This is a genomic window from Nitratireductor luteus, assembly GCF_026162365.1.
Classification (GTDB): domain Bacteria; phylum Pseudomonadota; class Alphaproteobacteria; order Rhizobiales; family Rhizobiaceae; genus Chelativorans; species Chelativorans luteus.
On sequence record NZ_JAOANW010000012.1, the window covers coordinates 114147 to 170473 of the forward strand.

The 56327-nt window shown below is 61.2% G+C and carries 55 protein-coding genes, 1 tRNA gene and 2 pseudogenes (1 of these 58 only partly in view); 34 read left to right on the forward strand and 24 right to left on the reverse strand.

What is annotated here, in order from left to right; translation table 11 throughout:
- Positions 1 to 1306: the 5' portion of an ATP-dependent DNA helicase RecG gene (recG, locus tag N1058_RS17065; RefSeq protein ID WP_265518806.1), read on the reverse strand. The gene continues 803 nt to the left of window position 1, outside the view; 1306 of the gene's 2109 nt are visible here — the first part of the coding sequence; the start codon lies at positions 1304 to 1306; the stop codon falls past the left edge of the window.
- 115 nt (positions 1307 to 1421) lie between these two features.
- Between recG and N1058_RS17070 the strand changes: the two genes are divergently transcribed.
- On the forward strand, positions 1422 to 1718 hold the full coding sequence (locus N1058_RS17070; protein ID WP_265518807.1) for an FAD assembly factor SdhE: 297 nt from the start codon (positions 1422 to 1424) through the stop codon (positions 1716 to 1718).
- Positions 1715 to 5221, forward strand: a complete 3507-nt coding sequence (gene mfd, locus N1058_RS17075; RefSeq protein WP_265518808.1) for a transcription-repair coupling factor — start codon at positions 1715 to 1717, stop codon at positions 5219 to 5221. Before N1058_RS17070 ends, mfd begins: the two co-directional genes overlap by 4 nt.
- Positions 5222 to 5234: 13 nt before the next feature.
- Here the strand turns inward: mfd and N1058_RS17080 are convergent, their stop codons facing one another.
- Positions 5235 to 5924 (reverse strand): DsbA family oxidoreductase, encoded by a 690-nt coding sequence (locus tag N1058_RS17080; protein ID WP_265518809.1) that lies wholly within the window; start codon positions 5922 to 5924, stop codon positions 5235 to 5237.
- A gap of 8 nt (positions 5925 to 5932) precedes the next feature.
- The gene (locus N1058_RS17085) at positions 5933 to 7771 is read right to left on the reverse strand and encodes an extracellular solute-binding protein (protein ID WP_420848008.1); all 1839 of its coding nucleotides are present in this window, start codon (positions 7769 to 7771) and stop codon (positions 5933 to 5935) included.
- A 275-nt stretch (positions 7772 to 8046) separates the two neighbouring features.
- On the opposite strand from N1058_RS17085, the gene N1058_RS17090 reads away from it, so the two are divergent.
- Positions 8047 to 8673, forward strand: coding sequence for an invasion associated locus B family protein (locus N1058_RS17090; protein WP_265518810.1), 627 nt, complete (start codon positions 8047 to 8049; stop codon positions 8671 to 8673).
- Positions 8674 to 8765: 92 nt separating this feature from the next.
- Here the strand turns inward: N1058_RS17090 and hspQ are convergent, their stop codons facing one another.
- Positions 8766 to 9098 carry a heat shock protein HspQ gene (gene hspQ, locus N1058_RS17095; RefSeq protein ID WP_265518811.1) on the reverse strand — a complete coding sequence of 111 codons (333 nt, stop codon included), beginning with the start codon at positions 9096 to 9098 and terminating at the stop codon, positions 8766 to 8768.
- Between the two features lie 149 nt (positions 9099 to 9247).
- Here hspQ and N1058_RS17100 point away from each other — a divergent pair, with 149 nt between their 5' ends.
- Positions 9248 to 10210, forward strand: a complete 963-nt coding sequence (locus N1058_RS17100; RefSeq protein ID WP_265518812.1) for an AEC family transporter — start codon at positions 9248 to 9250, stop codon at positions 10208 to 10210.
- Between the two features lie 41 nt (positions 10211 to 10251).
- Here the strand turns inward: N1058_RS17100 and N1058_RS17105 are convergent, their stop codons facing one another.
- Entirely contained in the window at positions 10252 to 11460 is a 1209-nt protein-coding gene (locus N1058_RS17105) for a UbiH/UbiF family hydroxylase (RefSeq protein WP_265518813.1), read from the reverse strand.
- Positions 11461 to 11774: 314 nt separating this feature from the next.
- Here N1058_RS17105 and pcsA point away from each other — a divergent pair, with 314 nt between their 5' ends.
- The 7 genes from pcsA to N1058_RS17140 all read left to right on the forward strand — a co-directional run bounded on the left by pcsA (position 11775) and on the right by N1058_RS17140 (position 19137).
- Positions 11775 to 12497, forward strand: a complete 723-nt coding sequence (gene pcsA / locus N1058_RS17110; protein WP_265518814.1) for a phosphatidylcholine synthase — start codon at positions 11775 to 11777, stop codon at positions 12495 to 12497.
- Between the two features lie 2 nt (positions 12498 to 12499).
- Positions 12500 to 13468, forward strand: coding sequence for a quinone oxidoreductase family protein (locus N1058_RS17115; RefSeq protein WP_265518815.1), 969 nt, complete (start codon positions 12500 to 12502; stop codon positions 13466 to 13468).
- A 151-nt stretch (positions 13469 to 13619) separates the two neighbouring features.
- Complete coding sequence (locus N1058_RS17120) at positions 13620 to 15203, forward strand: ABC transporter ATP-binding protein (protein WP_265518876.1); 1584 nt, start codon at positions 13620 to 13622, stop codon at positions 15201 to 15203.
- Entirely contained in the window at positions 15203 to 16318 is a 1116-nt protein-coding gene (locus N1058_RS17125) for an ABC transporter permease (RefSeq protein ID WP_265518816.1), read from the forward strand. The genes N1058_RS17120 and N1058_RS17125 overlap by 1 nt, the downstream gene beginning before the upstream one ends.
- Positions 16311 to 17225, forward strand: coding sequence for an ABC transporter permease (locus tag N1058_RS17130; protein ID WP_265518817.1), 915 nt, complete (start codon positions 16311 to 16313; stop codon positions 17223 to 17225). The genes N1058_RS17125 and N1058_RS17130 overlap by 8 nt, the downstream gene beginning before the upstream one ends.
- Positions 17226 to 17267: 42 nt before the next feature.
- A complete protein-coding gene (locus N1058_RS17135) occupies positions 17268 to 18344 on the forward strand; it encodes a BMP family ABC transporter substrate-binding protein (RefSeq protein ID WP_265518818.1) in 1077 nt (358 codons plus the stop codon).
- 142 nt (positions 18345 to 18486) lie between these two features.
- Positions 18487 to 19137, forward strand: coding sequence for a glutathione S-transferase family protein (locus tag N1058_RS17140; protein ID WP_265518819.1), 651 nt, complete (start codon positions 18487 to 18489; stop codon positions 19135 to 19137).
- A 12-nt stretch (positions 19138 to 19149) separates the two neighbouring features.
- Here the strand turns inward: N1058_RS17140 and speE are convergent, their stop codons facing one another.
- Positions 19150 to 20013: a polyamine aminopropyltransferase gene (gene speE / locus N1058_RS17145; RefSeq protein ID WP_265518820.1), complete on the reverse strand. Its 864-nt coding sequence runs from the start codon at positions 20011 to 20013 to the stop codon at positions 19150 to 19152.
- Positions 20010 to 20486: an adenosylmethionine decarboxylase gene (speD, locus tag N1058_RS17150; RefSeq protein WP_265518821.1), complete on the reverse strand. Its 477-nt coding sequence runs from the start codon at positions 20484 to 20486 to the stop codon at positions 20010 to 20012. Before speD ends, speE begins: the two co-directional genes overlap by 4 nt.
- Before the next feature lie 192 nt (positions 20487 to 20678).
- Here speD and N1058_RS17155 point away from each other — a divergent pair, with 192 nt between their 5' ends.
- Complete coding sequence (locus N1058_RS17155) at positions 20679 to 20996, forward strand: hypothetical protein (RefSeq protein WP_265518822.1); 318 nt, start codon at positions 20679 to 20681, stop codon at positions 20994 to 20996.
- A gap of 72 nt (positions 20997 to 21068) precedes the next feature.
- Here N1058_RS17155 and N1058_RS17160 read toward each other — a convergent pair whose 3' ends face one another.
- The 3 genes from N1058_RS17160 to N1058_RS17170 form a co-directional block, all read right to left on the reverse strand.
- Positions 21069 to 21317: a hypothetical protein gene (locus N1058_RS17160; RefSeq protein ID WP_265518823.1), complete on the reverse strand. Its 249-nt coding sequence runs from the start codon at positions 21315 to 21317 to the stop codon at positions 21069 to 21071.
- 175 nt (positions 21318 to 21492) lie between these two features.
- On the reverse strand, positions 21493 to 21753 hold the full coding sequence (locus tag N1058_RS17165; RefSeq protein WP_420848005.1) for a hypothetical protein: 261 nt from the start codon (positions 21751 to 21753) through the stop codon (positions 21493 to 21495).
- 55 nt (positions 21754 to 21808) lie between these two features.
- Positions 21809 to 22291, reverse strand: a complete 483-nt coding sequence (locus tag N1058_RS17170; protein WP_265518825.1) for an Lrp/AsnC family transcriptional regulator — start codon at positions 22289 to 22291, stop codon at positions 21809 to 21811.
- A gap of 105 nt (positions 22292 to 22396) precedes the next feature.
- Between N1058_RS17170 and N1058_RS17175 the strand changes: the two genes are divergently transcribed.
- Positions 22397 to 23275 (forward strand): EamA family transporter, encoded by an 879-nt coding sequence (locus N1058_RS17175; protein WP_265518826.1) that lies wholly within the window; start codon positions 22397 to 22399, stop codon positions 23273 to 23275.
- A 294-nt stretch (positions 23276 to 23569) separates the two neighbouring features.
- Here the strand turns inward: N1058_RS17175 and N1058_RS17180 are convergent.
- Positions 23570 to 23659, reverse strand: a tRNA-Ser gene (locus N1058_RS17180).
- Positions 23660 to 24027: 368 nt separating this feature from the next.
- Between N1058_RS17180 and N1058_RS17185 the strand changes: the two genes are divergently transcribed.
- A complete protein-coding gene (locus N1058_RS17185; RefSeq protein ID WP_265518827.1) occupies positions 24028 to 25023 on the forward strand; it encodes a 2OG-Fe(II) oxygenase family protein in 996 nt (331 codons plus the stop codon).
- Positions 25024 to 25258: 235 nt separating this feature from the next.
- Here the strand turns inward: N1058_RS17185 and N1058_RS17190 are convergent, their stop codons facing one another.
- Together N1058_RS17190 and N1058_RS24250 are read right to left on the reverse strand one after the other, a co-directional pair.
- Positions 25259 to 25459, reverse strand: a complete 201-nt coding sequence (locus N1058_RS17190) for a hypothetical protein (RefSeq protein WP_265518828.1) — start codon at positions 25457 to 25459, stop codon at positions 25259 to 25261.
- A 42-nt stretch (positions 25460 to 25501) separates the two neighbouring features.
- A pseudogene (locus tag N1058_RS24250) lies at positions 25502 to 25627 on the reverse strand (sulfotransferase family 2 domain-containing protein); the annotation flags it as partial.
- Between the two features lie 855 nt (positions 25628 to 26482).
- On the opposite strand from N1058_RS24250, the gene N1058_RS17195 reads away from it, so the two are divergent.
- The 7 genes from N1058_RS17195 (at position 26483) to N1058_RS17225 (ending at position 32689) form a co-directional block, all read left to right on the forward strand.
- Positions 26483 to 26680 carry a hypothetical protein gene (locus tag N1058_RS17195; RefSeq protein ID WP_265518829.1) on the forward strand — a complete coding sequence of 66 codons (198 nt, stop codon included), beginning with the start codon at positions 26483 to 26485 and terminating at the stop codon, positions 26678 to 26680.
- A gap of 144 nt (positions 26681 to 26824) precedes the next feature.
- Positions 26825 to 27856 (forward strand): sodium:calcium antiporter, encoded by a 1032-nt coding sequence (locus tag N1058_RS17200; protein WP_265518830.1) that lies wholly within the window; start codon positions 26825 to 26827, stop codon positions 27854 to 27856.
- A gap of 468 nt (positions 27857 to 28324) precedes the next feature.
- Positions 28325 to 28744: an IS66-like element accessory protein TnpA gene (gene tnpA, locus N1058_RS17205; protein ID WP_265518831.1), complete on the forward strand. Its 420-nt coding sequence runs from the start codon at positions 28325 to 28327 to the stop codon at positions 28742 to 28744.
- 23 nt (positions 28745 to 28767) lie between these two features.
- Complete coding sequence (gene tnpB, locus N1058_RS17210; RefSeq protein ID WP_420848006.1) at positions 28768 to 29091, forward strand: IS66 family insertion sequence element accessory protein TnpB; 324 nt, start codon at positions 28768 to 28770, stop codon at positions 29089 to 29091.
- Positions 29092 to 29151: 60 nt separating this feature from the next.
- Positions 29152 to 30783, forward strand: a complete 1632-nt coding sequence (gene tnpC / locus N1058_RS17215) for an IS66 family transposase (RefSeq protein WP_265518833.1) — start codon at positions 29152 to 29154, stop codon at positions 30781 to 30783.
- Complete coding sequence (locus tag N1058_RS17220) at positions 30783 to 31082, forward strand: hypothetical protein (protein WP_265518834.1); 300 nt, start codon at positions 30783 to 30785, stop codon at positions 31080 to 31082. The genes tnpC and N1058_RS17220 overlap by 1 nt, the downstream gene beginning before the upstream one ends.
- A gap of 1214 nt (positions 31083 to 32296) precedes the next feature.
- Positions 32297 to 32689: a hypothetical protein gene (locus tag N1058_RS17225; RefSeq protein WP_265518835.1), complete on the forward strand. Its 393-nt coding sequence runs from the start codon at positions 32297 to 32299 to the stop codon at positions 32687 to 32689.
- A 54-nt stretch (positions 32690 to 32743) separates the two neighbouring features.
- Here N1058_RS17225 and N1058_RS17230 read toward each other — a convergent pair whose 3' ends face one another.
- Positions 32744 to 32974: a hypothetical protein gene (locus N1058_RS17230; protein WP_265518836.1), complete on the reverse strand. Its 231-nt coding sequence runs from the start codon at positions 32972 to 32974 to the stop codon at positions 32744 to 32746.
- Positions 32975 to 33326: 352 nt separating this feature from the next.
- Here N1058_RS17230 and N1058_RS17235 point away from each other — a divergent pair, with 352 nt between their 5' ends.
- Positions 33327 to 34364 (forward strand): IS110 family RNA-guided transposase, encoded by a 1038-nt coding sequence (locus N1058_RS17235; protein ID WP_265518837.1) that lies wholly within the window; start codon positions 33327 to 33329, stop codon positions 34362 to 34364.
- Between the two features lie 340 nt (positions 34365 to 34704).
- Positions 34705 to 35459, forward strand: a protein-coding gene (locus tag N1058_RS17240) for an IS5 family transposase (RefSeq protein ID WP_265518838.1) whose coding sequence is annotated in 2 segments (ribosomal slippage) — positions 34705 to 35038 and positions 35038 to 35459 — 756 coding nt in all. Because the reading frame shifts where the segments join, the coding sequence is not laid out codon by codon here.
- Between the two features lie 16 nt (positions 35460 to 35475).
- On the opposite strand, the gene N1058_RS17245 is transcribed toward N1058_RS17240, so the two are convergent.
- Positions 35476 to 35808: a hypothetical protein gene (locus tag N1058_RS17245; protein WP_265518839.1), complete on the reverse strand. Its 333-nt coding sequence runs from the start codon at positions 35806 to 35808 to the stop codon at positions 35476 to 35478.
- A gap of 415 nt (positions 35809 to 36223) precedes the next feature.
- Between N1058_RS17245 and N1058_RS17250 the strand changes: the two genes are divergently transcribed.
- Positions 36224 to 36505, forward strand: a complete 282-nt coding sequence (locus N1058_RS17250) for a nickel-binding protein (protein WP_265518840.1) — start codon at positions 36224 to 36226, stop codon at positions 36503 to 36505.
- A 671-nt stretch (positions 36506 to 37176) separates the two neighbouring features.
- Here the strand turns inward: N1058_RS17250 and N1058_RS17255 are convergent.
- The gene (locus N1058_RS17255; protein ID WP_265518841.1) at positions 37177 to 37566 is read right to left on the reverse strand and encodes a DUF6481 family protein; all 390 of its coding nucleotides are present in this window, start codon (positions 37564 to 37566) and stop codon (positions 37177 to 37179) included.
- A gap of 781 nt (positions 37567 to 38347) precedes the next feature.
- Here N1058_RS17255 and N1058_RS17260 point away from each other — a divergent pair.
- The 8 genes from N1058_RS17260 (at position 38348) to N1058_RS17295 (ending at position 46536) form a co-directional block, all read left to right on the forward strand.
- Positions 38348 to 39499, forward strand: a complete 1152-nt coding sequence (locus tag N1058_RS17260) for a septal ring lytic transglycosylase RlpA family protein (protein WP_265518842.1) — start codon at positions 38348 to 38350, stop codon at positions 39497 to 39499.
- A 244-nt stretch (positions 39500 to 39743) separates the two neighbouring features.
- Entirely contained in the window at positions 39744 to 40853 is a 1110-nt protein-coding gene (locus N1058_RS17265; protein WP_265518877.1) for a D-alanyl-D-alanine carboxypeptidase family protein, read from the forward strand.
- A gap of 236 nt (positions 40854 to 41089) precedes the next feature.
- Positions 41090 to 41752 (forward strand): dTMP kinase, encoded by a 663-nt coding sequence (gene tmk / locus N1058_RS17270; protein WP_265518843.1) that lies wholly within the window; start codon positions 41090 to 41092, stop codon positions 41750 to 41752.
- Entirely contained in the window at positions 41745 to 42797 is a 1053-nt protein-coding gene (locus N1058_RS17275; protein ID WP_265518844.1) for a DNA polymerase III subunit delta', read from the forward strand. The genes tmk and N1058_RS17275 overlap by 8 nt, the downstream gene beginning before the upstream one ends.
- An 81-nt stretch (positions 42798 to 42878) precedes the next feature.
- Entirely contained in the window at positions 42879 to 44435 is a 1557-nt protein-coding gene (gene metG, locus N1058_RS17280) for a methionine--tRNA ligase (protein ID WP_265518845.1), read from the forward strand.
- On the forward strand, positions 44436 to 45230 hold the full coding sequence (locus N1058_RS17285) for a TatD family hydrolase (protein WP_265518846.1): 795 nt from the start codon (positions 44436 to 44438) through the stop codon (positions 45228 to 45230).
- 2 nt (positions 45231 to 45232) lie between these two features.
- Positions 45233 to 46051: an MBL fold metallo-hydrolase gene (locus N1058_RS17290; protein ID WP_265518847.1), complete on the forward strand. Its 819-nt coding sequence runs from the start codon at positions 45233 to 45235 to the stop codon at positions 46049 to 46051.
- A gap of 86 nt (positions 46052 to 46137) precedes the next feature.
- Positions 46138 to 46536 carry a YbaK/EbsC family protein gene (locus tag N1058_RS17295; RefSeq protein WP_338040698.1) on the forward strand — a complete coding sequence of 133 codons (399 nt, stop codon included), beginning with the start codon at positions 46138 to 46140 and terminating at the stop codon, positions 46534 to 46536.
- A 70-nt stretch (positions 46537 to 46606) separates the two neighbouring features.
- Here N1058_RS17295 and N1058_RS17300 read toward each other — a convergent pair whose 3' ends face one another.
- The gene (locus N1058_RS17300) at positions 46607 to 47401 is read right to left on the reverse strand and encodes a methyltransferase domain-containing protein (RefSeq protein WP_265518849.1); all 795 of its coding nucleotides are present in this window, start codon (positions 47399 to 47401) and stop codon (positions 46607 to 46609) included.
- A gap of 46 nt (positions 47402 to 47447) precedes the next feature.
- Between N1058_RS17300 and N1058_RS17305 the strand changes: the two genes are divergently transcribed.
- Positions 47448 to 48596, forward strand: coding sequence for an AraC family transcriptional regulator (locus N1058_RS17305; protein ID WP_265518850.1), 1149 nt, complete (start codon positions 47448 to 47450; stop codon positions 48594 to 48596).
- 89 nt (positions 48597 to 48685) lie between these two features.
- Positions 48686 to 49432 carry a class I SAM-dependent methyltransferase gene (locus tag N1058_RS17310; RefSeq protein WP_420848009.1) on the forward strand — a complete coding sequence of 249 codons (747 nt, stop codon included), beginning with the start codon at positions 48686 to 48688 and terminating at the stop codon, positions 49430 to 49432.
- Between the two features lie 396 nt (positions 49433 to 49828).
- On the opposite strand, the gene N1058_RS17315 is transcribed toward N1058_RS17310, so the two are convergent.
- The 7 genes and pseudogenes from N1058_RS17315 to N1058_RS17345 form a co-directional block, all read right to left on the reverse strand.
- Positions 49829 to 50644: a class I SAM-dependent methyltransferase gene (locus N1058_RS17315; protein ID WP_265518851.1), complete on the reverse strand. Its 816-nt coding sequence runs from the start codon at positions 50642 to 50644 to the stop codon at positions 49829 to 49831.
- 285 nt (positions 50645 to 50929) lie between these two features.
- Positions 50930 to 51345, reverse strand: a pseudogene (locus N1058_RS17320) (helix-turn-helix domain-containing protein); the annotation flags it as partial.
- Positions 51346 to 51579: 234 nt separating this feature from the next.
- Positions 51580 to 52566 (reverse strand): branched-chain amino acid ABC transporter permease, encoded by a 987-nt coding sequence (locus N1058_RS17325; RefSeq protein ID WP_265518852.1) that lies wholly within the window; start codon positions 52564 to 52566, stop codon positions 51580 to 51582.
- Positions 52566 to 53453 carry a branched-chain amino acid ABC transporter permease gene (locus N1058_RS17330; RefSeq protein WP_265518853.1) on the reverse strand — a complete coding sequence of 296 codons (888 nt, stop codon included), beginning with the start codon at positions 53451 to 53453 and terminating at the stop codon, positions 52566 to 52568. Before N1058_RS17330 ends, N1058_RS17325 begins: the two co-directional genes overlap by 1 nt.
- A 68-nt stretch (positions 53454 to 53521) precedes the next feature.
- Positions 53522 to 54721: an ABC transporter substrate-binding protein gene (locus N1058_RS17335; protein WP_265518854.1), complete on the reverse strand. Its 1200-nt coding sequence runs from the start codon at positions 54719 to 54721 to the stop codon at positions 53522 to 53524.
- A 64-nt stretch (positions 54722 to 54785) separates the two neighbouring features.
- A complete protein-coding gene (locus N1058_RS17340; protein WP_420848010.1) occupies positions 54786 to 55493 on the reverse strand; it encodes an ABC transporter ATP-binding protein in 708 nt (235 codons plus the stop codon).
- A 37-nt stretch (positions 55494 to 55530) separates the two neighbouring features.
- Positions 55531 to 56286: an ABC transporter ATP-binding protein gene (locus N1058_RS17345; protein ID WP_265518856.1), complete on the reverse strand. Its 756-nt coding sequence runs from the start codon at positions 56284 to 56286 to the stop codon at positions 55531 to 55533.
- Positions 56287 to 56327: the final 41 nt, after the last annotated feature.

Consider the following 56327-nt stretch of genomic DNA (forward strand, 5'->3'; position numbering starts at 1 on the left):
TGCGGGGGATCGGCGTTGCCGTCATGACCAGCATGTCCGGCGCGTCGCCCTTGGCCGTCATGGCAAGGCGCTGATGGACGCCGAAGCGGTGCTGCTCGTCGATGACGGCGAGCACCAGATTGTGGAACGCCACGCTCTCCTGGAAAAGGGCGTGCGTGCCGACGACGATGTCGGCCTCACCGCGCCCAATCAGGTCGAGCGCCGCCTGCCGCTCCCGGCCTTTCTCCCGCCCTGTCAGAAGCACCGTCCGCATCCCCACCTTTTCGGCCAGGCTGCTTATGGTGGCGTGATGCTGGCGAGCCAGGATCTCCGTCGGCGCCATCAGGGCCGACTGGCCGCCGGCCTCCGTCGCATTGGCCATGGCCAAAAGGGCCACCACGGTCTTGCCCGCGCCGACATCGCCCTGCAGCAGGCGCAGCAGGCGCTCCGGCCTGGCCAGATCGAGCTGGATCTCGGCGACCGCCGCCTCCTGCGAGGAGGTGAGGGAATAGGGTAGGGCCTTAAGAAGGGCGGCAACCAGGCGGCCGTCGCCGGCAAGCGGCCGTCCGGCCAGGCGCTTGGTACGCAGGCGCACCAGGGCCAGCGAAAGCTGTCCGGCCAGGAGTTCGTCATAGGCCAGACGACGCCACGGCGCGTTCTCCGGCGAGATGTCGTCGATGGAAGCGGGCGCGTGGAGCGTCCTCAGCGCATCGCCGAAGCTGGGGAGCGAAAGCCTTGACTGAACGCTCGCATCGAGCCATTCCGGCAGCTCCGGCAGGCGCTCCAGCGCCTGACTGATGGACCGGCGCAAGATCTTGGCGGAGAGTCCCGCCGTCAGCGGATAGACCGGCTCCACCAGCGGCAGGTTGTCGGCCTCGTCGGCGGGCACGATGTGGTCCGGGTGGACCATGGAGGGACGTCCGTTGAACCACTCCATACGGCCAGAAACCAGTATCCGCGCACCAACGGGCATCTGCCGCTCCAGCCACGGTCCCTTGGCGTGGAAGAATGTCAGCGCGATCTCGCCGGTATCGTCGAAGGCGAACACGCGGTAAGGCACATTGGGCTTGCCGCGCGGCGGCGGCTGGTGGCGGTCTACAGTCAGCGACAGTGTGACGATAGCACCTTCCGGCGCAAGGGCGATGCCCGGTCGATTGGTCCTGTCGATCAGGCTGTGGGGCAGGATGAACAGGAGATCGCCGACCCGCAGGGGCCGCGACGTCGTGTCCGCCGGGGCAACATTGCCGATCAACGCCGCAACCTTCTCGCCGATGCCGTCGAGCGTGGTCGCCGGTGCAAACAGGGGATCAAGCAGGGAAGGGCGCATCGCTGAGGCCTTTAACCGGAAGTCGGCCACAGCTTATGTACCAGAAATCGCAGCGCAAGGCTGACATCCTCCTTGTCACACGCTATATGCGCTTCGCACCGCGAAAGGCCCTGACATGACCGGAACCACGCGCACGAGCGCCGATCTCGATCCCCGCCGCCGTCGCGCCCTCGTACGGGCGTGGCGCAGAGGCACGCGCGAGATGGACCTGGTGCTGGGCGGCTTCGCCGACCTCAATATCGGCACGATGGACGATGCCGACTTCGAAGCGTTCGAAGCCCTTCTCGGCGTTTCCGATACCGAGCTGATGCCGTGGGTCACAGGCGAGAGGCCGCTGCCTGCCGAACATGATACGGACATCTTCCGCAAGGTGGTTGCCATGGCACGTGACGGGAAGCTCGTCCGGGGATGACAAAGCTTATCGATACGATAGGCCTGAAGGCCACCACCGCCGGCCTCACGGTTCTTGACGGCGTGGCGGACGGCTACGAGCCGTTTGCGCTCGCGCAGATTTCGAAGGAAATCGCCGCCGACAGGCCGCTCGTCTTCGTGGTCCGCGACGGGCAACGCCTGCCGTTGATTGCCGAGGCGCTGCGGTTCGTCGCGCCTGGTATCCCCGTTCTCGAACTGCCCGCCTGGGATTGCCTTCCCTATGACCGGGTTTCGCCGGGTGCCGATGCCGCCGCGAGGCGGCTGGCCGCGCTGTCGGCCATGGTGGCGCTAAAGGACAAGCCGCACCGCGCCATAATCCTGTTGAGCGCCAACGCGCTTCTGCAGCGCATGCCGCCGGCCGAACAGATCAGGACGCAAGGGCTCAAGGCAAGGCCCGGCAACCAGGTCGACATGGAGCAACTGGTAGCGACGCTGGAGCGGGCGGGCTTCGAGCGCGTGCCTACGGTGCGCGATGTCGGACAGTATGCGGTGCGCGGCGGCATTCTGGATCTGCATGCGCCGGGTTCGGAAGAAGCGCTGCGCCTCGATTTCTTCGGCGACACGCTCGAATCCATTCGTGCCTTCGATGTCGCCAGCCAGCGCACCATCGGCCAGCGCACGGAATTCTCGCTGCAGGCGATGAGTGAGGTAATGCTGACGCCGGAGGCGATCAGCCGGTTCCGCCGCAACTACATCGAGACATTCGGTGCGCCTTCGCCCAGCGACGCGCTCTATTCCGCCATTAGCGAAGGACGTCGGTTTGCCGGCATGGAACACTGGCTGCCGCTGTTCTTCGAGCGGCTGGAAACGGTTTTCGACTATCTGCCCGACGCGCCTTTCGTCTTCGATCATTTGGCCGAAGAAGCGGTCGGGGAGCGCCATGCGCTGATCGTCGACCATTACGAGGCCCGCAGGCGGCAGATGGCCGGCGACGGCGTGCAGAACGCCGTTCCCTACAAGCCGGTGCCGCCCGAAACGCTCTATCTCGACAGAGAGGAAGTGGACGCAGCCGAACGCCACAAGACCGTCATCCGCATGACGCCGTTCGCCGCGCCCGACGGCAGCGGTGCCGCCGTGCGCCATGCCGGAGTCGAGGCCGGACGCAGCTTTGCCGGCGAGCGCGCGGACCCGAACGCCAATGTGTTCGACCATGTGGTGCGGCATATCGGTGCGCTGAGGGCCGCGGGCAAGAAGGTGCTCATCGCCGGCTGGAGCGAAGGTTCAGCCGACCGGCTGGGCCAGATCCTCGCCGAACATCAGCTTGACAATGTCGAACAGGTTGCATCACTCGACGATCTGGCGCGCCTCGACCTAGGCAAGGCAGGGCTCGGAATCCTGCCGCTGGAAACGGGTTTCGAGACCGCGCAACTTGCCGTCATCGGCGAGCAGGACATGTTGGGCGACCGCCTCGTCCGGCGCTCCAGGAAACGCAAGAAAGCCTCTGATTTCATTGCTGAAGTCAACGCGCTGTCGGCCGGTGACATCGTCGTTCACTCCGACCACGGCATTGGCCGTTTCATCGGGCTGAAGACGATCGAGGCTGCGGGGGCGCCTCATGAGTGCCTAGAGTTGCGCTATGCGGGCGACGACCGGCTGTTCCTGCCGGTCGAGAATATAGAACTCCTGTCGCGCTATGGGTCGGATTCGGCCGAGGCGGTTCTCGACAAGCTGGGCGGCGTTGCCTGGCAATCGCGCAAGGCGAAGCTCAAGAAGCGTCTGCTAGAGATGGCCGGGCAGCTTATCCATCTCGCCGCCGAGCGCGCCATGCGGCCGGGCGCCAAGCTGTCGCCGCCGGACGGCCTCTACGGCGAGTTCGCGGCGCGCTTTCCCTATGACGAGACGGACGACCAGCAGAACGCCATCGACTCGGTGCTGGACGATCTTTCGTCGGGCCGACCGATGGACCGCCTGATATGCGGCGATGTCGGCTTCGGCAAGACAGAGGTTGCGCTACGCGCAGCCTTCATCGCGGCCATGGAGGGCCTGCAGGTGGCCGTCGTGGTGCCGACAACATTGCTGGCGCGCCAGCATTTCAAGACCTTCCGCGAGCGTTTTGCGGGCTTGCCGCTGAAGGTGCGCCAGGCATCGCGGCTCGTAGGCGCGAAGGAACTCGTTGAGACGAAGAAGGGCATTGCCGACGGCACGGTGGACATCGTGATCGGCACCCATGCGCTTCTGGGGAGCTCGGTCAGCTTCAAGAATCTCGGTCTTCTCGTCATCGATGAGGAGCAGCATTTCGGCGTCAAGCACAAGGAACGGCTGAAGGAGCTGAAATCGGACGTGCATGTGCTCACGTTGTCGGCCACGCCCATCCCCCGCACGCTGCAGCTGGCGCTGACCGGCGTGCGCGAATTGTCGCTGATCGCCACGCCGCCGGTGGATCGGATGGCGGTGCGTACCTTCATCTCGCCCTTCGACCCGCTCGTCATTCGCGAGACGCTTCTGCGCGAGCGCTACCGCGGCGGCCAGAGCTTCTACGTCGTTCCGCGTATCTCGGACCTTGGCGAAGTAAAAGACTTCCTGGCCGAGCAGGTGCCGGAGCTGAAGGTGGCCACGGCGCATGGGCAGTTGCCACCGGGCGAGCTCGACGACATCATGAACGCATTCTATGACGGACAGTACGACGTGCTTTTGTCGACGACGATCGTGGAATCGGGCCTCGATATTCCCACCGCCAACACGCTGATCGTGCACCGGGCCGACATGTTCGGCCTGGCCCAGCTTTACCAGATACGCGGACGGGTGGGGCGGTCGAAGGTGCGCGCCTATGCGCTCTTCACCCTGCCGGCCAACCGCACGTTGACGGCAACGGCGGAGCGGCGGCTGAAAGTGCTGCAATCCCTCGACACGCTAGGCGCCGGCTTCCAGCTCGCCAGCCACGATCTCGACATTCGCGGCGCGGGAAACCTGCTCGGCGACGCCCAGTCGGGCCACATCAAGGAAGTCGGCTACGAACTGTATCAGCAGATGCTGGAAGAGGCGGTGGCCGAGCTCAGGGGATCGGGCGAGGTGGTGGATACGGGCTGGTCGCCCCAGATCACTGTCGGCACGGCGGTCATGATCCCCGAGCACTATGTGCCCGACCTGCAATTGCGGCTGGGGCTTTACCGCCGGCTTGGTGACCTGGAAACACCTGGCGAGATCGATGCTTTCGGAGCCGAACTCATCGACCGTTTCGGGCCGCTGCCCGATGAGGTGCAGCACCTGCTCAAGATCGTCTACATCAAGGCGCTGTGCCGGCGCGCCAATGTGGAGAAGCTCGACGCGGGGCCGAAGGGCGTCGTCCTGCATTTTCGCGAGAAGCAGTTTCCCGATCCGGCAGGCCTGGTCGGCTACATTGCCGCACAGGGTCCGGCAGCCAGGATACGGCCCGACCACAGCGTCGTCTTCATCCGCGACCTGCCGACCTCGGAAAAGCGCCTGGCCGGCGCAGCCGTCATCATGACCCAACTTGCCAAGCTTGCCGAAAAGGAAGCGGCGTAGAAGGCTTCTGGAATTATTGGGAAGGTGTTTCGTCCAGCGCGCCCTGAGCCTTGGCCTGGGAGACCTTGACGATGGCGTCGGCCAGCGCGTCCGGCGGCTGGGCGCCCATGAGCGCGTAACGGCCTTCCAGCAGGAAGCAGGGAACGCCGGTGACGCCCATCTGCTGGGCAGTGGCGATCTCTTCTTCGACTTCCGGCCGATCGGCCGGCGTGGCCAGCAGCGTTTCGACGAGTCTCGGATCCATGCCGGCGGCGCCCGCCGCCTCAATCAGCACCTGGTGATCGCCTATGTTCCGGCCTTCCTCGAAGTAGAGCCGAAACAGCCGGTCGACCAAGGCGCCCTGCGTGGCGGCTCCCGCATCGGCAGCGGCCCAGCGGATCACGCGGTGCGCATCAAGTGTGTTGGGCGAGACCTTAATGGCGGCGAAGTCGAACGGGATACCTGCTTCCTGGCCCATTTCCCGCAACCGTTCGTGAAGAGCGTCGGAGCGCTCCATGCTGCCGAATTTCTCGACCAGGTAGTCGTGCCTGGGCTTGCCTTCCGGCGGGATGGTGGGGTCGAGCTGGAAAGGCCGCCAGCGTACCGTCACATCCGCGCCGTCGATGCTGATCAGCGCCCGCTCCAGATTGCGTTTCCCGACATAGCACCAGGGACAAACGACATCCGAGACGACATCGATACTGATCGGGGCTTCCTGTTTCATCGTTCCGCCTATTCCGGTTTTCGCCACCAGGCGTCGAGCTCGTAGCCGTTCAGCGAGGGCTGTTCGGGGTGCTCCAGATAATTCCAGTAGGCGATCCACCTTTTCGTGTTGTGCTGCATGGGCACCATGTAGGCACCGGAGATGAGCAGCCGGTCGAGCGCGCGCACGGCGGCGACATAGGTCTCCTTGTCGCGGGCGTTGAGCATGGCGTCGATCATGGCGTCCACGGCCGGATCGGCGACGCCGGCGAGGTTGAAGGAGCCTTCGGCCTTGGCGGCCTCGGAGCCCCACCGGCCGAGTTGCTCGATGCCGGGGGAGAGCGAGCCGGAAAAGCCGACTGGAGCGATAATCATATCGAACTCAAAGGCCTGTTTGCGTTGTTGCATTTGCGCATCGTCCAAACTGCGCAAAGTCACGTCGACGCCGATCCTTGAAAGGGTCCGTTGAAAGGCAGTTGCAAACCGTTCCTGCTCACCCGGCACGAAAAGAACTTCGAAGGAAAGACTGTTTCCCTGTTCGTCCTCGAGCACACCGTTCTTGATATTGTAGCCAGCCTCGCTCAACAGGCCGACTGCCTCCCGTAGCCGGTCGCGGTCGATCTCGCCCCCCTCAAGGAGCTTCTTGCCGTATGTGCCATCCATGACGTCGGCTGCAACCTTGTCGGCATAGGGCGCGAGCAGTTTTCTTTCGATTTCATTGGCCGGTGTACCAAGCGCGGATAGTTCTGAACCTTGCCAATAGCTGAGTGTGCGCCGATATTCGCCGTCGAACATATTCGCATTGATCCAGCCGAAATCGTAGAGCATTGAGAGAGCGCGGCGCACTCGCGGGTCTGCAAACTTTTCGCGGCGCGTATTGAAGACAAAACCGAGAACCACGGGTGGAATCCCCAACTCGATGGACTCAACGACGACATCGCCTTTGGCTGCAGCGGGAAAGTCGAAGTCGCGTTTGATCTTGTTGGGTTCAATACCGGTATATACCGGTCCTCCATAGACCGAGCAGATGCCCTTCTTGAATGCCTCGAACTGGGCGTTGGAGTTGAGGAAATATTCTATCGTGATGCGGTCGTAATTGTGGAAGCCGCGCATGGAGGGCACGTCGGCGCCCCAGTAGTCGGGATTGCGTTTGAAGACGATCCGCTGTCCGGGCTCGACCTTCTCGATCGTATAGGCGCCGCTGCCCGTCACCGGATTTAGGGTCGAACGGTCGAAGGTTTCGCGGTCGAAAGCGTGGGCGGGAATAACGGGGGTCAGGGCGACGATCAGCGGGAATTCCCGGTCGGCGTTTTCGTTGAAGGTGAATTTTACCTTGCGGTCGCCGGTCTTCTCGATGCTCCCGATCTTGGCCATGCGGCTGGAATAGGGCGGACGACCCTTCTCCTCGAAGGTCTCGTAGGTGAAGATGACGTCTTCCGGCGTGACCGGTTGCCCGTCGGACCATCTCGCATCCGCCGCGAGGGTGAACTCGGCATAGGTCCGGTCCTCATCCATCTCCACCTTCTCGGCCAGCAGGCCATACAGCGAGAAGGGCTCGGATGCGTTGCGCCGCATCAACGGCTCGAACACGAGATTGCCGAAGATCGTGTCGATCACGCCGCGCGCCGTCGTGCGCATGCTCTTCAGGATGAAGGGGTTGAGATTGTCGAAGGTCCCGACCACGCAATAGGTGATCTCGCTGCCCTTCGGCGCATCAGGATTGGCATAAGGAAAGGTCTGGAAATCGGCGGGGAGCGCCGGTTCGCCGTTCATCGCAACGCCATGGGCCGGCGTCTGGGCCACGGTTGGCGACGCCGCCAACATGGGAAATGCGAACAACACGGCCGACAATAGTAACGGACGAAGCATGGTGATCCCTTCACTCTCCAGGCGAATCGCTCTCAGGCTGGCGCCGATGGTCCGCAGGATCAAGGCTCCATTATGGTTTCATATGGCAGGCAGGCGGACAAGCCTTGCCGAGATCCTCGCTGGGACTGGCAACATATTTGCCGATTTGGGCACTGGATTCCGGCGGACAGGCGTTGTAACACGCGCTCAAGCCTTGCTGTCGCCGCATTCCGCCAACAGGAAGCGGGTGGAAAGAGGCAGCCTGCTGCCAAGAGTTTCAAGAGGAACGGGAAATAATGATGAGCCTCAAAGCGAAAGCGTTCCGCACGGCAACCCTTTTCTGCGGCGCGCTGGGCGTGGCCATGATCGGCTATGCCGGTGCGGCAAATGCGCAGGAAAACGCGCCGGACGGCTGGTTCAAAGCCTGCACCAAGCAGGAAGATGTCGACGTCTGCAACGTTCAATACCTGTTGCGGGCGGATAACGGCCAAATGCTGACGGCAGTGAACCTGATCGAGGTCAAGGGCAAGGTCAATCGCCGGGTGCTGCAGATCGCTGTTCCAAGCGCGCGCCTGATCCCCCCCGGCGTGGGCTTCCAGATAGACAGCGGCAACACACAGAAGATCGACTATGCGATCTGCATTCCCGATCGCTGCGTGGCCGAGGCACAGTTGACCGACGAGATCGTAAGTTCGCTCAAGCGCGGATCCGAACTGACACTGACATCCGTCAACTTCCAGAACCAGCCCAACCCGATCAAGGTTACGCTACAGGGCTTCACGCAGGCCTATGATGGCGAGCCGCTCCAGCCGACAGCGCTGGACGATCGGCAGAAGAAGCTTGAGGAATTCGTCTCGAAGAACAACGAGGAGTTCACCGAGAAGCTCAAGCAGGCTCAGGAAAAAGCCAAGCAGGCGGAGTAATATCCGCGCGTAGGTATCAAAGCAGGGCCCCAAGCGGGCCCTGTTTCATTTTCGGTACCCTGTGCGTCCGAATGGATGCACAAGGAGGTGCTCTAATGATTGTGGCGGATGCGCGGCTGGTAGCGTCCGTCGGAGGTCTCGACGAACAGCTCGAACAGTTGAGGATGGCGAACCGGCACGCCGGAATCGTCCTCCAGCAGATTTTGCTCGGAAACGTAGGCGACGTACTCCGTCTCCTCGTTTTCGGCGAGCAGATGATAGAAGGGCTGGTCCTTGCGTGGCCGCACTTCGGCGGGAATGGCTTCGTACCATTCCTCGGTGTTGTCGAATTCCGGGTCGACATCGAAAATAACGCCACGGAAGGGAAACATCCGGTGGCGAACCACTTGGCCTATCGAGAATTTTGCGGTCTTTATGTTCTGCATGTTTGAAACCTCATTGCCTATGTGGCGCAGCTTCACCGCCAATTCAATCCCAAAAGCCGGCTCCGGACCCGCATCCAAAGGCGATATGTCCCACGCAGGGCCGTTCCGTAGCACGGCGCGATAACACCAGCAGAAGGGGCGAAACAGAATTGGGCGATGTCGTCGGCCTGGTGCTGCCATTCTTCGGACTGATCTTTATCGGGTTCGTAGCAGCCAGAATTACATGGCAGCCAGCCGAAGCGCTGGGCTGGATGAATACGTTCGTCATCTATGTGGCGTTGCCGGCGCTGTTTTTCCAGCTCGTTGCCAGAACCCCGGTGGAGCGGTTGACGGAGTGGCGGTATGTCGCCGGTGTCGTCTTTTCCACATACCTCGTGTTCTGCCTCATGTTTGCCGTTTCGATGGCGATGTCGCGCGGCAAGGTCGCCGAGAGCACGATCAGGAGCCTGGCCGCCTCCTACGGAAATATTGGCTATATGGGGCCGGGCCTGGTGCTGCTGGCGTTCGGCCCCGAGGCAGCGGTGCCGGTCGCGCTGATATTCTCGTTCGAGAACGTCGCTCATTTCGCGGTCGCACCGATGATGATGGCGATCGCCGAAGGCCGCAGGGGCGAGGCTGGCCGTCTCATCTTCGAGGTCGTGCGGAAGATCGTCCTTCATCCCTTCATCCTGGCGACGGCGGCGGGCGTGCTGGCTGCCTTCCTGCAGTTCGAGCCGCCGGAGGCGGTAAGCAAGCTGCTGGAGTATCTGTCGGGGGCGGCCGCGCCGTGCGCGCTGTTTGCCATGGGCGTGACGCTGGCACTGCGGCCCATGCGGCGAATGCCGAGCGAACTCGGGCTGATCGCCATACTGAAGCTATGTTTTCACCCGGCGCTCTGCTTCGTGGTGCTGAGCCTCGTCGGCAATTTTCCGGATGTATGGGTCTATACGGCCGTGCTCATGGCCGCCTTGCCGACGGCCACCAATGTCTTCGTGATCGCCCAGCAATACGATGTGTGGGTGCAGCGTGCATCGGCCAGCGTGCTCGTGACCACGGCGCTGTCGGTCGTCACGGTCACCGCGCTGCTCTATGCAATCGTCAACGACTATGTGCCGCCGGATCTATTCCCATGATCGAGGGGCACCGTTTCGCCGCCGGATGAGCGGCCATCGTTTCACGGCCGGCGAAGCGCCCCGGGCAGAAGGGCGCGGAAGCCGCTGCCGGGGCTCATGCCCTCGCGCATGAAGAAGCCGCGCAGGGGTGCGAAGCTGCGTAGCGCGCCGAGCGTGCCGCTGCGGGCAAGCTGCGCCGGCAGGAGCGAAGACAGAAGCGAAGCATTGAGCATGTTGACCGCTGCGCTGCGCGCCACGGTATCCGGCCTGCGGCGCGCATCATATTGCACGAGCGCCATTGTGGAACCGGGGTCGGATCCGTGTTCGCCCACCACGGCCACCAGATCGACGATGTCCCGCATGCCGAGATTCAGCCCCTGTGCAGTGATAGGCGGAAAGACATGCGCTGCTTCGCCCACGAGCATCACGCGGCGCGCGGCAAACCGCGCCGGTGTCAGGGCGGCCAAAGGATATATCTGATGACCGGGCTCGACGGTGACCTTCCCCAGCATCGATTGGAGGCGCTCTTCCAACTTCACCGACAGGGATGCGTCGTCGAGTGCCGCCAGTGTCTCCGCCTGTGCGGGGCTTGTCACCCATACCAGGCTCGAACGAAGCCCCCCTGGCAGCGGCACCTGCGTGCATGGGCCGTTCTCCGTGTGAAATTCGGTCGATGTATCCGCGTGACGGCGCGAATGCCCGAAATTGAGCACTAGGGCCGACTGAGGCAGTTTTTTTGTCCGGGCGGCTATGCCGGCGGCTTGTCGTGCCAGCGAATTGCGGCCATCGGCGGCGACAGCCAGAGGCCCGGAAAACTTGCTTCGATCGGCCAGTTCGGCGGTGATGCCGTCAGCGTGTGTTTGCCAGCGTTCGACCGTGGTTTCACGCCATTCCACCAGGGAATGGCCCCATACTCGGTCCGCCAGCGCCTCATTCAGGTGAGAATTGGGTATGTTCAGCCCGAAATAGGGAGCGTCGATCTCGACTGCGCGAAACGTTACGGTGCCGCTGCGCACCAGACGCTTCGTGCCATCGACGACGCGCATGACCGCCAAGGGGGCCGAAAACGCTTCCAGCGCCTCCAACACGCCAAGGCTTTCCAGATATTGCAGGGCTGGACGCATGAGAGCGGTCGTGCGGCGGTCATCCGTGCGGGGGGAGGGGCCGACCAGCACCACGCGGCGTCCGATCTCCGCCAGGGCGAGGGCTGCGGTGAGGCCGACAGGCCCCGTGCCGGCCACGATTATGGATTTGTCTTGCCCGCACCGCATCGTCTCGCACATCCCTGATTGAAGTCTTCGGTTGGTATAGCATCGTCAGGACGGCGGACAATCGGACAGCTTGTCCCGCCAAGCCAGAAACGATGACGACGGCTGTCGATTTTCCACATGCTTTAAAGAAAAGGATGCTGCGCCATCGCATTAGCGCATGCTAACTACTGCGTCCCTTATGTGTCCTTTCCGATGCATAAAGGACGCTGTAAGTTATTGAACCTGCGCATCGTGGAGCAGCCGCAGGGAGTGTGGAAGGGTGGAAACTTGGCGGCGGCCTGTTTTTCCCGAACCGGAACGGGCGGATTTCTCACATGAAGGCAAAGAAGGTCACAGCGCCGCAGGCCAAGGCATTCTCGGTTCATCTGCTGACCGCGTCCGGCTCGTTTCTGGCCTTCCTGTCGCTGGTCGCGGCCAGCGAAGAGCGCTGGACGGCGATGTTCTGGTGGCTGGGGCTGGCACTGCTCGTTGACGGCATTGACGGGCCGATCGCCCGCAAGCTGCAGGTCAAGGATGTGCTGCCCACCTGGTCCGGCGACATGCTGGACAACATCATCGACTACGTAACCTATGTGCTGATTCCAGCCTTCGCCCTCTATCAGAGCGGGTTCATGGGGGAGGGGCTGTCATTCCTGTCGGCTGCCATCATCGTGGTTTCGAGCGCGATCTATTATGCGGATACGGGCATCAAGACGAAAGAGAACTTCTTCAAGGGGTTCCCCGTCGTCTGGAACATGGTGGTTTTCACGCTTTTCGTCATTGGACCGGGCGAATATGCCTCATTTGCCGTCGTCGTCGTCTCGGCGCTGCTGACCTTCGCGCCGATACACTTCCTGCACCCCGTGCGCGTCATGCGGCTGAGGCCGCTGAACCTTTCGGTCTTTTTGCTGTGGTGCGCCTTTGGCGCCGTGGCGCTGTTGCAGGATATGCAGGTGAGCCCCATCGTCGCGGTGGGCATCGGCGTCACCGGCGCCTATCTCTATGTTATCGGCGGGATCATGCAGTGGATACCCAGCCTCGGAAAAAGGGAGAGTTGACGTTGCCGAAAGCAATCCGAGTGCACGAGACGGGCGGGCCGGAAGTAATGCGGCTCGAAGACGTGTCCGTGGCCAAGCCCGGAAAGGGCGAAGTTCTCATCCAGCACAAGGCGATCGGGCTGAATTTCATCGACGTCTATTTCCGCACCGGCCTCTATCCGGCCAAACATCCCTTCACGCCCGGCGGCGAGGGCAGCGGCATCGTGCTGGAGGCGGGCGAGGGCAGTGGTTTTGCGCCCGGCGACCGTGTGGCCTATTGCGCCGGCAATGGTGCCTATGCCGAGCAGCGCGTCCTGCCGGCGGATCGGTTGGTGCGGATGCCGGATGAGGTATCCTTCGAGCAGGCGGCGGCGATCATGCTTAAGGGCATGACGGCCTGGTACCTGCTGCGCCGTACCTTTCCTGTCAAGAAGGGCGACACCATCCTCTATCACGCTGCGGCGGGTGGTGTCGGTCTGCTTCTCGGGCAATGGGCCAAGCACCTTGGCGCGACGGTCATCGGCACGGCAGGCGGGCCGGACAAGGTGGCTCTCGCCAGGAGGCACGGCTACGATCACGTCATCGACTACAAGAGTGCGGATTTCGTGGCGGAAGTGCGCGAATACACCAAGAACAAGATGTGCGACGTCGTCTACGATTCGGTGGGTAACGACACATTTCCGGCTTCGCTCGACTGCATCCGTCCACTCGGCCTCTTCGTGAGCTTCGGGCAGTCTTCAGGGCCGATCCCGCCTTTCAGTATCAACATACTGTCCCAGAAGGGTTCACTGTTCGCGACCCGGCCAACGCTTTTCACCTACATCGCCGACCGGGGTGAACTCGAAACCGCGGCGCGCGAGTTGTTCGACGTCGTCGCATCGGGTGCGGTCGAGGTGGTCGTCAACCAGAGCTACAAGCTGACGGAGGTCGCCGTCGCCCATGCCGATCTCGAAGGGCGCAGAACAACGGGAGCGAGTGTACTCATTCCCTAGCGTTGGCGCTGTACCGGAGCGGAACTGCTGGCATCGCTGGAAATGTTGAAGCACTTTCAAGCGAACAGAGTCTATTGCATGGCGTTCTTGCGCGCCTACGATGGTCATGGGAACGAATGATAAGGGCGGCGAAAACGCCGCGTACTCGCAAATGGGAGGTGTTGTGAAGACAACACTGACAGACGATTCCGGTCTTCTGCTGGATGTTCGGGGCCTGACAAAGGTGTTCGGCTCGCTGAAGGCCTGCGATGCCGTAGATCTGACGATCGGCCGAGGCGAGATTCATGCTTTGTTGGGAGAGAACGGCGCCGGCAAATCGACCTTCGTGAAAATGCTCTTCGGCGCGTTGGAGCCGGCCGCAGGCACGATACTCTGGAAGGGCAATCCTGTCGCCATATCGAGCCCCGGCGAAGCGCGCCGGCTGGGCATCGGCATGGTTTTCCAGCATTTTTCGCTCTTCGATGCACTGACGGCAGCCGAGAACATCATGCTGTCGTTGGAGGACGGAGCGCAGATCAACACTGTTGCCGAGCGGGCGCGCAAGGTGTCCGAAGCCTACGGGCTACCGCTCGACCCCTATGCCCATGTCGGCGACCTGTCGGTGGGCGAACGGCAGCGCATCGAGATCGTGCGCTGCCTGCTGCAGAACCCGGAACTCATCATCCTGGACGAGCCCACCTCGGTTCTCACGCCGCAAGAGGCGGACAAGCTGTTCGAAACGCTGGAAACGCTGCGTTCGGAGGGGCGGTCGATCCTCTACATCTCGCACCGGCTCGAGGAAGTGAAGCGGATGTGCGACCGGGCCACCGTCCTGAGGCACGGCCGTGTCGTCGCCCAGTGCGATCCACGGCAGGAAACCGCCTCGTCCCTGGCGCGCATGATGGTGGGCGACGAGGTCAAGGGCGTCGAGCGTGGGGCCAGGGGAGGCGACAAGGGCAATGCGCTTCTGGAAGTACGCCGGCTCAGCAGCCGCGCCGCACATCCCTTCGCCGTTGAACTCTCCGACATAACCCTTTCGGTTCGTGCCGGCGAAATCCTCGGCATTGCGGGCGTCGCCGGCAATGGCCAGGGCGAATTCTTCGAGGCGATTTCCGGCGAGGTGCTTCAGGAGGATGCCGATGTCGTCCGTATCCGCGGCCAGTCGGCCGGTCGCCTCGACATCACAGGCCGGCGGCTTCTGGGCGCCGGCTTCGTGCCGGAAGAGCGGCTTGGCCATGCCGCTGCACCGCTGCTGCCATTGTCGCAGAACCTCCTCCTGTCACGCTACAGCACCGACGCGGCCGCTTTCCTCGCGCCGCTGGGCTTCATCCGGTATGGCGCGATAGCCAGGGCCGCCAAGCGCATCGTCGATGCGATGGACGTCCGCAAAAGCACCGAGGATCCGGAGGCCACCGCGCTTTCGGGCGGCAATCTGCAGAAATTCGTCATCGGCCGCGAGCTCGATCGCCGGCCGGGGTTGATGGTGGTTGATCAGCCGACCTGGGGCGTGGACGCGGGGGCCGCCGCGCGCATCCGCCAGGCGCTGATCGATCTTGCCAAAGAGGGAGCGGCGGTGCTCGTGATCAGCCAGGATCTCGACGAACTCTTCGAAATCTGCGACGCCATCGCCGTCATGCACAAGGGCAGATTGTCGGCGCCGCTGCCGATAGCCGAGGCCACCTATGAGAAGGTCGGGCTGCTGATGGGCGGCGCCCATGCGGGCGACCCGCAGGCGCGGACGGAGGAGATGGCCTGATGCGGCTGGAACTCATCAAGCGGCCGCAGCAATCGCCGCTCTTCTCCGCGCTGTCGCCCTTCCTGGCGCTGGGCCTTACGCTGATCGCGGGCGCGATCATGTTCCTGGCGCTCGGCAAGAACCCGTTTTCGGCGCTCTACTTCTTCTTCATCGATCCGCTGCTTGAAGTGTGGTCTCTGCACGAGCTGGCGGTGAAGGCCGCGCCGCTGATCCTCATCGGCGTCGGGCTTTCCATCTGCTATCTGTCCAACAACTGGAATATCGGGGCCGAGGGCCAGTTCATCGTCGGAGCGATCGCGGGCTCGATCCTGCCTATCCTGTTCCCCGCCTTCCAGTCCTGGATCGTGCTGCCGCTTATGCTGCTCATGGGCATCGCCGGCGGGGCGGCCTACGGCGCCGTTCCGGCTGTCTTGAAAGCGCGCTTCGGCACGAACGAGATATTGACCAGCCTGATGCTGGTCTATGTGGCGCAGCTTTTCCTCGACTGGCTGGTGCGCGGACCCTGGCGCAATCCCGAAGGCTTCAACTTTCCGGAGACGCGCAACTTCCACTCCTACGCGATCCTGCCCGAGATGTTGCCAGCCTCCGGCCGGGCCCATTGGGGCTTCGCCTTCGCCATCATCGCGGCCATCCTGTTGTGGTTCATGCTGGCGCGGACGCTGAAGGGCTTCGAGGTCAAGGTCATCGGGCAAAGCCCGCGGGCAGGGCGCTTCGCGGGCTTCTCGCGGACACGCATGATCATATTCGCTTTCCTGGTCTCGGGCGGGTTGGCCGGCCTTGCCGGCATCAGCGAAGTCTCCGGCGCGATCGGGCAATTGCGGCCGTCCATCTCGCCGGGCTACGGGTTCACGGCCATCATCGTTGCGTTCCTCGGGCGTCTCAACCCGCTGGGCATCATCGCAGCGGGGCTCGTTCTAGCGCTTTCCTATCTCGGGGGCGAGGCCGCGCAGATATCCATCGGCGTTACCGACAAGGTGGCGCGGGCCTTCCAAGGCATGCTCCTGTTCTTCGTGCTGGCCTGCGACACGCTCATCCATTACCGCATCCGCCTTGTGAAGCCGGCGCCGGCTCTTGCCGCAGCGCCGGCCAACGAAAGGGTCGAAAAACATGCTTGAATCGATCCTCATCACCGTTGCCACTGCCGCCACGCCGCTGCTGATAGCGGCGATCGGCGAACTGGTCGTGGAGCGGTCTGGCGTGCTCAACCTTGGCGTCGAGGGCATGATGATCATGGGGGCGATCACCGGCTTCGCCGTCGCGCTCACGACCGGCTCGCCCTGGCTCGGTATCTTCGCTGCGATCATCGTCGGCGCCCTGGTCTCGCTGCTGTTCGGATTCCTCACGCTGACCCTGGTGACCAACCAGGTCGCGACCGGACTGGCGCTCACGCTGTTCGGCCTCGGCCTCTCCGGCATGATCGGCGAGAGTTTCGTCGGAAGGCCCGGTATCAGGCTCGGCACCCTCGACATTCCCGTTCTGGGCGATCTCCCGCTGGTGGGGCGGCTGATCTTCGGCCAGGATCCGCTGTTCTACATTTCGATCATGCTGACGGCGGCTGTGGCCTATTTCCTGTTCTCCACGCGTGCCGGCCTGATGCTGCGCGCGGTCGGCGACAATCACGTCTCCGCCCATGCCCAGGGCATCAAGGTCGTACGCATCCGCTATCTGGCCGTCATGTTCGGTGGCGCGTGCGCAGGGCTGGCAGGCGCCTATCTGTCGCTCGTCTATACGCCGCAATGGGTGGAGAACATGACCGCCGGGCGCGGCTGGATCGCGCTGGCGCTGGTTGTGTTCGCATCCTGGCGCCCTTGGCGCGTTGTGGCCGGGGCCTATCTGTTCGGCGGCGTCACCATCGGCCAGCTCCATGCCCAGGCCCAGGCGCTGGCGATCCCTTCGCAGCTACTTTCTTCGCTTCCCTATCTGGCAACGATTGCGGTTCTCGTCATAATCTCGCGAAACCGCCGGCTGACCATGATGAATACCCCGGCATCGCTGGGACGCCCATTTGTGCCGGACAGATAACAGACGGGATGGCGTCCCCAGGCAACAACAGAGGAACCCGGAATGAAACACACACTCAAGGCAATTGCCGCAGCCGCCGTGATGGCGTTTGCCGCCAACGGCCAGGCGCTGGCGCAGGACAAGACCAAGGCCTGCTTCATCTATGTCGGGCCGATCGGCGATTTCGGCTGGTCCTATCAGCATCACCAGGGCCTGCTGGACGTCGAGGAGGCGATGGGCGACGCGGTCGAGACCGCCTATCTGGAGAGCGTGCCGGAAGGCGCGGATGCCGAACGGGCCATCGAGCGCTTCGCGCGGTCGGGCTGCGACATCATCTTCACCACCTCCTTCGGCTACATGGACCCGACCAACAAGGTCGCGGGCAGGTTCCCTGACGTGAAGTTCGAGCACGCCACCGGCTATAAGCGCGAGCACCCCAATGTCTCGACCTATAATTCGCGCTTCTACGAGGGCCGCTACATCCAGGGCGTCATCGCTGCCAAGATGTCGGAAGCCGGCGTGGCCGGCTATATCGCCTCCTTCCCGATCCCCGAGGTCGTGATGGGCATCAACGCATTCGTGCTCGGCGCTCAGTCCATCAACCCCGAGTTCAAGGTGAAGGTGGTCTGGGCCAATACCTGGTTCGACCCGGGCAAGGAAGCCGATGCGGCCAAGGCGCTGATCGACCAGGGCGTCGACATCATCACCCAGCATACCGATTCCACCGCGCCGATGCAGGTGGCGGCGGACCGCGGCATCAAGGCTTTCGGCCAGGCTTCGGACATGATCGAGTTCGGCCCCGAAACCCAGCTCACCTCGATCGTCGACGATTGGGGGCCGTACTACATCGAGCGGGTGAAGGCCGTCCATGAAGGCACCTGGGAGCAGGTGGACGTTTGGGCCGGCCTCAAGGAAGGCCATGTCGTGATGGCGCCGTATAAGAACATGCCGGACGACGTGGCAGCCCTGGCCAAGGAGACGGAAGAGAAGATTCGTTCCGGCGAGTTCCATCCCTTCACCGGCCCCATCAAGAAGCAGGACGGTTCCGATTGGCTGGCCGAAGGCGAGGTTGCCGACGACGCCACGCTGCTCGGCATGAACTTCTATGTCGAGGGTGTGGACGATCAACTGCCGAACTGACCCGAGGCGCATCCGGTGTTGAAGAAGGGCGGCCTCTGGCCGCCCTTTTTGCTGACTGCGGTATCATGCTGACATCATCCTGACATACTGCTGTCAGTAGCGCTCTGCTACATCAGGGCCGTTCGACGAGATGGAGACGGCAATGCTGACTTTCTACCATGCACCCTGGTCGCGCTCATCGGCGATTTTCTGGTTGATGGAGGAACTGGGAGTGGATTATCGGATGGAACTGGTCGACATCCGCGCCGAAGGCGGCGTTCCGGAGGATTACCGGGCGATCCAGCCCAACAAGAAGGTGCCAGCCATCGATCATGATGGGGTCGTGGTCACCGAGCGGGCGGCCATTGCCATTTATCTTGCCGACACCTTCCCCGAGGCAGGCCTTGCCCCGATGATCGGCGACCCGGCCCGCGGACCGTATCTGACGGCGCTGGTGCATCACGACGCGGTATTCGATCCGGCGATCTGCGCCAAGGTTCACGGGCTCGAATATGTGAGCAATGACTATCCGTTCGGCCTTTATGACGACCTCATCGCCTATCTGGAACGCCGGCTTTCGGAACAGCCCTTTGCCGCCGGAGACCGTTTCACCGCGGCCGACATCCTGCTCGCTGCAGGCATCGGCTACACGATGAATATTTTGAAGGGCCTGCCGGACAGGAAGATGTTTCGCGATTATCTGGAGCGGACGACCGACCGGCCCGCTTATCATCGCGTGCAGGAGAAAGACGCGGCGATGGCGGCCGAGATACCGGCTCTTCAGCGGATGATGGCCCAGGTCAAAGGCACTTGACGGCACAGGGCGTCATGCCCGGGCTTCGGCCACCATATCCTCGATGAAGCGGGGCAGGGCGAAAGCGGCCAAATGGTGGGCGGGTGTGTAGTAGCGCGTTTCGATGCCCGCCATCCTTGCTTGCAGTCGATCCTTGTCCACCTTCAGGAGATCGTCCTCGTCGGCAGCCCAGCCCAGCGTCATGTGGCCGCCGAAATAGGTGGGCACGCTGACGAGGAAGCAGGTGGCGACCGGAAACACCGAGGCGAGGCTGCCGAAGCCGGCAACGAATTCGCGGCGCTGCAGGAAGGGAACCCCGTTCTGGGTGACGGCGATACCACCGGGCTTCAGGATACGGCGCAGATCGCCGTAAAAGCCGCGCGTGAAGAGTGCCGCGCCCGGGCCGGTCGGGTCGGTCGAATCCACGAGGACGACGTCGAATTTCCGCGATGTGCCGGCGGCAAACGCCGCGCCATCGGCGATCTCGACCGTGAAGCGCGGATCATCGAAGACCGGTGCGTTGAATTCCGCAAAATGCCGGCGCGAGAACTCCACCACCGACTGGTCGATCTCGATCTGCGTCAGCGAGCCGACGCGCTCATGTTTGAGCGCTTCTTCGGCAAGGCCGCAGTCGCCCCCGCCGATGATCAGCACGTCGCGCGGGTCCGGATGGGCGGCGAGGGGAACATGCGCCATCATCTCGTGATACATGAACTCGTCCGCGCTGGTCACCTGGACCGCGCCGTCGAGCACCAGCACCTTGCCGAAGAGACGATTGCGGATCAGCACCAGGCGGTGGTGGCCCGTCGCCTCGTCGTGCAGCACCTCGTCGGCGGTGAAGCTCAGCCGCACGCCTTCATGCAGCGTCTCCGAAACGGTCGGCTTTTCGCCACTCACGCTTCCTTGCCCCTGAGCAATTCCTTGACGTCGATCCGGCCCGGCCTGAATGCCTCCTGGAGCACGTTGATACAGCGCTCCGGCCGGGCGTCGCCACACATGAATATGTCGAGCGCGGCATAGGCACGTTCAGGCCAGGAATGGATCGAGATGTGGCTTTCCGCCAGCACGGCAACGCCGCTCACGCCGCCATTGGGCTCGAACGGGTGCAAATGGATATGCAGCAGCGTCGCGCCGGCCGTTTCCACGCAGTCGATCAACGTCTTCTCGATATAGGGCAGATCGTCGAGACGTTCCGCGTCAAACAGATCGACGATCAGATGCGAGCCGGCGCACAAGACGCCGTCCTTCTCGATGAAGTGATCCTTGTCGGCGCAGGCCTCGGCGGCGTGCGTCTTGTCGCTTTCTTCCGTTTGGGCGGGGTTCAGTTCAACTGAATCCATCCCCAATTGGAAAAGGGCGTCGTGCACCATGGCGTCCCCTCCAACCAGCAGATGTGACCTGAAACATTCAGGAGCGAACCGAATATAGGCATGAGGGCCGATGACGCAACCCACGCATTTTTCGCATGCCGGCAGATTTTCGTGAACCTAACGCCCAACCGGCGCGACACAGCTTTGTAAGGCCGCCGGAAAGGCGGGCAACATCCAAAGAGGATAAGCAAAATGAAGTTCAACCGATTGATACTCGCCACGCTCGCCACTGCCGTCTCGCTCAGTGCGTTCGCTCCCACATCCGCCGGTGCCGTGACCTTGCGGAAGTGTCCCGACGGCACGGTGGTCGCCGATTCGGAGTCGTGCCCGAAGGGCAAGACCCCACACGGGCCGAAAACCGGCCCGATGCAGTTTGGCGCCACAACCCTCGCCGCGCCGAGCGGCGCGAACACCCATGGCAACCCGGCGCCGAAACCGGACGACAGCACCGAGAAGTGGCGCGATTATATCAACGGCAACAAGAAGCCGCCGATCCGCCCGAAAGGCTGAACGAGGAATACCGTGCCGGTGGCTTGTCCGCCGGCACGAACGCACCCATGCCGCGAAGGCCGGCGCGTGGGCCTACTTGATCAGTATGATGAAAGCGGCCACCGATGAAGCTATGGAAAGGCCGGTAAGAGTAACGAAAGTGCGGGCCCGATCGAAGAACATCGCGTATCCCGCGAGCCACGCCGCCGTCGCAGCGCCAAGCGCGAACAGGAAGGCGTCACGCTTGTCGAACGCTATCCCGGCAGCCATCAGACCTCCGATGATGATCGCGCCGAAAGTGACGATGATGGCCGCAGCATAGGCGTCGTATTTTTCGTTCATTGCTGGTCCTTTCGCGCGGGGAGCCTCTTTGGCATCGCAGGCAACTATAACGCGGCAGGTGGGGTCCGGATGCGCGCCTTTCCCCTTGTCCGCCGATTCAACACAACAGACATAGCCAAGATTCGTTTCGAGGTCAGCCCTGACCGGTTTAACAGCGAATGTTATCTCAGCCGCCTCAGCGGTCCTTCACGATAATCGGACGATAGATCACCATGGGCTGACCCCAATGATCCATCTCCGCCATCTGCGCCCGGCGCGCTGCCCGGCGGTCGAGTTCAATGCGTTGCAGGCATCCGGCAAAGGCATCCGTTCCTGGTTTGAAGCCGAAATCGCGGCATTCCTGTTCATCCATCGCCCGTCGCTCCTCCGGTGTCATGGTCGCGCAACCCGTGACGAACACGAAAAACCCGAGAGCGAGCAGCGATCGGTAACACATGGATAAGCCTCCGACGATTAAGGGGCACATCACTGCCACGATAAGGCGGCGCATTTTAGGCTGGACCGCCGCGCCGCGGAAGTGGAGGAAGCCGCCTGGCAACGGGGGACGACTGGACGATCGAGGTGTTGGTCATTGCGTAGGGGATGATCAGGTCGATCACCCTTTCCATGTCGGCAACCGAGGCGAGGTTGGCGCGCGCCAGAAAACAATCCTCACCCGTCACCCGGTCGCATTCCGTTATCTCCGGGATGTCCCGAAGGATCGCGGCCACCCGCTCCAGTTCTCCGGGAACCGGACGGATCCGGACATAAACCGAGATAGGAAATCCCATCGCGGCTGGCGAGACGATTGCACTGTAACCAGTGATGACGTTCGCTTCCTCCAGCCGTTTGATGCGCTCGGCGACAGTCGGGGCGGAAAGGCCAACGGCACGGGCCAGTTCGGCTGTCGTGACCCGTGCGTTGGCGACCAGCATCTCCAGTAGGGTCGCATCGACGCTATCGACGTCTCCATTTTTATAATTAAGACGTTTCATGCGTATAACCTACGGAAAAGCAGGAATAATGCCGAATCTGTCGTGATTGTATCATATGTTTTGCGCTGTCAGCCCTTCATATTGCGAGCAAGAAGGGGAAGCGGCATGCCGACTGATATCGCCAATGTCACCGGCTTAAACCGCGCTGCCGGGGCCGTGCCACCGCACGCATGGTTCGCTGTCAGCGCAGTCTTTCATTATCTTGGACCGTCATTCGCTGTCCTCCTGTTTCCGGCGGTCGGTGTGCTCGGGGTGGCGTGGTTCCGTGTTGCGTCCGCGGCGCTCGTCTTCGCGCCCTTAACGAAGCCCTGGCACACAATCCGCAAAGCGGACAGGCGAGGGCGGCTGCTCCTGATCGGGCTGGGCGCGTGCCTTGCGGTAATGAACACGTCCTTCTATCTCGCGCTCGACAAGCTGCCGATGAGCCTTGTTGCGGCAATGGAGTTCGTCGGCACGATCGGCGTGGCGGCCTACGGCTTGCGGACGGCCAGAAATGCTTTCGCCCTGGTTCTGGCCGTCGTCGGCGTCTTCATTCTGATAGACGTGAAATGGACGACCGACCCGCTCGGCCTCTTCTGGGCCGCGCTGAACGCCGCGTTCTTCGTCGGCTATATCGTTCTCGGCCACAGGGCGGCCAAGCGCGGGGCCAGTGGTGGAGTGGAACGGCTGGGCGCAGCTATGGCGATTGCGTTCGTGATCCTCATGCCCATCGGATTTGTCGAGGCGGTGCGGGCCTTCGGATCCGTTACCCTTGTGGCCGCGGGAATCGGCGTCGGCATTTGCTCCTCGGTCATTCCCTATGTGTGTGACCAGTTCGCCATGTCACGCCTGCCGCGCGCCTCATTCGCGTTGCTGCTCGCGCTGCTTCCGGCCACTGCCACGGTGATCGCCGCGCTCGTCCTGGCGCAAATACCGACGCTGCGGGATCTGTTTGGCATTGCGCTGGTCATTCTCGGGATAATGGTTCACCGGCCCAGCCCATAGCTGCACTTCATGGAATGGACGAACCAGATGCACGGATTCGCAATTAACCCGGCTCGCTGGTTCTGTTTCAGGTCCTGATAGACAACTGCTGCTGACTCCGGCGATCCATCATGTAGGGATCGTCCCACTTTTCCGCTATATCATTCATGAATCGCCCCTAGGCTCATAGCATTGTGTGAGCGCGGAGGTGCATTGCCGATTGCTGCATTTCCAGACTCAAAGTAGGATGAATTGTAGGACGGCACTGCCTTCCTAACAAAATATTGTTTTATAGCAGGAGGTTAGGAGTCCTGTTGGCGGAGGGAGTGGGATTCGAACCCACGGTGGGCTTGCACCCACGCCGGTTTTCAAGACCGGTGCCTTAAACCGCTCGGCCATCCCTCCGGCATTTATTTCGTTAGCTCTTCTGGTTGATGGCGGCGCTGAATTTGGCCGCTTCTACCATTTTGCTACCGAATGCCTTTTACGGCTTCGGCTTTACCGCGCTCCGGATCGCAGCGTCAACCTGTTCCGCGGCATCTGCCTGCATTCCCGGCATAACGTGGCTGTACAGATCCAGTGTGATGCCGATGGTGGTGTCAGCGCTTCGCCATCGAAGGCAACGGGCAGTAGCAGGATGCTGCTCCGTAGCCAACCAGTACGGGAACTCGCATCTTGCGACTTTCGAAGCTTCGATGCTAGGAAGCAGCCGGGGTCGGATTGAACAGCAGGGAGTGGGCCCCTTAGCGTCATCTGACAAGGAGCACTACCTGATGAATGACCGTGCCCGGCCAACGTCCAACTTCGAATACTACAGCGATCCGCTGCCTCATCTAGTGGCAGATGCGATGCTTCCGAAGCCGGTCTTCGAGAAGGTGCGCTTCCCCGACGTGCCCGTCGTTCCTGGAGTACGCACGGGGCGCATGATCGCGATTGGTGAGACGCTCTGGGACGATGTCATGGCCCAGCCGGGCTGGTCGGAACTCAAGCAGCAGTTTCTCGGCGAAGAGTTCGTGCTCGACGTTCTCAAGCGCTTTGCGCCGGATTTGCGTGCCCGCGGCTGTCTGGTCGACCCTGAACGGGCTTATCTCGATGGTTTCGTCGAAAACAATGAACTAAGCAAAGCGTCGAAGTTAACCGATTGTGACGATCCCAACGCGCTTTTCGTCCGCTTCGATTTCCAGGCGGGAAGAGACACGTACGCCAAAAACGTGCACTGCGATCTGTCACGGCGCGTCGTTGGTGGCGTCCTCTTCTTTTCCAGTGCCACTGAACAGGGTATGGAAGGCGGCGAGTTTGCTCTTTTCCGCGACCTGAAATTTGCCGATGATCGTCGGTGCCATGAGCCGAAGGTTGAAAAGACATTCCCTGCTGAAGGTAACAAGGCCGTGCTGTTCCTGAATGGGAACGATGGCTTCCACGGACCATTGCCGATCAAATCTATCGCGGGTGAGCGGCAATGGATCTACTACGCGATCTCAAGCCACTGTGACGTTTGGCCAACTGGTGAGCAAAAGGGGAATGGACGAGATCGAAAGCCTCTCCAGTCGAACCAAAACAGCAAGATGCTGCCGGTCCCTGATCAAATGGCTTCGATAACGCCATCGCTGAAAAAGCAGGATAAGGAAATCGCCGAGGCGCGCGAGCAGATCGGCAAACTTAAAGCAGATCTCGCCAACGCCAACGCCACTGTCGAAGCAATGAAGGCATCAACGAGTTGGCGACTTACGAGGCCAGTGCGCTACCTCCGCCAATTGTTTAGCCGGTAGCTTTCGGCCAATCTGTCGAGAGTCACACACCCTAGCCGTATCAGCCGAGTTGCGCTGTCTGCATTCACATAACCGGGAGCGCGGCTGGCTGGTAGCCGAACAGTTCGAAGTCTCGCTGATAGTATTCTTCGACAAAATTCCTAGCTCGCTCCAAATCACCGACGTTGAACGGGTGTGACGGATTGAGCTTGGGAAGGGGCTTTGCTGCCAGCCCAAGGGTGCCACAGATCTCGGGCTATTCCTGGCCAATCGTCTCAAAGCGGAAGACATGGGACACGGCGACAGGCTCGTCGCCCAGATTGACATATTCATGCTGCGGTCTGGCGTGCGGTGCCATACCCTCGATTTTCACTCCTCCGCTTGGCAAAATTGTTTCCAACTGAACATCGGCCTCTATTGCGGTGATGAAGTCCGGCACGCTGTTGATGTTCTGCATGTAGGGGATATTCTCTTTTCTCCCCTGCATGAAGCGGTATTGCGAAATGAAACGGTCCAGCGGATGTCGGACAAAGCAGAACGAGCGGTACCTTCGAAAGGTCTCTTCGCCTACGCGAGAGACAAACTCAGATACGGTCTCATGGAAGCGGCCTTCCGGATGGCTCAGCGGATGCTGGTGCCTGGAGCCTGTCTTAAGGCGCGTTCACGACGCTGTTTCCGGCAGTCTTCCTAATGTGGAAGAAAATCACTGGCGGTTCATCGATTATGAGCATCTGCGGTCCGTAACTGTCATTAAAAACGGTGGCACCATAGCCGCCCGCCTGAAGTAGGCCAATCCCCGAAACTGAAAGGACACCCCCGTGTTCGACGAACCGACCGTTCGCGCGGTCGAGCACTTTGCTGCGCGCACGAAAACCGAATCCGCCGCTTGGCTGGCCGCTGCTAACTCATCTGCCTGAAGTGCTGATAACGAGCACGAAGAACGCGGCGAAGACCATGCCAGCACAGATGATTGGAAACGGTATCAATCGGCCCGTCACAAGCGACCGCCAGAGCTGCGGGATGAATCCACCCATTTCTACTGTCTCCCTCCTGATCCAGCCCCACCGCACCGCTTTGCGTCTGCGTGCTGGCTGATCAGCCCAAGCCCAAGACGATCCTACCAGACAAAATCCTAATCAGAAGGAAATCACAATGGACCGCGCCGTGCCCCCCGGCGCGGCGCTTTTGCTTGAGTTTATCTATGTAACCGAAACGAGCAAGACGCCGCCGGAATGCTATGACGTGATCTACGCGCACAAGCAGGACCGCCTTCCCAAGCCGCTGACGAGGATGACGGTTCGCCGGCGTGGTCTGGATCATCGGCGAGCGGCGAAAGTATCGCGATGCGCAGCGGGACATCGTGTCGACGATCACGGAGGCCGGTGTGTGATGGCCGGCGGCAACGACCCTCGCTTCTGGGGCCACTCGTCCCCCGCATTGGCCTCGGCGTTATCGGCTGGCTCGTCTGGAGGTGCATCTGATGTTCACAATCATCGCCAATGCGCTTGGCATCAACCGGGCTTTCGTCTGGATCGGCGCGGCCGTGCTCGCCGGGGCGGTCTGGGGCGCCTATGCGTTCATCAAACACCGGGGCGCCGACGAGGTTGCCAGCGCCTCCCTGTCCGGGACCATTGTCTATTTCTGGGACGTATTCATACGCGCCTTGCGCGGCATCTAGATTCGTAGACAGCAGAGACTGGATGTCCGCGTATGGACGAGACGGAACAAATTGTTGCTGCAGCGGAAGCCCCTACAGTGTTCCATGGTCTTCCCCGGTGAGAGCACGAACTGAACCTGCCGGGTTCCAATTCGTTTACAAAACATGCCTGCTGTCGAAGCCTTGCCTCTGCCGATTATCGCCACCGTTTTCTTTGGGGCAACCGTGGTAATCGTGTTCGCCGGCACCCACGTAGCCCGGATAGCGGATCAATTGGCCGACCGTACCGGCCTTGGGGAGATTGTCGCCGGAGCACTATTCGTCGGCGCCAGCACGTCGCTTCCGGGAGCAATCGCCTCGATCACCGCGGCCGCCCAAAACCACCCGGGTCTGGCCATTGGCAACGCATTGGGCGGTCTCACCGCGCAGACTGCCTTTCTAGCGGTCGCGGATCTCGCCTATCGACGGGCAAATCTGGAGCACGCGGCAGCGAGTGTAACTGGTCTGGTCCAGGGAGTCCTACTGGTGACACTCCTCACTATTCCTCTGATTGCGGCTTCCGAGCCGCCGATCATTATGTGGGGCATTCATCCCGCCTCGCTCCTCACCTTCCTGGTTTATGCGTTCGGTATCAGGCTGCTCGGCCGGATTCGCGATGAGCCGATGTGGCGGCCGGTCTGGACGGCACAAACGAAAGAGGAGATTTCTGACGACAAGCCGGAGGGTAGAGCCGAGTCAACGATCTCCCTTTGGCGCGGCTTCGCTGTCTATGCCGTCTTGACCGCAGTGGCCGGCTTCACCGTTGCGGAGGCCGGTATCGCCATCGTTGCGAAGACCGGCATTTCGTCGACAGTGATAGGTACCGTCTTCACGGCGATTGCGACTTCGCTTCCGGAGCTGGTGACGGCCATTGCCGCCGTAAGAATCGGTGCCGTCAGCCTCGCCGTCGGGGACGTTATTGGTGGCAACGCTTTCGAGGTCCTATTCCTTGGCTTTTCCGACATGGTCTACGAAGGATCCATCTACGCCGAGTTCACTCCAGACGATTTCACGACCGCCCTGATCGCGATACTTATGACGGGCGTCATATTACTGGGCCTACTCAGGCGCGAGCGCAGCGGCTTCGCTGGCATTGGCTTCGAAAGCACCATCGTGCTGGTTCTGTACGCTGGCTCGCTGGTTCTCGTGATGACATGAACGCGCAGCAAATGCGGTTGGACCCGATCTTACGCTATAGCGACGCCTCGACCAGCCGTGTCTTCGCCTCCACCGACCACTACCGGTGCGGACGCAGCGGCACGAGCAGGTACGCGGCGCCGGCACGCTCGGCCGGTGGGCCTGGAGGATCGGCATCGGCGTGGTCACGGTCGCCGGCTGGATCGTCGGCGCCTACACCTATCTGACCGGCCGGCCGCCGCCTTAAACGGGCATCAGTGAGGCTTTTGAGCCTTACTGACCAGTTCCCAAGGCAGCAAACCATGTCCAGAGAAGTGCCACCAGGGCAACGGCGATGACGAGGACCATAGCGCCGACCCATGCCGCCATTCGGTATCTCGCATTAGCGCTGTCTTGATTGTTTTTAACGTCCCGCAGTGAACTCATCCGTACGCCTTCGGCGTAGGCCGTCTTTCGGGCTCTTGGTCTTTGGCTTAGTGAGCTGTCCTTATGGACGACCATAAGGACAGAGCGCGGATTGAGGTTTTGACGGTCTCGGACAGAGGCCGTCGGCGACGCTGGGCGACTGCTGAGAAGGTGCGGATTGTCGAGGAGAGCTTTCGGCCGGATGTTTCAGCCAGCGAGATTGCACGGCGGCATGAGATCTCCCGTTCTCAGCTTTACGAATGGCGGCACAGATATCGCCATGGTCTGCTTGGTGATGCTCCGATCTTTTCGCCATTGATCCCGGTCGCGGCGGACGAGGGCCAGGCTCACTTGTCCTGTGATGCGGGTTCATTGCCCTCGAGCGCGTCGGAGCAGCCGGCGCTGGTCATCGATATGAAGGAAGGCCCGAGCATCCGGGTTCCCTCCGGTTTCGATATCGATGCCGTTGTCCGTCTGGTCAGGGGCCTGGAGAGGAAAGGGTGATTGCCTTTCCCGCAGGAGTGAAGGTGTGGATCGCCGGCGGGGCGACCGACATGCGCCGCGGGATGAACACGCTGGCGCTGCAGGTACAGGAGGGATTGGGGCGCGATCCGCATGCAGGGGAGATCTTCTGCTTTCGCGGTCGGCGCGGCGATCTGGTGAAGCTTCTATGGCATGATGGGGTGGGCATATCGCTGTACAGCAAGCGGCTCGAGGCGGGGAAGTTCATCTGGCCGGTGAGCCGTCCAGGCGATGCGGTGTCGATCTCAGCGGCGCAGCTTTCTTATCTTCTTGAGGGCATTGACTGGCGCAACCCACGTTGGACACAGCGTCCCGCAAAGGCCGGATAAACCTCTTTCATAGTACTGTTTTTACTGGGCTTTTAAGCTCTGGCATGGTAGGCAGACGCCATGTCAGACGGCGCTTCCGAGATCGACAGATTGCGAACTGAACTTGCCGCCTCGCAGGCCCGTGCCGAAGCGGCCGAGAACGCATTGGCGCAGGCGCACGCGACCGTGTCCTGCTCGGAAGCGATGATCAAGGAGCTCAAGCTTGAGATCGCCAAGCTGCGGCGCGAACACTATGGCAAATCCTCCGAACGGCATTCCCGGTTGATCGACCAGTTGGAATTACAGCTGGAGGAGTTTGAAGCCGCCGCAACCGAGGATGAGATCGCGGCAGCTAAGGCGAGCTCCGGGATTACGACCGTCCGCACCTTCACGCGTCGCCGCCCGGCGCGCAAACCATTCCCCGAGCATCTGCCGCGCGAGCGGGTGGTTGTTGAGGCACCTGCGGCTTGTTCGTGCTGCGGTTCATCGCGCATCGTGAAGATGGGCGAGGATATCACCGAGACGCTGGAAGTGATCCCGCGCCAATGGAAGGTCATCCAGACGGTGCGCGAGAAGTTCACGTGTCGGGATTGCGAGAAGATCTCGCAGCCGCCGGCTCCGTATCACGCCACGCCGCGAGGATGGGCAGGCCCGAACCTTTTGGCCACCATTCTGTTCGAGAAGTTCGGTCAGCATCAGCCCCTGAACCGGCAGGCCGAGCGCTATGCCCGAGAGGGTGTCGACCTCAGCCTTTCGACCCTGGCCGACCAGGTCGGGGCATGCGCCGCGGCGCTGGAGCCGATCCATGCGTTGATCAAGGCTCATGTTCTTGCCGCCGAGCGACTGCATGGCGACGACACCACGGTGCCGCTGCTGGCTCGGGGCGGGACGAAGACTGCGCGATTGTGGACCTATGTGCGCGACGACCGGCCCTTTGCCGGCGGAGCCCCACCGGCGGCCCTGTTCCACTTCTCGTCAGACCGCGAGAAGGTACACCCGAACCGGCATTTGACCGGCTGGCAGGGCATCCTGCAGGCCGATGCCTATGGCGGATATAACGACCTCTACCGGGACGGGCGCGAACCGGGACCGATCACCAGCGCGCTGTGCTGGAGTCACGCGCGCAGGAAGTTCTTCGTGCTCGCCGACATTGCCGGCAATGTCCGCAAGGGCAAACCGGCCCATCAGATCTCACCGGTCGCGCTGGAGGCCGTGAAGCGGATCGACGCGATCTTCGACATCGAGCGCGGGATCAATGGCATGGAGGCCGCGGCCCGTCTTCAGGCGCGCCGGCAGCTTTCCGCTCCGCTGGTCGGCAAGCTCGGCGACTGGCTCAAGGCCGAGCACGCGCAAATGTCGAAGCACAATCCTGTCGCCAAGGCGATCAATTACATGTTTGAGAAGGACCGCTGGGCGGCCTTCACCGCCTTCCTTGAGGATGGCCGGATTTGCCTCAGCAACAATGCCGCGGAAAGAGCCCTCAGAGGTATCGCCCTCGGCCGCAAGGCGTGGCTCTTCGCTGGTTCTGAACGCGGCGGGCACCGCGCTGCTTTCATGTACACCATGATTATGACGGCAAAACTCAACGCCATCGATCCACAGGCCTGGCTGGCCGATGTCCTGGCCCACTTGCCCAACACGCCCCTGTCGCGCCTGCCCGACCTGCTCCCATGGAACTGGCGGCAGAACGCTGCGCAGCAGAAAGCAGCCTGATGGCGCGCGTTACCCACGTCTACAGCATCGACTACGTCGCAAAGACGATCGGCGAGAGCCTCGAACTGATCGAGGTGGTGAGCTGCAACGCCGATAACATCGACTATGGCGAGATGATCCACGTGTGCGACGGAACCGAGGAGGGCCTCACCACCTTCACGGATCGCGGTATCGAGAACTTGCAGGAGTTCCTGGCCGACGTCCGAACCTGGACCGGCGGAATCCGCCAGTTCCTGATCGACCAGCAATGCGAACCCGATCTCATCGAACGCATCATGGCCAACGAGAAGAAAACCTGACGCCCCACGGCCTACGCCGGATGGTTACACTCATCCGACCGCCCTCATTGCACGTTCGAAACACCAACGTCCGTTACGGGGCGTAGTATACCATGAATCCTGAGACAGCGATGATCAGTATGACTGCGATCAGGAAGATCTGCAGGAAATGGATTCTCATGACCGGCGGCTTTTTCAGATTCATGGTGTCTTGGCAAAGTGCCCCTCTGAGCTTGCAAACGGGGGGCCGAGCTTATGGTTCCATCTTGCGCGTCGGGTAGATCGAGGGGCGACAAAGCGACGACGCGGCGGTGCAGCGGCAAATTCTCAATACGCTGACCCCGCGAAGATATCGCGACGTTGAAGGCGCAGCGCCCATGAACTGCGCAGATGCTATGACACATCGGCGCGCTATTCGTCGTAGGCGCTACCGGCGCCTCGCTGTCCGGGACCATCGTCTATTACTGGGACGAGTTCATACGCGCCTTGCGCGGCATTTAGATTCGTCAGATAGCAGAGAATGGATGTCCGCGTATGGACGAGACGGGACCAATTTTTGCAGCAGCGGAAGTCCTTGTGACGGTCCTAGAAGCAGTGACAGCCAGGGACGGTTCGTGGCTCAGCGCCTCGTCGTGAAGAAGGCGCGACTCAGGACCCGTCTTGGTCTCTAGTTGCTGAAATTTTGTCGCCGCTCTCTTCCGTCGCTTTTAGGAGTCCTAATTGAAGTAGAACAAGCGCCCGACGGGCAGTCTTCAACGCGGTTTCTGCCTGAGTGGTTGTCCCCTCCTTCTTCCGCAAGATCATAAGAGCCGCGTGGAGGGCTTCGTAAGCTTCCTGGTCTGAAAGTTTGCCATTGCTCATCGACAGGAAAGGTAGCAGCGCGACGACTACAGCGGAAGCGTGCAATTTCGAACTGGACTTGAAACCTGTGGATGGCCTTCCGTACTTCTCCTTCCCATTGCCTGTTCCAGTTTCGTCAACCGTCGATTGTCAGTTCCGGGATGAGTTCATACAGCTGTTGAGCGCATGTAGCGCGTTGCCGCCTTGACGCACAAATTTCCGTGCTGGCCCGACTGCTGGCGATGTTTTTACTTGCAATCGAAGGTGATCGGAGGACGCTGTTTGTCGCATTTTAAGAAAACTCTTATAGTCTAGATAGCCAGAATCTATTAATATTTGTGAGCATGGCCGGAATCTGGTTTCTGCCAAGCAACAATATTCGGAGGTGACATACTATGTTCAGTGGTCTGTTGGGCGGGATTCTCTCGCCTGTTAGTGGGGTCGGCGTCGGGCTGAAGCCCGTTACCGACACGGTTCAAGGCGTGGCCGATACTGCAGGGGGAATCGGAGACCAGCTTTCTCCGGGGTTCACTCACTGGGGCGCGACGACGGGCAACATTTCCGGCACAAGTGGTGCCGTGGAGGATCTTCTTTCCGGCCTCGGAGAGGGCAGCATCAGTTCCGCGGGCATGGACGTGTATGACGACGTGTTTGCTCCAGGAGGCATCATCAACAACCTGGGTGATGGCTATGGCCTCGGACTCGAGGGCCTGCTTGGCACTGCTCTCGGCACGGTAGATGGCGTGACCGGTCCCGGTGGCGGTTTGCTTGACGGTCTTCTGAGCTAAGCGCATCCGTAGAGCGCGCAATCTATCCCGCTGGCCCCACGGCTGGCGGGGTTTTTATTGCTTCCGTGCAGGCTCGATCTCGCCGGCCTCGAGCAGTTGCACGGCTTCCGAGGCCTCGTCATCATCGAGGTCGGTCAACGGTCCGTCCGCACGCCCGATGCCTGCTGTCCGTCTGCGGACATTCCTCGTGCCGCGATCGGGCTCCATCTTGAGCAGTTCGTGGAAATCGATTTCTTTGCCCTTCGCGCAGAGCTTATCGGCCCGCTTCTTCGCCGCGTTGAACACGGCCTGCTTGGAAGATGGCAGGCCCCAACGGACCCGGACAAGCTCACGCTCGCCGTCCGGCGCATTGCGGACGATCGGCGCCGGCTGATCCAGATAGACTTATATCGACGGCTCGAGGTTGTCGGACAAGTCGCGCAAGGCGCGCGTGAAAGCGATGATCTCCCTCTGCGCCGAGGTGAGGTTGTAAAGGTTGCACATGCTGAACGACCCGAAATCTAGGCTCAGATGGGGTATTCGGCCTGGTGCCTGGACCCTGTCATTGAGCTTGGTATGAAGGCGGCGCTGCGCTCCTGGCTGATGGTAAAACGTGGTCTGCACGCAACAGCTACAAGCATCAGGAAAGGAACGCAGCATGAAGCATTATGCCGGGCTCGACGTGTCGGTGAAAGAGACGTCGGTTTGCATCGTTGATGAGACGGGCAAGATTTGCCGTGAGGTGAAGGCTGTCAGCCATCCCGACGATCTCATTGCGGTTCTGAAGACTTCTGGGTTGCAGATCGAGCGGATCGGGCTTGAGGCCGGACCTTTGTCGCAATGGCTGTTCGAAGGTCTGGCCAGGGCCGGCTTGCCGGTGATCTGCATCGAAACCCGCCACACTAAGGCGTTTCTCAAGGCGCAGCCGAACAAGAGCGACCGCAACGACGCCCGCGGCATTGCCCAGATGATGCGCGTGAACCTGTATCGTCCGGTGCATGTAAAGACGCTGACCAGTCAGAAGCGCCGGGCATTGCTAACGGCGCGAAAGCTGCTGCAGGAAAAGGCCCTGGCCATCGAGAACGACATCCGCGGCTTGTTGCGTAATTTCGGCCTTAAGGTCGGCGTGGTCGGAGCGGTGAAATTCGACGCGCGCATCCGCGAACTCGTCGAAGGATATTTAGAACTGGCTGAAATTATCGAGCCGCTGCTTGATGCGCGCCGGAAGCTGCGGGAACATTTTGCAGTTCTGCATCGCAAACTTCTATTGATCGCCAAAAACGATGAGGTTTGTCGGCGCTTGATGACGATCCCCGGTGTTGGTCCCGTCGTGGCGGTAGCCTATACCGCCACCATCGACATTCCACAGCGGTTCAGAAACTCAAAGGCGGTAGGTCCGATCCTGGGGTTGACGCCTGTACTCAACCAGTCCGGCGAAAGCCACCGCGTTGGTCGCATCTCACTGTGTGGGGACGGCATGATGCGAACGTTGCTCTATGAAGCAGCGCAGGTACTTCTCACCCGGGTCGCAAAGTGGTCCTGGTTGAAAGCCTGGGCGATGAACGTCGCCAAACGGCGTGGCGCCCAAAAGGCCATTGTGGCACTCGCTCGCCGACTCGCCGTCATCATGCATCGTATGTGGAGTGACGGCACTGAATTCTGCTGGACAAGGGAACGCATCCCAGCAGCCATCTGACCAGTCTGCAAACACGGAAAAACAAAGTTCCGCCGACCAGTGGAAAGATGTCCTTCGCGGGACGATGGGTGAGGTGAGTTCGCAATAGGTCCGGTACCGGTCCACATACCAGGATCAGGACGCGGCTCAGATTGTTCCGCCTCATCCTTCCGACCCCATCAAGGGAGGGCTCGCGGGCCCATCCCGAAGAGAAGCAAGACCCCGCAAAAGACATTGACGCGGTGAATTTGGTGCAGTTCGAGTGCGCTTGACTTCCACACGCCGAATAGAGAAGGACCTATTAATTTTCTTGCGGATCGGTTTTCGGTCTGATTCACAGTCTTCATTGAAGGAGGCCCTGATGAGTGATTTGTTTCTGCTGAGCGAGCGCCAGATGGCGCGGATATCGCCGCATTTTCCGCTGTCGCATGGCGTTCCGCGGGTTGACGACCGGCGGGTGGTGAGTGGCATCGTCTATGTGATCAGGAACGGGCTGCAGTGGAAGGACGCACCGAGCGGGTATGGCCCGCACAAGACGCTCTACAACCGCTTCATCCGCTGGAGCCGGCTCGGAGTGTTCGACCGCATCTTCGCTGCGCTCGCCGGCGAAGCGCCAGAGCCCGAGCGCATCATGATCGACGCCACCCATCTGAAGGCCCACCGCACCGCGGCGAGCCTGCTTAAAAAGGGGATGTTCCCCGTCGTATCGGGCGAACGAAAGGCGGGCTGAACTCCAAGCTGCATGCCGTTTGCGACGCCGAGGGCCGGCCGCTGGTGCTGCTTCTGAGCGAAGGGCAGATGAGCGACCACAAGGGCGCCAGGCTCTTGCTCGACGTGCTGCCGCCCGCCGACAGCCTGATCGGCGACAAAGGCTACGACAGCAATTGGTTCCGAAACGCGCTTGCCGACAGAGGCATCGAGCCCTGCATCCCGCCGACCAAGAGCCGCAAGCAACCGATCGACTACGACAAGGGGCTCTACCGACAGCGCCACAGAATTGAGAACATGTTCGGCAAGCTCAAGGACTGGCGACGCGTTGCCACCCGCTACGACCGATGCGCCCACACCTTCTTCTCGGCAATCTGCATCGCCGCTGCCGTCATCTTCTGGCTTTGATCAATGAGTCCTGAGCCTAGGCCCTTGCGCTGAGCGTAATCATGCCGATGGCGACAATCGCCAACACGATTCCAGCGGTCTGGATTGGTGACAAGCGTTCGTCGAAGATCACAAGAGCGATGATGTTGACCGCGACCAGTTGGATCACGGCCGAGAGGCTCAGCGCGACTCCCATTCCGACCTCTCGAATCAGCCGAAGCATGATCAGGTTTCCGAGCGTGTAGAGGGCCAAGGTGAGCCCAAGCCAAAACCAACTATTTTGTGACAATGCCCAGGCCTTTGCGGAACTGGCGGCAGCCAGAAAGGCCACAGTGGAGGCGCCAATGAGCGCGAGGTTGGCGGGGTTCATACGGCGACATCCTAATCTGACGCTTCATTGGAACTTCAGGCAATCGGCACCAGACCGTTCTTGATCTTCGCCTATTTCGATAGATGGTCAACTGCACCATAAAATTTCCCGTCCCGGCAGCCACACGGCAGCATAGCTTCCCTCAGCAGGACTTCACCGGCGGGTCTTCCCAAAGAGAGAGACGTCAAGACAGCAGCGCTGACCAATCCGTGCTCAGGGGATGGTCTGCGCGTACAGTCATTGAAGCCTCCACAGGAAGCTTATCCTATCCAGATCTAAATGGAGGAGTTGCGTGTGTTCTTTTATGCTCTGATTTGGCGGGCTGCGGCGAGGCCAGTCTACGGCGGTGCTTGCGCTGCGGAAAGATGGTACCCTTCCATTACTCCTGACGCAGGAGCTTTGTGGAGGAATGGTGATGGAGTTGTTTTCGATACGGCGCCGCAGCGCTTGGGCCGATGCATCGGAACTAGAAGCGACCGCGGCCAAGTCTGCCCGCATTGGCGATGAAGAAATGTCGGACCGGGTGCGGTGGATCCGATCCTACGTCGTGTCTGAGTCGGACGGGCGCTTGGGCACGATCTGCATCTATGAAGCGAAGGACATGGAGTCTCTTCGGGAGCATGCAAACCGGGTAGGGATGCCCGGCGATGAGATCGAGAAAATAGCCGATACAGTGATCATAAGACCCGATCCCTAAAAGACGGCTGCTGCTGAGGCCTAATGGGGCCGCTTATTTTTACGGCCGGCCGCGGAGACGTGGCCGCCCATTTTCTTGGCCGTTGGGAGGCCTCGGATATCCCGGCTTTTTACGTGGTTGCCGAGCGCGCCCGCCGAAAGGCGAAGGCCCCTAGTCAACAAGGCGGGCCGGACAACGTGTATCTGCCGGCAACATCGTCTAGGGCGTGGTTGCGCTGGCGAAGTCGTCGGTCGACGACACTGCGAGCGTACGCGTCGATTTCCCTAGCTCGAATTGTGGAGGCCGGTAGCCTCATTGGCTGAATTGCGCGCAGGGCACGTAAGCGAGCAATATGCGCGCTTGCACGCCGGGTGCAAAGGGCCGCTGAGACTGGAATATGGCCCTCTGTGATTGGGGAAGTGCAACGGCCTGATACGACTCGACAAGAAGATGCGAGCCGTTGGGGCCGCTCCGCTAGAATGCTCCTAGCTTTGCCTCATGAGGGTGCCGTTCCCCCGCTGCCGCCGGCTGCGGCACTCTCAGCGGCACGTAGGTACTCAACCCGACCTCCCGCTTTCAGTGCACAGCATCGCGTTCCGGCTGCTCCGGTGGCCGGGCGTCATCTTCTTCAGGTGTTGCTGAGCAGGACGAGGCGTATATGCGCATTCGGGCGCATGCGTTGAAGGGCAATCTCAGCCCTTCCGCCGCTCTTTCTTGGCTGCTTTCCGCGCCGCATACCGAGCGTCACGAGCGGCTTTCTGCTCGTTCAACAATAGGGCCTGGCGTTCTGCCTCTTCAGCCGCAAGAGCCGCAGCGGCGTTGGCTTCTTCCAATTCTGCAAGTCGTTCGGCTTCCACGATACGAGCAGCCTCTGCCGCCAGTTCCGCTTCACGAGCCTTCTTGGCCTCCCTTTGCGCGGCTATTCGTGCGGCCCTCGCTTTGGCCATTTCATCCCGTGCTGCTTTCCGTTCAGCAATAGCGGGGTCGCTGGCTGCCGCTAATGCCCTCTGCATCATTGCCTGTTTCGCTGCTGATGCATCGCTCTGCCGCTGTTTAAAGTCCGGGGATTTGTTGGCGCGCATTCATTCTCCGATTGTGGTGATGGTGATTTTAGGGATTGCGCTCAATGGCGCCTTTCCACGTCAAAACTCTCGCTCTCCGGAACGCAGCCGGTATGGCTAAAGCTATCGCAGACCAGAGGGAAGAGGCGAAGAAGCTGTTTAGACGGGTTTCAGGTTTGGCTCCAGGGAATATTTTGAATTATTTACGGTTCCATCGACCCAGGGAGGGAAGGGCGAGCACCGTGAACAGCCAGCGAACATCTTGCTACCATTTTGCTACCGAATTCGGTAGCACGAGCGGATACAAATTAGGACAGTGCAGTAAGTTTTTGGCGTAAGTAGATGATAAGGCAGGATACACCACAACAGACGGGCACGGGAAGTGACGGGCATAACCGAATTTCAAGACGGTGCCTTAAACCGCTCGGCCATCCCTCCTGCGCTTTCCTCTATGCGCGCGGCGCCATTTTTTTCAAGCTGGGCGCGTCGGCGAAGCCGGAATTGTGGCGAAAGGTGCCGTCTTGCACATTTTCGCCCCACTTGTCCGACATTAAGATTCACCTCGTGCTAATGTTTTCATGCACATTGATGGGGTAGGGGCGTGGCCGAGGGGCAAGTGCCGCGCTCTCCGGTTCGGTTTCGGGGCCGGCACCACCTAAGCAGCGCCATGCGTCTTTTTGAATGCCATGGAATGCTGTAACTACATGGAATCATGCGCGGTGCTTTCTGAGGATCGGTTTCGATTCTCAGGCCAATGCTTTAGGACACGCTGATTATCGGGGAACTGCACAAGATGGGGACGATGAAAAGGTTGAACGGTGCCAGCTTTCGGCTTGCCTTGCCTGCCGTTCTCGCGGTTTCCTTCATCGTTTCTGGCTGCGCCACCCCCGAACCCAAGTCCAAGGTCGGCAAGTCAGCCAGCAGGGAATATTTCGCCGAATCGAAATACGGGGTGAAGGCCAGCCCGCGCATCACGGCCGTTGCGTCGAATCTGCCGCGCGGTGGAGGGCGCTATCAGGTCGGGAAGCCCTACCAGATCCGTGGAAAATGGTATTATCCCAAGGAAGACCCCGATTACGCGAAAGTGGGCGCCGCTTCCTGGTACGGCGACGCCTTTCACGGCCGCCTCACCGCCAATGGCGAAATCTATGACATGACCAATTTGACGGCCGCGCATCCCACCATGCCGCTGCCCAGCTATGCGCGGGTCACCAATCTAGACAATGACAGCTCGCTGATCGTCCGGGTCAACGACCGCGGGCCGTTCCACGGCAATCGCATCATCGACCTTTCCAAGCGTGCGGCGGAGTTACTCGACTACACCTCTTCGGGCATCGCCAAGGTCAAGGTCGAATATGTCGGTCCGGCGCCGATCGAGGGCAGGGACGACCAGTTTTTAGTGGCCTCATATCGTCCCGGCGGGGACGGAGCCGATCCGCTTTCGGACGGGCTGCCGCCTGGCGTCATGATCGCCATGAACGGGCCGACACCGACCCAGCAGATGAACGTGGCAGCGAACGCCTTTGCAAGCCAGCCGGCAATGGCCACGGGGGCGACCACCGAAGGTGGCAATCTCCTGCCGCAAGTGGGGCCGCTGGTTCCCGACCGCCCGATCGCCGGGCCGCTACAGGGCACCGATATCGCCCTCCTTTCCTATGCGGACCAGAGGGTGAGCACTGCCGCCGGCATGTTCGATGACGTCGTCAAGCGGCCCGGTATCGCGGAGCCGTCCGGGCCCTATATCAATCTCGGCGTGTGGACCACCAAGGCCGATGTGGCGCGCCTTGAGGAACGCTTGTCGGACCTCGGGACGATCCATGTCAGCAAGACCGGCGGGGAGGGCGATGCCGCCTATTCGCTGGCGCTGATTCCCTCGGATGCGAGCGATCTGGACGCGATGCTGCGTGCGGCCTGGCAGGCCGGTGCGCCGGACGCCTTTGCCGTGCGCAACTGATATGCTCGCAGGCCAGGCAAGACGGTTGCAGGTGGACCGTCGGCCAATATAACCTCCTCCCAAGCGGAAACCGGTTCTAGAGGCTTGTATTTCGACCGGAATACATAACGAGCGCTCCATCTCCTGGTGTATCCGCGTTTATTGCGGTCTTAGGTAGTTCTACCTGACTGCTAAAGCCGAAGAGGAACTTGGCGTGCTGCGCGGGGCGTTCTCGATATCGATCTGCCTGCCGTTCGTGATCCTGATGCTTGTCGGGCAGGTTCACGCACAGATGTTCGAGACCAAGGCCAAACGAGCTTTCATGGTCGATGCCGAGACCGGCACGATACTCTTTTCGAATAGCCCCGACGAGCCGTTCCCTCCCGCCTCGCTGGCCAAGCTGATGACCGTGGAAGTGGTTTTCAACGCGCTCAAATCCAGCAGGCTGTCGCCGGAGGAAGCGTTTTATGTGAGCGAGAATGCCTGGCGAACGGGCGGCGCGGTGTCGGGCACGTCGACCATGTTCGCGGAGGTCAAGTCCTCGGTTCCGCTGGAAGCGCTCGTCCAGGGTGTCATCGTGCACTCGGCCAATGATGGCTGCATCGTCATCGCCGAAGGCATGGCGGGCTCCGAGGAAAACTTCGCGCGCATGATGACGGAGCGGGCCAGGACACTCGGCCTCGATACCTCGACTTTCGTCAACTCGACGGGTCTGCCAGCCGCCGGGCAGGCGGTCACCGCACGCGAGATGACCCAACTGGCCTTGCATATCTGGCGCGAATATCCCCGGTACTACGGCTATTTCGCGCAGCCGGATTTCGAATGGAACGGTATTCGCCAGCGTAACCGCAATCCTCTTTTACCCATGAATATCGGCGCCGATGGACTGAAGACGGGGTTCACGGAAGAGTCAGGTTACGCCATCGTCGCCTCGGTGGAGCGGGACGGGCGCCGGCTTTTCGCAACGCTGGGAGGCATGGAAAGCGAGACGGAGCGGGCCGAGGAGGCGCGCAAGATGCTTGATTGGGGTATGCGCGGCTTCGAGAGGCGTGAGGTGTTCGCTGACGGCGACATCGTCGGCGAGGCGAGCGTCTATGGGGGGGCCAGAGGCGCGGTAAAGCTCCGCGCGAAAGGAGCACTTTCCATATTCGTGCCGACTACCGAGCCTGAACGCATGATCGCGCGCATCGTCTATCAGGGGCCGGTCAAGGCGCCGGTCGAAAAAGGCGCGGAAATCGCCAAGCTGCAGATATGGTTCGATGAAACGCTCAGCCAGGAGACGCCCCTTTATGCTGCCGAAACCGTTGGCCAGGGCAAGCTGCATGAACGCGCGCTGGATGCGGTCGGCGAATTGCTGGTTGGCTGGATGCGCTGATCTGATCTCCGTTGTTCCCCCGTATAGTCTGCTTTTTTCCGGGCGCATGAACCGGATGCTGTGCGTTGAAGGAATGGACCTGTGAAGGCTGGGCTACTAAGTAGGGTGGCATGAGCACACGGCATTTTGCATTCAGGCGGGACCACCTGACATCGGCAGAAATGCGAAAACGGGAAGATTGAGTGTCCTTCGTGCGTCCACATGGACGCGCGACGCTCCAGGGATGGGCCAGCGGATTGACGCGTGGATTTTTCATAACGTTCGAAGGCGGCGAGGGTGCCGGCAAGTCGACCCAGATACGCCTCTTGGCCGAAGCGCTCGCAGCCGAAGGTAGCGAGGTGGTGGTAACGCGGGAGCCCGGCGGCTCGCCCGGCGCCGAGGCGGTGCGTCATGTGCTTCTCTCGGGCGCCGCCGAACCGCTCGGCCCCACTATGGAGGCCATCCTGTTTGCCGCCGCGCGCTCGGACCATGTTGAGCAGGTCATCCGCCCGGCGCTGGGCCGGGGCGCCGTCGTGCTGTGCGACCGCTTCTTCGATTCCTCGCGGGTCTATCAGGGCGTGACGGGCGAGCTCGACAGCAACTTCATGGCTGCCCTCGAGCGGGTCACCATCAACGGCGCAATGCCCGATCTGACGATCATCCTCGATATTGACCCGCAGGAAGGGCTGCGCCGCGCCGTCGCTCGCAGAGGAGAGGAAAGCGCCGACCGTTTCGAAAAGGAAACCGTGGACATGCACCGCCGCCGGCGCGAGGCCTTCCTTGATATAGCGCGCCGGGAGCCTGAACGCTGCGTCGTCATTGACGCGTCCCTGCCACCGGAGGAGATCGCGGCGCAGGTCCTGGAGATCGCACGGCGCGCGATGAACAGCCGCCGGGAAAAGGACGCCAAACATGTTTGAGCGGATGGCGCCCGAACAGCACGACACGCTGCCGGATATTCCCGAACCCGGCGAGAATCCGTTTTTGGCCGGACATAAGGAAGCCAGGGAGGCGCTCGCTGCGGCCTACCGTTCAGGCAAGCTTCACCATGCCCTGCTTTTCGCGGGGCCGCCCGGCATTGGCAAGGCCACGCTCGCCTTTCACTTCGCCCAGCATATCTTTGCCAATCCCGATCAGAAAAGGGCTCCCGGAGAACTTGCGTTGCCGGATCCTGTCTCGCAAGGGTTTCGCCAGGCGGCACAGGGGGCTCACGCCGGGCTCCTGCATCTCACGCGCCCCTATGTCGAGCGTGACAAGAAGTTCAAGACGGTCATCACCGTTGACGAGATCAGACGCGTCAGCCGGTTCCTCTCGCTGACGCCGCCCGATGGCGGGTATCGCGTGGTGCTCGTCGACCCGGCCGATGATATGAATATCAGCGCAGCCAACGCATTGCTGAAGAACCTCGAGGAGCCGCCGGCAAGGACGCTTTTCATCCTGATCGCGCACTCGCTGGGACGCCTGCTCCCGACGATCCGCTCGCGCTGCCAGGTGGTCAAGCTTCAACCGCTTCAAAGTCCCGAGTTGGAAGACCTCCTCGGCAGGCTAGGCGCCGACATGCCCGACGAAGCGGGTCAGCGCCAATTGCTCATCGAGCGGTCGCGGGGAAGCGCCCGCAGCGCGGTCCTTCTGACTCAGTTCGGCGGGCTGGAACTGACGCAGGTGCTGGACCGCCTCATGGGCGGTCGTAGTTTTGACATCGCCGAAGCCCATCAACTGGCGGAGGCGGCGGCTGGACGCGACCGACAGGTGCAGTTCGATATTCTCAACCGCGCCTGCCTCGATCTCCTGTCCGATACGGCCGCCGACGCCGCTAGCGCCGGCGATATACGGATCGCTGAAAGGCTGGCCGCCGAATGGGATGGGCTGGCACGGGCGATAGGAGAGGCCGAGACGTACAACCTCGACCGCAAGCAGCATGTCCTCGGCATGCTGGCGCGGCTGCACCGGGCCCTGAACGCATGAACGCATGGCAATCGGCCGCGCGATGCGCTATCTGGCTGTGACTCGAAAAACCATCCCAAGACGATCCGGATACTCTGCTCAATGGCGCGCGAAAAGTTCTATATTACGACAGCGATTTCCTATCCGAACGGCAGCCCGCATATCGGCCATGCCTATGAGCTGATTGCCACGGACGCGCTGGCTCGTTTCCAGCGTTGCGACGGCAAGGACGTCCTCTTTCTCACCGGCACCGACGAGCACGGCATCAAGATGCTGCAGACGGCGCGCAAGGAAGGGATATCCGCCCGGGAACTCGCCGACCGCAACACCCCGAAATTCCAGCGCATGGCGGAAGCCCTGAACGCGTCCAACGACGATTTCATCCGCACCACCGAGGATCGCCACCGCATCGCTTCCCAGGCGATTTGGAAGGCCATGGCGGACAGGGGCGACATCTATCTGGGCAGCTATTCCGGCTGGTATTCCGTTCGCGACGAAGCCTATTACGGCGAGGAAGAGACCATTGTAGGCGAGGACGGGGTGCGCTACGGGCCGCAGGGAACACCTGTCGAATGGGTCGAGGAGGAAAGCTATTTCTTCAAGCTTTCGGCCTATCAGGACAAGCTGCTGGAACTCTATGAAACCAACCCCGAGTTCATAGGCCCGACCGAGCGGCGCAACGAGATCGCCAGTTTTGTCAGGCGGGGATTGCGCGACCTGTCCATCTCCCGCACCACGTTCGACTGGGGCGTGCCGGTGCCGGGGGACGAGAAACACGTCATGTATGTGTGGGTCGACGCGCTAACGAACTACATTACTGCAGCCGGATATCCTAATGAAAACGCTGAGCAATGGCGGTACTGGCCTGCGGACGCGCACATTATCGGCAAGGATATTACCCGCTTTCACTCGATCTATTGGCCGGCCTTCCTGATGTCGGCCGGCATCGACCTGCCGAAGCGCATTTTTGGTCATGGCTTCCTGTTCAACCGCGGGGAGAAGATGTCGAAGTCGGTCGGCAATGTGATCGACCCCTTTGCTCTGGTGGAGCATTACGGGCTCGACCAGGTGCGCTACTTCCTGTTGCGCGAAGTGCCCTTCGGCCAGGACGGCAGCTACAGCCACGATGCCATCGTGAACCGCACCAACGCGGACCTCGCCAACGATCTGGGCAATCTCGCGCAGCGCTCGCTGTCGATGATCGCCAAGAATTGCGGCGGTCAGGTTCCGGCGAGGGGAGCACTTGCGGAGGCGGACGAGAAAATACTGGGGCAAGCGCTCGATGCGCTGGAGACGGCGCGTGATGCCATGACCCGGCAGGCCATTCATACGGCGCTGGCGGCGATTTTCGAGGTGGTTGCCGAGAGCAATCGCTATTTCGCAGGGCAGGAGCCGTGGGCCCTCAAGAAAACCGACCCGGCCCGCATGGAGACAGTGCTCTACACCACTGCCGAAACGATCCGCCGGATTGCGATCCTGTGCCAGCCGTTCATCCCTGCTTCGGCTGCCAAGCTGCTCGACCTTTTGGCAGTTCCTGCCGAGAAGCGGGAGTTCGCGGATGTCGGCATGGACGGGGCATTGGAGTCGGGCACGCCGCTGCCGCCGCCACAGCCGGTTTTCCCCCGCTACGTTGCGGAGAATGGAGCGGCGGAGGTCTGAATGCTTGTCGACAGCCACTGCCATCTCGACTTCCCGGATTTTGCTGATGAACGTGATGCAGTCATCGAGCGTGCGGGTGAGGCCGGGGTCGGGCTCATGGTCACGATTTCCACGCGCGTGCGCCGCTTCCCGGAAATCCTGGCAATAGCAGAATCTTACAAGAACGTGTTCTGCACGGTGGGCACGCACCCGCACAATGCCGGCGAGGAAGCGGATGTGTCCACGCAGGAGCTGATCCGGCTGGCCGGGCATCCGAAGGTGGTGGGCATCGGCGAGGCAGGGCTCGACTATCACTACGACAAGGCGCCGCGCGACCTCCAGGCGAGCGGGTTCCGCACGCACATAGCGGCCGCGCGTGAGACCGGCCTGCCGCTCGTCATCCACGCACGGAATGCCGATGCGGACATCGCGGCCATCCTGGAGGAGGAAACGGGGAAGGGGACCTTCCCCTTCATCCTGCACTGTTTCTCGTCCAGTCCCGAACTGGCGCGCAAGGGCGTGGAGCTTGGCGGCTACATTTCCTTTTCGGGCATCCTGACCTTCAAGAAATCCGAGGAGATCCGCGAGATCGCACGCAGGGTACCGCGTGACCGGCTGCTCGTGGAAACGGATGCGCCCTATCTTGCCCCCGTTCCGCATCGCGGAAAGCGCAACGAGCCATCCTTCGTGGCCCATACCTCGGCCGTGCTTGCCGACACGATCGGGCTCAGCGCCGAAGAGACGGCCGATCTTACCACAGCCAATTTCCTGCGCGTCTTCAATAAGGTGCTGCCGGAAGCCGGGCAGGGCATCTGAGAATGGGAGACCGGCTGCGGCTGACCATATTGGGTTGCGGCTCCTCGCCCGGCGTTCCGCGCATCATCGGCGACTGGGGCGCCTGCGATCCCGCCAATCCACGCAACCGCCGCACAAGGGCGGCGGCCATGGTAGAGCGGGTGGCGGGGAATGGAATGACGACGCGCGTCGCCATCGATACCGGTCCGGATTTTCGCGCGCAGATGATCGATGCCGACGTCAGGACACTCGACGCGGTCGTCTACACCCACCCTCATGCCGACCATATCCATGGCATAGACGATCTGCGCGGCTATGTGCTTGCACAAAAAAAGCTGATGGATATCTACGCCGACCGCCCGACCATGGAACGGCTCAGGGAGGCCTTCGGCTATTGTTTCGAAACGCCTGCCGGCAGCAACTACCCGCCTATTGTTGCGCCTTATATCATCGGCCATGACGATGCATTTGCAATCGAAGGAGCCGGTGGGCCGCTCACTTTCACGCCGATACCGCAAATCCATGGCGATATGCTTTCACTCGGTTTCCGCGTGGGGAACATGGCCTATTGCTCGGATGTCAGCGCATTTCCGCCCCAGGCGATGGAACGTCTGCAAAATCTCGACCTGCTGGTGATCGATGCGCTGCAGTATCGGTCGCATCCCAGCCATTTTTCGCTTGATGAGGCGCTCGAATGGATAGAGCGGTTGGCGCCGCGCCGAGCCGTTTTGACCCACATGCATACACCTCTGGACTATGCCGTGGTGGAACGGCAGACGCCGGATCATGTCGCTCCCGCATATGATGGCATGGCAATTGAGATCCCAGCTTCAAGGGACTGACATTCAAGGACAATATGATGTCAAAAAGCATCGACCGCGTTCGACGTTCCGCTGAGGAACATGGGTTGAAGATCGAGATCAGGCGTATGGGTGAATCCACGCGCACGACGGAGGAAGCTGCGCAGCAATGCGATTGTGCCGTGGCGCAGATCGTGAAATCTCTGATCTTTGAAGGTGGCGAAACCGGGCGACTGTATCTCTTCCTGGTCTCCGGTTCGAGGCAACTCAATCTGGCCAAGGCATCGGCACTGGTCGGCGAGCCGCTGAAACGTGCCGACCCCAGGCGCATCCGAGAAGAAACCGGCTTCGCGATCGGCGGCGTTTCTCCACTTGCCCAACCAGACACCGTGCGCCGCTACGCCGACAGGAGCCTGTTGGCGTTCGACACCGTCTGGGCCGCTGCCGGCGCGCATGATGCCGTATTCTCTGCAGAACCGGCGGCCTTGCTGGCGGCGGCCAAGGCCGAAAGCGCCGACATCGTATAGGCCGGGTAGAGGGCTGGGATATCGCTCGTCTGTTCTGGAGCAGCATGGCCGCCAAATCCGTCGCTGATCTCTAGGACTTCCGCGCTTTTATGACGAGCGACGGCATATCGAATTCGATCGTGCCGCCGTCGATCACGAAGGGCCTGAGCACCGTCTCCGACTCCTTGAGAAGCCGTTCGAACTGTTCGTCTGTCAGCACGCCGCCGAGCGTCCACACACAGGCGCGTTCGGTCGACACAAGCGCATCGATTGACTTGAAGCGGACTTTTCCATTGCGCTGCACAACCTCCGCGTCCTCAATGCCTGCTTCATTGCAGATTTCATACAGCCGTCCGGCATCGCCAAGACTGAACGGCGTGCGGAATGCATTCCCCACCTCCTTTCCGAACAGGTGGTCGAGCGACAGCGCGAAGGCGCAGTATCCTGGCGAGTTCTCGACTGCATCGCACACGGCGACCGCCAACCGTCCGCCCGGCTTCAGGACCCGCATCATCTCGGCGAGCGCCTTCGGCTTGTCCTCAAAAAACATGAACCCGAACTGACTCACAACGGCATCGAAGCGATGGTCCGGCAAAGGAATCGCCTCGGCCGTTCCTTCCAGCCATTCGATCTGCGCGGGCTTGCTGCGCGCAACCGCCAGCATTTCCGGATTGGCGTCAAGCCCTACAACCGAGCCCGAAGGGCCGGCGATCTCGGCTGCGGCAAGCGCCAGAGCGCCGGTGCCGCAGGCTACATCGAGTACACGGTCGCCCTTCTGCACCCCCGCCTCCACAGCGATGATCGGGCCCCATTGGGCAAACAACGCGGGCACGAAGTGGATGTCGTAAATTTCAGCGGGGCTGCGCAATTGGTCAAGCGTGGTCATGGTCTCTCCTCCACCCTATCGTTGTCAAACCGGCCACCTGGTGGATATGCCGGCACATACAGAGTATGCTTCGTGGATGGTCCAGGCCCATGACCAGATGTCTTCATTGCTTGCCACATCGTCCACGGCACTCGGTGCGGTGCGGTCGGACGGCGCATCAGTAGCGGTCGGGTCGTCTGCCCAATACAGGATGCACGGCACCGATCCGCTTTCGGACGTCCTACGTACGGTCAAACTGTCGGGCGCGTTGTTTTTCCTGGTCGATGCGTCCTTCCCCTGGGGCGTGGAGGTGCCGCACGCAGGTGCGTTTTCCTCCATCGTCCTGCCAGGCGCCCAGCATGTCGTCTCCTACCACATCATGCTGAAGGGTAGGGGCTGGGTGAACATACCCGGCGTTACCTCGACCTGGTTCGAGGCTGGCGAGGTCCTGGTGTTCCCGCATGGCGACCCATACTCGATGCTGTGCGAGCCCAACCAGCCGCCGGAATTCGATGCCGAAGCGACCATCGATTGGTTCCGGGACATGGCAGCCGGCAAACTGCCATTCGTCAGCAAGGAAGGCGGCGGCGGCGAGCCGCGCAGCGAATTCGTCTGCGGCTTTCTCGGTTGCGATATGCAGCCGTTCAATCCCGTGCTCTCCACCCTGCCGCGTCTTTTGCGGATCAAGCGGTCCCGCGATGGGCGCGAAGACCTCTTGAGCCATCTCATCGACCTCACTCTTGCCGAGGCGCGCCAGCAGAGGGTTGGCGGCGAGTCCATTCGGCTGAGACTGAGCGAACTGGTTTTTGTCGAGGTGATGCGCCAATATCTGGAGACCCTGCCGGCCCGTGAGACGGGCTGGCTTTCAGGCCTGCGCGACCCTGCAATCGGCAAGGTATTGGTCATGCTCCATGAGCAGCCCGCACATCCGTGGACGCTGAACGAGCTGGCGAGCCGGGCCAGCATGTCGCGTACCGCGCTTGCCGCACGCTTCTCCCACGTCGTGGGTCACGCTCCGATGCAGTATCTGACGCTCTGGCGCATGCAGATTGCCGCGCGCCTCCTTGCGGACAGTTCCATGAAAGTAGCCGCGGTAGGTCATGAGATCGGCTATGAATCCGAGGCGGCCTTCAGCCGGGCGTTCAAGAAGACCGTGGGCGTCTCGCCCGCTGCATGGCGTGACGGCGCCGTTCAAAGGTTCTGTAGTGCAGGGTGATACGCTTTTGTGCACATCATTCGCGCAGCGTTCCGTTGCCGGCCAGAAGTCGGAAAGGATGGCGAAGGGCAGGGCGATCCTTGCGGTCATTGCCAAAAGCCAAGAACAACGGCAAAGAGGCGACTCATCAATTCGGAGAAGCGGCCATCGACGCGTCAGTTTCCGCTTGGGTTGAACGGTTCATCCAGGAAAACTTGCCGATCAGTCCGGTTCCATCGGTGCCTGAAATTCTTTTGCACCGTGCAGGTCCATGGAGTGGATTGTCGCGACTTGCCGAAAGGGTTGAGGATTTCGGCGCACCTTACTGGGCATACGATTGGGGTGGCGGTCTCGCACTTGCTCGCCATATTTTGGACAATCCGGAAATTGTCGTCGGCCGACGAGTACTCGATCTGGGCGCCGGTTCCGGGATCGTCGGCATTGCTGCGATGAAGGCGGGCGCAAGGGAAGTAGTCGCCGCCGACACCGACCCCTGTGCCATGGCGGCGATAGACCTAAATGCCGCAGTCAACGGCATTCCAATTGTACCTATTCGGGGAGACCTGACGGTCGTGCCGCCACCGACGGTTGACCTTGTGTTGGTTGGTGACCTTTTCTACGATCACGATCTTGCCGAACGCGTCACCAGCTTTCTCAATCAGTGCCTTGAAGCAAACATCAGTATCCTGATCGGCGATCCATGGCGCGCCTTTCTGCCTCGCACGCGGCTGCAACTGCTCGCCGAATACCCGGGTCCTGATTTCGGAGACATCAGTCGGGTTGGGCAGCGGAAGAATGCGGTCTTTTCATTCGAACCTGCGTGCCGACAGGTGCACCCATGTCGTGCTTCGGAATAAAACCCATCCCGCCATCTGTCAAAGCTAATAGAACTGCGTCGCGTTCAGCAAAATAGAAATGCGACACAGATCTCTCGGCCCGCTTCGACGCGAGCCCCCGATCGGGCGGCGCTGGTCGGGGGCGATCCAGCCTGGCTCCCCCGGCTTTAGCTTTGACAGCCTGATCGCGACACGGTGGGAAAGGGCAGGGACCGAGGCTTTGCTGCCCTTTGATGCTTCTGCTGGAAAGCCGTGATTGAGCCCGAACCGGTCCTTCCCCGTACCTTCATCAGCGGCAAAGGTGGGTGGGGAGCCGACGCTCCATGCGAACCCTTGGGGCGACCGCTTGCGCGACATAACTGCCATTCAGTTGAATAGCCTTTGACAAGATACTGGACAACGTGCTGGTCAGGAGCGTCAAACGGAGGGACGTTGTGCCGCGACGACCAAGCTTGGCATCGGAATTCTGTACAGACCATCCGCGAGAAATCCGCCAGCGCGCTCATCGATCTCGTCACGGATCCGTTTCCGGGTCTCGGGAGCCTGTTTTTCAACAATTAGCGGCACGCGGACACCAAAGGTCATGAAGAAGTCGAAGAAGCTTGGGCCGGGCGTATGCAGCACGTTGGGAACTTCCTCGAACGATATGCCGGCGAAGCCAGCGCTCTCCATTTTTTCGGACACGAGGTTCCGGTCGGAGAGCACATAGGCATCAGGAGCCGGGTCGGCGAGCGTCATGTCCGCGTGGTTCCGCAAAACATCGAACAGCATCCGGTAGCACTCCGATTCTGCTGGGCCAAGCCACTGGCTGAACACAAATTTCCCGCCCGGAGACAGGACTCGGAAGGCTTCTCGCATTACCCGGTCTGGATCAGTCACATGGAACAGGCCAATATTGCTGAGAACGGCATCCATGCTCTGATCGCCAAGCGGCATCTGCTCCATGTCTCCGACCTCAAACTTGGTGCCGGGAAAGCGCCTGCGCGCTTCGGTGATCATGTTGTTTGAGAAATCTATACCAGTGGAAGACGCACCCAGTATGTCCGCACAGGCCGCGACGTATCCTGGGCCACACCCCGCGTCGAGCACCTTGGCCCCCGGGAACAGGTTTGCACGAGCCAGTAGCGCGGGGATCGATTGCAGCGTGGCCCGGGCGGTAGCGTCAGAGTAGCTGCCGGCCCGTGCGTCCCAGCCGGAGCGCTCGCTCTCCCGAAACTCGTCGTAAGCCACCATTCTCCCCCTTAGCACCGTCGGCCTGTGTATTTGGCTCCGTTACGAGCGAGAAAGTCAAGGAAGGGGTCAATCCCGTCGTTCATCACACCCGTTGTCAGCGACGGCAACGGGTCGAACACGTCCGTACCGATTGTCAATCCGAACGTCGTGAAAGTCCGCGACTGAGCCATTCAGCTGTGCCGAATGGCACTCTTCGCCCAGCACGGACATTGCCGTGAGCGAGATGGTAGCCAGTTCGCGGCGCGGCGCAACAATCACTCGGTAGCCCTCAGTCTTGCAAGGGCTTCCTCGCGCCGCGCGTTGACGGCCGGATCGTTCACGAAATCCGTCCGGCGCCCAGGCTTGCGGCCACGCTTCTGAGAGCCATTGCTCACGCTGCCGTCTGGAATGCCGAGCAAGTGGTTTGTCAGCTTCTCGCGGGCAAGCGTCGGACCGAAATCGGCATAATGCGCGCGCACCAGGTCGAGCACATGATTGCGGAACGCATCGGTGTGCCGGCGGTTGCTCGGCCAGCCGCGCTTCTTCGATACGAGGCCGGCGGCGCCGTCGCGGTCATAGGCCTGCAGCAGCCTATGAACCTGGCTTCGGCTGAGATGCAGCAGCTCGGCCGCCTGGACGACGCTCAGCCGGCAGTCGCGGATCTTCTGGATGGCTTCGAGACGATGCAATTCTCTTTGCGACAAAGTGACAAGACAAGGCATGGCGACTCCGCAATGGCCCGGTCTGGCGACCGTGATTGTGAAAACGCCAACCTTCCTTTCCTCGTAGGTTCGACCAGAGGGCCGAGCGCGGCGTGTGTCGCATCTCTAACTTGCCCAAGTATCGCATTACCAAATAGCCGTTACACCATCAAATCGCATAAGATAGATTATGGAACATATGCGCATGCGGACGATCACGGCTTTGGATCAAGAAACCCATGTCAGGGCCATTGGTTACAAAGGTTTCTTCGTCCACTTTGCAATGACACCGACAATGCCTTCGCGGAAAAGGAGCACGGCGATGACGAAGATGGCCCCTTGGATGATCGTCACCCAATCGCCAAACGACGCGAGATAGTTCTGCATGGTCACGATCACTGCGGCACCGACCAGCGGACCGAAGACCGTTCCCATGCCGCCCAGCAGCGTCATCAGCACAACCTCGCCCGACATCGCCCAATAGACGTCGGTAAGAGAAGCCAGCTGGAACACGATGGCCTTGGTCGCGCCGGCTAGGCCCGACAAGGCCGCTGACAGCACGAAGACGGCCAGCTTGTAGCGATTGACTTGGTAGCCGAGCGAGATCGCGCGCGCTTCGTTCTGGCGGATAGCCTTCAACACCTGTCCGAATGGCGAATGGATGATCCGATAGATAAGAAGGATACCGCCGAAGAAAATCGCCAGAACGAAGAAGTACAGAGGTTCGGGCCGGCTGAGATCGAAGAGCCCGAAGAGATGGCCGCGCGGTACCGCCTGTATGCCGTCCTCACCGCCGGTGAACGGCGCCTGCAGCGAAAAGAAATAGACCATCTGGGCGAATGCCAGGGTGACCATGGCGAAATAGATCCCCTGGCGGCGGATCGCCAACGCGCCGAAAACCAGGCCCAGCACGGCCGCTATCAGCGTACCGGACAGAATTGCGAGTTCCGGCGTCAGGCCCCAGACCTTGGCCGCGTGCGCGCTGACATAGCTCGCCATGCCGAAATATGCCGCGTGGCCGAAGGAAAGCAGGCCGCCATAGCCCAACAGGAGATTGAAGGCAGAGGCGAAAAGCGCAAAGCAAAGGACCTTCATCAGGAAGATCGGATACAGCATGAATGGCGCGACCAGCAGGCCCGCCAGAAGCAGTGCGAACAGCACCAGGTGGTGGCGCGGCATCCAGGCAGGCTCGCGCACAGTGGGCATCGCAGCAGCCGCCACCACGTCGCTTTCTCCCGCCATCAGATTTCCCTCCCGAACAGTCCGGCCGGCTTCACAAGGAGCACGATGGCCATGATCACGAACACCACCACTGCGGAACCTTCCGGATAGAAAACGCGCGTCAGTCCCTCGACCAGACCTAAACCGAAGCCGGTGATGATGGAGCCGAGGATCGACCCCATGCCGCCGATGACGACGACGGCGAAGACGACGATGATGAGGTTTTCGCCCATGATCGGGTTCACGGAATAAATCGGCGCTGCCAAAACGCCGGCAAAGGCCGCCAGAGCCACACCGAAGCCGTAGGTGGCCGTGATCAGGAGCGGCACATTGATACCGAACGCGCCGACCAGCGTCGGGTTCTCCGTCGCCGCGCGCAAATAGGCGCCGAGCCTGGTCTTTTCGATGACGAACCAGGTGCCGAAGCAGACGATTGCCGATGCGAGGATGACCCAGGCGCGCGAGACCGGCAGGTACATGAAGCCAAGATTATAACCGCCAGACAAAAGTGCCGGCGCGCTGTATGGCAGCCCGGAAACGCCGAATTGCTGCTTGAAGATGCCGGTGATGATGAGTGCGAGTCCGAAGGTCAGAAGCAGGCCGTAGAGATGATCGAGATGGTAGAGTCGGCGGATGAACAACCTTTCCATGATCACGCCCAGGAGACCCACGATCACCGGGGCCAGAAGCAGCGCCCACCAGTAACCGATCCCGAGATAGTTGAGCAGCATCCACGCGACGAAGGCCCCCAGCATGTATTGCGCGCCGTGCGTGAAGTTGATGATGTTGAGCAGTCCGAAGATGACCGCCAGGCCAAGGCTCAGTACGGCATAGAATGAACCGTTGATAAGGCCAAGGAGCAACTGGCCGAAGAGCGCCTGCGGTGGAATTCCGATGAGTTCGAACATGCGTTTGGTCCCGTCCCCGTCAGACTATGCGGGCGCGGCGGAGCGCGCCCGCATGAAGGCCGCTACTATTACTGTTTGGCCATCTCGCACTCGCCGTCTTCGATGGAACGGAAAGCCTCTTCCGCCGGAATGGTGGCCAGGAGCTTGAAATAGTCTTCCTCGCCTGCCGATTCGTCCGGCGACTTCACTTGGAGAAGATACATGTCATGCATGTGCCGGCCATCCTTGCGGATGGTCGCCTCGCCAAAGATGGGATCGTTCGACGGGTTGGCCTTCATCCATTCCAGAACTGCGTCGGCATCGTCGCTGCCGACCGCTTCAACGCCCTTCAGATAGTGCAGGACGGCGGAATAGACGCCGGCCTGAACCATCGTCGGATTCTTGCCGTGCTTCTCCTTGAAGCGAGCGGAGAACGCTGCCGTGTCTTCGTTGCGGTCGGCGAGGAAGGCATTGGTCAGGACCAGGCCCTGAGCCGTTTCAAGCCCGAGTGCGGCAACATCGGTGGAGAAGATCAGCAGACCAGCTAGGCTCTGACCGGCCTGGACGATGCCGAACTCGGCCGCCTGCTTGATGGAGTTGACCGTGTCGCCGCCGGCATTGGCCAGGCCGATGACCTTGGCGCCCGAAGACTGGGCCTGAAGCAGAAAGGACGAGAAGTCGCTCGAGCTCAGCGGGTGGCGGACATTTCCAAGAACCTTGCCGCCCGATGCCTCGACCACGGCCGCCGTATCACGCTCAAGCGCATGACCGAAAGCATAGTCGGCGGTCAGGAAGAACCAGGTGTCGCCACCCTGCTCCACCATGGCTTTGCCGGTGCCGTTAGCCAGCGAATAGGTGTCGTAGGTCCAGTGGATGGTATTGGGCGAGCAGGCCTTGCCGGTAAGATCCGACGTTGCAGGGCCCGAGGCGAGGAAGACCTTGTCCTTCTCGCGGACCACCTCGTTGACGGCGAGCGCCACCGAAGACGTCGGCACATCGACGATGACGTCGACCTCATCGGTATCTATCCACTGGCGGGCGATGTTTGAGCCCACATCCGGCTTGTTCTGATGATCGGCCGAAAGGATCTCGACCGCTATGTCTTTGCTGGCGGCATCGAAATCCTCGACGGCCATGCGCGCGGCAACGACCGAGCCTTCGCCCGCAAGGTCGGCGTAAAGGCCCGAGCGGTCGTTGAGGACCCCGATTTTCACGTCCGTTTCGGCGAGAGCCGGAACGGCCATTGCGGCAATGGCGGCCGTTGCAAGCAGTGCCTTTGCAAGTTTCATGCGTCTTCTCCTCCTGCGTTTCGACCCGTTTAAACTTTTTCAGGGCCGGGTTTTGCCCGTCGGCTCACACGCCCAGATAGGCGTGCAGCTTGTCCATGTTGGCCTCCAGTTCGGCCTTCGGGATGATGTCGATCACCCTGCCCTGCTCGACCACATAGTGACGGTCGGCAAGGGAAGCGGCGAAGTGGAAATTCTGCTCGACCAGCACGATGGTGAAACCCTCGCGCTTGAGCCGCGCAATCGTCGCGCCGATCTGCTGCACGATGACCGGCGCCAACCCCTCCGTGGGTTCGTCGAGCAACAGCAGCTTGGCGCCGGTGCGCAGAATGCGGCCGATGGCCAGCATCTGCTGCTCCCCGCCCGAAAGCTTGGTGCCCTGGCTGGAAAGCCGCTCCTTGAGATTAGGGAACAACTCGAAAATGCGGTCGAGACTCAGGCCGCCAGGCTTCACCTGGGGCGGCAGAAGCAGATTTTCCTCGACGGAGAGACTGGCGAAGATGCCGCGCTCTTCCGGGCACAGCGCAATGCCCTGGCGGGCGATCTTTCGCGCTGGCTCACGGATCAGTTCAGTGCCACCGAACCGCACCGAACCCGTGCGCTTGGTCAGGATGCCCATGATGGCCTTGAGGGTCGTCGTCTTGCCGGCGCCGTTGCGACCGAGCAAGGTCACGACCTCGCCCTCCTGAACGTCGAAAGCCATACCATGCAGCACATGGCTCTCGCCATACCAGCCGTGCAGATCGGAGACGGACAAAAGCGCTTCACCGCTCATTTCGGCGGCTTTGGGTTCCGTTCCGGCGATAGCCGCCTCACTCATGGCCACCTCCGATATAGGCCTCGATTACGCGCTCATCCTTTGAAATGGATGCATAGTCGCCCTCGGCCAAAACCTGGCCACGTGCCAGCACCGTGATGCGGTCGGAAAGATCGGCCACGACCGACAGATTGTGCTCGACCATCAGCACCGTACGGCTCTTCGCCACCCGCTTGATGAGCGCCGAGATGCGGTCGATGTCCTCCTGCGTCATGCCGGCCATCGGCTCGTCAAGCAGCAGCATTTCCGGATTGAGTGCCAATGTCGTGGCGATTTCGAGCGCCCGTTTGCGGCCATAGGGCAGTTCTTCCGCCAGCGTGTCGGAAAACTCCGTCAGCCCGACCTCCTCGAGCAGGGCGGCGGCCCGATCGTCGAACACGGAAAGAACCCTTGCCGACCGCCAGAAGTCGTAGCTGTCCCCCCGCTCGCGCTGCAGCGCAATGCGAACGTTCTCGACCGCCGTCATATGCGGAAACACCGCCGAGATCTGAAAGGATCGCACCATGCCCAGACGCGCGATGCCCGCCGGCGGCAACGACGTGATGTCCTGGCCGTTATATGTGATCCGCCCGCGCGTCGGCGACAGGAACTTCGTCAGAAGGTTGAAGCATGTCGTCTTGCCGGCGCCATTGGGGCCAATCAGCGCATGGACAGATCCCCGCTGAACGGAGAGATCCACGCCGTTGACCGCGAAAAAGCCCCGGAATTCCTTGGTCAGGTCTTGGGCGGCAAGTATCACCCCGTCGCTCATGCGGTCAGTTCCTCCTCCATGCGGCTGTGGGGGCGTCTTCT

Excerpts from the sequence above, each read along its gene's own strand:
- N1058_RS17135 (WP_265518818.1), top strand. The coding sequence starts at position 17,268 with ATGAAACACACACTCAAGGCAATTGCCGCAGCCGCCGTGATGGCGTTT.
- hspQ (WP_265518811.1), bottom strand. The coding sequence starts at position 9,098 with ATGCAGAACATAAAGACCGCAAAATTCTCGATAGGCCAAGTGGTTCGC.
- N1058_RS17260 (WP_265518842.1), top strand. The coding sequence starts at position 38,348 with ATGAAAAGGTTGAACGGTGCCAGCTTTCGGCTTGCCTTGCCTGCCGTT.
- N1058_RS17175 (WP_265518826.1), top strand. The coding sequence starts at position 22,397 with ATGCCGACTGATATCGCCAATGTCACCGGCTTAAACCGCGCTGCCGGG.
- N1058_RS17200 (WP_265518830.1), top strand. The coding sequence starts at position 26,825 with ATGCCTGCTGTCGAAGCCTTGCCTCTGCCGATTATCGCCACCGTTTTC.
- N1058_RS17285 (WP_265518846.1), top strand. The coding sequence starts at position 44,436 with ATGCTTGTCGACAGCCACTGCCATCTCGACTTCCCGGATTTTGCTGAT.
- N1058_RS17125 (WP_265518816.1), top strand. The coding sequence starts at position 15,203 with ATGCGGCTGGAACTCATCAAGCGGCCGCAGCAATCGCCGCTCTTCTCC.
- N1058_RS17155 (WP_265518822.1), top strand. The coding sequence starts at position 20,679 with ATGAAGTTCAACCGATTGATACTCGCCACGCTCGCCACTGCCGTCTCG.
- speD (WP_265518821.1), bottom strand. The coding sequence starts at position 20,486 with ATGGTGCACGACGCCCTTTTCCAATTGGGGATGGATTCAGTTGAACTG.
- N1058_RS17225 (WP_265518835.1), top strand. The coding sequence starts at position 32,297 with ATGTTCAGTGGTCTGTTGGGCGGGATTCTCTCGCCTGTTAGTGGGGTC.
- N1058_RS17245 (WP_265518839.1), bottom strand. The coding sequence starts at position 35,808 with ATGAACCCCGCCAACCTCGCGCTCATTGGCGCCTCCACTGTGGCCTTT.
- N1058_RS17340 (WP_420848010.1), bottom strand. The coding sequence starts at position 55,493 with ATGAGCGGTGAAGCGCTTTTGTCCGTCTCCGATCTGCACGGCTGGTAT.
- N1058_RS17345 (WP_265518856.1), bottom strand. The coding sequence starts at position 56,286 with ATGAGCGACGGGGTGATACTTGCCGCCCAAGACCTGACCAAGGAATTC.
- mfd (WP_265518808.1), top strand. The coding sequence starts at position 1,715 with ATGACAAAGCTTATCGATACGATAGGCCTGAAGGCCACCACCGCCGGC.
- pcsA (WP_265518814.1), top strand. The coding sequence starts at position 11,775 with ATGAAGGCAAAGAAGGTCACAGCGCCGCAGGCCAAGGCATTCTCGGTT.
- N1058_RS17070 (WP_265518807.1), top strand. The coding sequence starts at position 1,422 with ATGACCGGAACCACGCGCACGAGCGCCGATCTCGATCCCCGCCGCCGT.
- N1058_RS17220 (WP_265518834.1), top strand. The coding sequence starts at position 30,783 with ATGGCGCGCGTTACCCACGTCTACAGCATCGACTACGTCGCAAAGACG.
- N1058_RS17290 (WP_265518847.1), top strand. The coding sequence starts at position 45,233 with ATGGGAGACCGGCTGCGGCTGACCATATTGGGTTGCGGCTCCTCGCCC.
- tnpA (WP_265518831.1), top strand. The coding sequence starts at position 28,325 with ATGGACGACCATAAGGACAGAGCGCGGATTGAGGTTTTGACGGTCTCG.
- N1058_RS17295 (WP_338040698.1), top strand. The coding sequence starts at position 46,138 with ATGGGTGAATCCACGCGCACGACGGAGGAAGCTGCGCAGCAATGCGAT.
- N1058_RS17130 (WP_265518817.1), top strand. The coding sequence starts at position 16,311 with ATGCTTGAATCGATCCTCATCACCGTTGCCACTGCCGCCACGCCGCTG.
- N1058_RS17080 (WP_265518809.1), bottom strand. The coding sequence starts at position 5,924 with ATGAAACAGGAAGCCCCGATCAGTATCGATGTCGTCTCGGATGTCGTT.
- tnpC (WP_265518833.1), top strand. The coding sequence starts at position 29,152 with ATGTCAGACGGCGCTTCCGAGATCGACAGATTGCGAACTGAACTTGCC.
- N1058_RS17195 (WP_265518829.1), top strand. The coding sequence starts at position 26,483 with ATGTTCACAATCATCGCCAATGCGCTTGGCATCAACCGGGCTTTCGTC.
- N1058_RS17330 (WP_265518853.1), bottom strand. The coding sequence starts at position 53,453 with ATGTTCGAACTCATCGGAATTCCACCGCAGGCGCTCTTCGGCCAGTTG.
- N1058_RS17305 (WP_265518850.1), top strand. The coding sequence starts at position 47,448 with ATGCCGGCACATACAGAGTATGCTTCGTGGATGGTCCAGGCCCATGAC.
- N1058_RS17275 (WP_265518844.1), top strand. The coding sequence starts at position 41,745 with ATGTTTGAGCGGATGGCGCCCGAACAGCACGACACGCTGCCGGATATT.
- N1058_RS17185 (WP_265518827.1), top strand. The coding sequence starts at position 24,028 with ATGAATGACCGTGCCCGGCCAACGTCCAACTTCGAATACTACAGCGAT.
- N1058_RS17250 (WP_265518840.1), top strand. The coding sequence starts at position 36,224 with ATGGAGTTGTTTTCGATACGGCGCCGCAGCGCTTGGGCCGATGCATCG.
- N1058_RS17235 (WP_265518837.1), top strand. The coding sequence starts at position 33,327 with ATGAAGCATTATGCCGGGCTCGACGTGTCGGTGAAAGAGACGTCGGTT.
- N1058_RS17105 (WP_265518813.1), bottom strand. The coding sequence starts at position 11,460 with ATGCGGTGCGGGCAAGACAAATCCATAATCGTGGCCGGCACGGGGCCT.
- N1058_RS17165 (WP_420848005.1), bottom strand. The coding sequence starts at position 21,753 with ATGTGTTACCGATCGCTGCTCGCTCTCGGGTTTTTCGTGTTCGTCACG.
- N1058_RS17190 (WP_265518828.1), bottom strand. The coding sequence starts at position 25,459 with ATGCAGAACATCAACAGCGTGCCGGACTTCATCACCGCAATAGAGGCC.
- N1058_RS17315 (WP_265518851.1), bottom strand. The coding sequence starts at position 50,644 with ATGGTGGCTTACGACGAGTTTCGGGAGAGCGAGCGCTCCGGCTGGGAC.
- N1058_RS17085 (WP_420848008.1), bottom strand. The coding sequence starts at position 7,771 with ATGCTTCGTCCGTTACTATTGTCGGCCGTGTTGTTCGCATTTCCCATG.
- N1058_RS17140 (WP_265518819.1), top strand. The coding sequence starts at position 18,487 with ATGCTGACTTTCTACCATGCACCCTGGTCGCGCTCATCGGCGATTTTC.
- N1058_RS17265 (WP_265518877.1), top strand. The coding sequence starts at position 39,744 with ATGCTTGTCGGGCAGGTTCACGCACAGATGTTCGAGACCAAGGCCAAA.
- N1058_RS17300 (WP_265518849.1), bottom strand. The coding sequence starts at position 47,401 with ATGACCACGCTTGACCAATTGCGCAGCCCCGCTGAAATTTACGACATC.
- N1058_RS17120 (WP_265518876.1), top strand. The coding sequence starts at position 13,620 with ATGGGAGGTGTTGTGAAGACAACACTGACAGACGATTCCGGTCTTCTG.
- N1058_RS17325 (WP_265518852.1), bottom strand. The coding sequence starts at position 52,566 with ATGGCGGGAGAAAGCGACGTGGTGGCGGCTGCTGCGATGCCCACTGTG.
- N1058_RS17160 (WP_265518823.1), bottom strand. The coding sequence starts at position 21,317 with ATGAACGAAAAATACGACGCCTATGCTGCGGCCATCATCGTCACTTTC.
- N1058_RS17255 (WP_265518841.1), bottom strand. The coding sequence starts at position 37,566 with ATGCGCGCCAACAAATCCCCGGACTTTAAACAGCGGCAGAGCGATGCA.
- N1058_RS17170 (WP_265518825.1), bottom strand. The coding sequence starts at position 22,291 with ATGAAACGTCTTAATTATAAAAATGGAGACGTCGATAGCGTCGATGCG.
- metG (WP_265518845.1), top strand. The coding sequence starts at position 42,879 with ATGGCGCGCGAAAAGTTCTATATTACGACAGCGATTTCCTATCCGAAC.
- N1058_RS17335 (WP_265518854.1), bottom strand. The coding sequence starts at position 54,721 with ATGAAACTTGCAAAGGCACTGCTTGCAACGGCCGCCATTGCCGCAATG.
- N1058_RS17090 (WP_265518810.1), top strand. The coding sequence starts at position 8,047 with ATGATGAGCCTCAAAGCGAAAGCGTTCCGCACGGCAACCCTTTTCTGC.